Below are 57,671 nucleotides of genomic sequence, written 5' to 3' on the forward strand. Positions count from 1 at the left end.
GCTATACGTGCCGTCCGCCTGAACTATCGCAGTCACAGTTTGCGTGTTACCTGCGCTATCGGTAATGGTTAGCGTAACTGTGCTGCCAGGAGTGGCATCAGTGGTACCTGATAGGGTAGGCGTGGTGTCGTTATCAGTCGCTATGGTGTCGATAGTTATCGACGGTGCGGTAGTATCAATTTCGCCGATGGTGTCTGTGGTTGCTGTGTTGCCTGCTTCATCGGTAACACTGGCGTTAACCGTAAATTCACCCTCGGCTAATTCAGCAGGTACGTCAACGCTATAGGTGCCGTCCGCTTGCACAATAGCTGTGACGGTTTGAGTAACGCCTGCGCTATCGGTAATGGTTAGCGTAACTGTGCTGCCAGGAGTGGCATCCGTGGTACCTGATAGGGTAGGCGTTGTGTCGTTATCAGAATCTGGCAAATTAATGGTAATGGTTGGGGCGGTGGTATCAATTTCCCCTGTGGTATCAGCAGTTGCTGTATTGCCTGCTTCATCGGTAACACTGGCGTTAACGGTAAATTCACCTTCAGCTAGTTCAGCTGGCACATTCACACTATAAGTGCCGTCTGCCTGAACTATCGCAGTCACGGTTTGTGTATTGCCCGCGCTATCGGTGATGGTTAGCGTAACCGTGCTGCCAGGAGTGGCATCAGTGGTACCTGATAGGGTAGGCGTGGTGTCGTTATCAGAACCCGGTGCATTGATGGTAATTGAAGGGGCGGTAGCGTCAATTTCACCGGTGATAGAACTATTTGCAGTGTTACCTGTAGGTTCTAACACGGTAGCATCTACGGTGAACTCACCATCAGCCAGAGCATTTGGTACGTCTACGCTGAATGTGCCATCGTCTTGTACAATAGCCGTGACAATTTGAATATTCCCAGCACTGTCGGTAACGGTCAGCGTGACTGTACTGCCTGGAATTGCTGAAGTAATCCCCGATAGAGTAGGAGTGGTGTCGTTCGTCAAGCCTATCGCATCTAGGGTAAGTGAAATATCTTGTGCTTGCTCACCAGTGCCAGAAAACTCAACTGGCGTAATATCGTCGTCGCGATTTGTACTTTGATCGAACTGGAAACCCACTGGGTCGATTTTTTCGTTTATGCGGTCAACGCGCACAAAATTACTACCGCCGTCAGTACCAGCGCCGCCATCAAGGCCCGCTGCGGTTGCTTCTAGCGACTCTAAAATGTCTCCGTCACCAGCAAGCGCATCAAGGAAGTCAGCGTCACCTTCTTGGTTGTTACTGTCTATGCCGTCAATACCGTCAAGTAGTGCTGTTAGCTCATTGATACTCTCATCAAAAACACCAAATTCATCGTCAGAATTATTTTCAGTGAAATCTAATTGCAGCGGGAAAGTAACGCTTTGTCCGGCAGGAAGTGTGCGGAGTTCTCCATCTACACTTACGGTAACAAATCCATCAGCAGATACGGTTAATATGTCACCTTCGGCTACCGTCATATCTACAGTGACGTTGACAAGCTCACCCGTTTCAACACGTACTAAAGAAGCCTTGCCGTTTACTTCTGCAATGATTACTTCAGCCATAATTTCCTCTCAACCGATAAATTTTCACGCTATACAAAAAGCGTAGCAGGGCTTTTCTATCCCGTTACCGGACCGTAGTACGGGTGGCACATATCCTTTGGTATAAAACCTAGGTAGTTCCCCCTAATTTGTTAATAATTAGTCTATTAATTGGATGCTAGGTTTGCACAATTACGCACAGCGTCTACTTTTCTAAGTAAGAAACCAAGCAAATGTTGCCGGTTTTTATTTAGTGAGATTTACATATGAATGTAATGGATTCAGTGCTTACCAAGATTGTAATTGGTGCAGTTGGCGCTGTCCTTGTTAACGCTGCCGTCGCGCAGAGCAATGGAACTAATGCTTCGTCAGTCAATTTGGAAGACTATGTTCGCAAGGTGGTAAATGAAAATCCAGAAGTGCAAGCCAGTTGGCGACAACTTCAAGTAGCAATGTCAGATGTTGATATCGCGCGGGGTGGATTTCGCCCGCAAGTAGATGTATTGGCATCGAGCGCATATAGCGATAGAAATTATGGGTTAGATCGAGAATACATGGGGCATACTGGGCAAATTACGCTAACCCAAATGCTATACGACGGCTTTTTGACAAGCAGTGAAGTAAAGCGGTTCAAGCAAGCGCAAGTTGTCCGCTTTTTCGAACTAATGGGTGAAATTGAGCAGAAGTCTCTAGATACATCTCTAGCTTATATGGACGTGCAGTTGTTCCGGGAGCTTCTAAAGCTCGCTGAAGAAAATTTGATTACTCACGTAGATGTATTCAAACAAATTGAAGAGAGTGTTGAGGCAGGTGTCGGTCGCAGAGCTGACCTAGAGCAAATCAGTGGTCGTCTTTCTCTCGCCGAGTCTAACGTGCTTACTGAACTGTCTAATTTGCACGATGTTACCGCTCGCTTTTTACGGTTGGTGGGCGAGAAGCCCGCGAACAACTTGCAGCCGGTAACGTTAAACTCTGCCTATGTTGATGCAAGTGTTACAGATATTCAAACCTTACTCACCAGTGCATACGGCACCAATCCTCAGTTCAACGCTGCTATTTACAATATAGATGCACAACGTTATGCGGTTGATAGCGCAAGAAGTCTTTACCACCCTCAGGTAAACCTGACCGCAAGTTATGGTGCGCAAACTCGAGATCAAGCTGCATTAAATAATACCATTACCGAGGCGAGCGTTGGCGTTAATTTTTCTTATAACTTGTATAACGGCGGTTCGGACCGCGCAGCGATTCGACAAGCATTGTCGCAGGTTGATTTAGCAAAAGACTTGCGGGACAAAGCCTGTATCGATATGAGACAAACGGTACAAATTGCTTATAACGACATTATCAATATTGCTGAGCAGCTACCCTCACTGAATGCCCACCGCCTGTCTTCAGACAGAGTAAAGTCTGCATACATGGATCAGTTTACTATTGGTGAGCGTTCTCTATTAGACTTACTCGATTCCGAAAACGAGTACTACGAATCAAGTCGCGCGTATTTAGAGGCGCAATATACTCTGGAAAAAGCTCGCGTAAGACTGCTTGCAGCTTCTGGGAGCTTGGCGAATACATTAGGGATCACAAAAGAAGGCGTGCCTGATGTATTAGACAAAGCAGAGCAAAATATTACTTATGATCCCAACTACGTCTGCCCAGCCGTTCGCACCAACTTTGAAGATGAGTTGAATATACTCAAACGCGACACAGATGGCGACGGCATTGTGGATTTGTGGGACGACTGCGCCGATTCAACACCAGGTGCCATGGTCGATGACTTTGGTTGTGAAGCCAAAGAGCCTGAGATAGTGCCAGAACCAGAATCACGCGCTGCAGATTTTACGTTAGATAATGCGAAGATAATCGATTCGTTTAAGGTCAATATTGAGTTTGCGTCTAACTCTACCGAGGTTTTGCCTAAGTACGAAAATTCGCTTCAAGACGTTATCGAAGCACTAAACAACGACCCAAGCTCAGGAGTGATAATTCACGGTCATGCCTCTTTAGATGGAGATGCAGCTTACAACCAACGCTTGTCTGAACGCAGAGCAAAAGCTGTAGCGTCGTTGCTGATGACCAAAGCAAATATAGAAGCTAGAAGAATTACTGCGGTTGGTTACGGAGAGAGTCGTCCGCTGGTTGATGAAGAATCAGACTTGGCAAACGCCCGTAATCGCAGAATTGAAGCGGCTATTATCCAGCTTCCTTCTAACGAATAGTGATGTGTAGGCTTATATGAAGGAAAAGAGGGTCGTAGACGACATATCCTATTTAGAACAGCAAGGAGGCGTATTGATGGATTGCTTAATGACCATCTGTCATGCGCACCATTTAAAAGTATCTCGAGTTAGCCTGCTAAGTGGCCTTCCCTTGGATAACGGCGAACTCTCGCCCACAGGGTTTGACCGTGCGGCAAAGCGAGCGGGGCTCGCCAGCAGAACAGTTAAACGGGATTTAGACCATGTCAACACTGCATTATTACCCGCAGTTTTAGTATTAAACGAAAAACAGGCCTGCGTGCTTCACGGTATTGACCATTCCCATGCAAGGGTTTCGTATCCAGAACTGGATGATGCCGTAGTCGAAATTCAAAGAGATGACTTAGCCGCCCGTTATACGGGATACATCATATTTGTCCGTCCAGAGATGCGCGCGCATGAAACCAATGCTCAGATTGATAAGTCATCGGTAGGTCATTGGTTGTGGTCATCTATAAAATCAGCAAAAGGGTTATATCGCGATGTACTGTTAGCCTCTGTTTTTATCAGTCTGCTTTCCATTGCTTTGCCTCTGTTTGTGATGAATGTGTACGACAGGGTAGTTCCAAATGCGGCACTTGAAACCTTATGGGCGCTGGCCATCGGCGTGCTTTTAGTTCTCGCCGCAGATTTTTTACTGCGCATGCTAAGACAGTATTTTGTTGAGCTGGCAGCGAGCCGACTGGATGTCACCTTATCTGCAAAAATTATGGAAAAAGTCCTGTCTATTAATTTGGCAAACAAACCTGCTAAAAGCGGTTCGTTTATAAACAGCTTGCAGTCGTTTGAAAGCATTCGGCAGTTTTTTGGCTCTGTAACTCTGGTGGCATTGGTTGATTTGCCCTTCGGGCTCTTGTTTGTGGCTATTATTGCCATGATTGATATTTATCTCATCATTCCTATTCTTATTGGCGCCACCGCGCTCTTCCTTTACGCCATGAAAGCACAGCGCGTAATGCGGTCTCTGTCAGAAGAATCAATGGAAATCAGTTCTCGTAAAAGTTCTCTCGTTACTGAAAGCGTCACTTCTTTAGAAGACATAAAAGCATTTGGTTACCAGAGCCGAAACCAAAGTGCGTGGGAAAAACAAACAATCTTTCTTGCCAAAGTTAATGCAAAGCTGCGTCTGGTTTCAATGTCGGTTAACAACGCAGCACTTTGGGTTCAGCAGTCAGTTGGCGTCGTCATCATCCTAACGGGCGTTTACCTCATTATAGAGGGTGTGATCACTCAAGGTGGATTAATTGCCGCCTATCTTTTATCAAGCCGCGCCATGGGGCCGGTCTCTCAAGCTGCGGCTCTATTGGCACAATATCATCACGCAGAGACGGCAAAAAATGCCCTCGACGACATTATGTCGTTGCCGAGTGAGACAGGCAGTAACAAGCAAATAAAAAGTAATGTTGTGCTTAAAGGGAATATAGATGCTTGTCAGCTATGCTTTAAATACCCAGACGAAACAGTATTGGCGCTTAAAGACGTTAATTTCTCGATAAAACAAGGTGAACACGTAGCTATTTTGGGGAAAAACGGATGCGGAAAATCAACGCTGAATAAATTGCTTATGGCTTTTTACCGCCCTGAATCGGGTCAGTTACTTATGGACGGTATCGACCTGCAGCAATACGACCCAACACTACTTCGTAAACAAATAGGCTATGTGCCGCAAGACGTCAGCCTTTTCTACGGTTCATTGAAAGACAATATTATGTCTCAAGATTTAGGTATCGATGAAAGTGACTTTTGGGAGGTACTGACCCAGTGTGGTTTGGCCAAGCTTGTTAACGGTAATGCCAATGGGGTAGATCAAAATGTAGGTGAGCGAGGTAGCTTACTTTCTGGTGGCCAGCGACAAGCAGTAGCGATGGCCAGAGCCATAGTGCGAGACCCTGCAATATATATCATGGATGAACCTACCTCAGCCATGGACTCAACTAACGAAGCGCAAATGAAGGAAACCATAAAAGCTGCCACAGCAGGCAAAACACTGATCATCAATACCCATCGAACAACCTTGCTCGACCTTGTTGAGCGTGTGATTGTTGTCGAGAACGGAAAAGTCATCGCTGACGGTAAAAAGGAAGACGTACTTGTTCAATTTAAACAGCCAAGTCAAAAGCTTAAGAGGGCGCCATGATTTCTAATAGTGGTGGTGAGAAAAAAGACTGGTTGCAGCGATTAATGCGAGGTTGGCTAGCGCCGCCTCCAGGTCAGGATTGGGTATTGGAAGCCGAGTGGTCACGGATAATGCAAACCCCTGTGAAAGCCCGTGGTCTCTTGTATCTGGTGACGCTAGTTTTGTTACTCTTGGTGATATGGTCGTATTTTGCAGAGATTGATGAAGTGGCAAAAGGCGATGGGAAAGTTATACCGTCGCAGCAACTACAGGTTCTCCAATCCTACGACGGAGGAATTGTACAGGATATATTAGTACGAGAAGGGCAAACGGTTGAAGCTGGGCAAGTGTTATTAAAGGTTGATCCTACCCGCTTTTTGTCAAGCCTTGAAGAAAACACAACCCAGTTTGCGGCGCTGGCGGCGAAAGTGCAGCGCTTATCTGCGCTTACCCAAGGTGACGTATTGCGGTTTAATCGAGAGCTACGCGAACGGGCACCAACTGTCGTTGATAACGAACGCAAGCTCTACAATTCCAACTTGGCTGAGCTTGATGAAGTCGCAGCAGGATCGGATTCTCGTATTATGCAACGCCGTCAAGACGTGGAAGAAGAGCGAGCGAATCTTTCCCAGTATCAAAACGTTTTGTTCCTCTCAAAGAAAGAGCTCTCTGTGACCAAGCCATTACTTGCATCAGGCGCTGTTTCGGAAATTGAAATTCTTCGTTTAGAGCGTCAAATAGTAGAGCTAGAGGGAAACATCGCCAAGTCCAAGGTAGCGATTGAGCGTGGACTAAACGCCATCGAAGAGGAAATTATTAAGAAGGAAGAAGCACGCCTTAAACTCGTTAACCGATGGAATCAAGAATTGACCGAAGCCACCGCTGAAATGGCGACGTTGCAGCAGTCTCAAACCAGTTTGGAAGATGTCGTGTCGCAAGCGGCGCTAAAATCACCGATTAATGGCACGGTACAGCGGTTGCTAATCAATACCATTGGGGGCGTTATCACCCCCGGTAGCGCTGTTGTAGAACTCGTCCCTCAAGATGACCAACTTATTGTTGAGGCAAAAGTCTCGCCTAAAGACATTGCGTTTATTCGAGAAGGGCAGCAGGCTATCTTAAAGTTCAGTGCTTATGACTTTACTATTTATGGTGGTATGTCTGCTGAAGTTCAACACATCAGTGCCGATGCTATCACTAACGAAAAAGACGAAACTTATTACCTAGTAAGACTTGAGACGAAGAAAAGCATTGCGAATGAGGCGTTAGAAATACTGCCTGGAATGATTGTACAGGTAGACATACTGACGGGTAAGAAAACGGTGCTTAATTATATTTTATCCCCCCTTTTCAATGTGACAGCTTCTGCACTGCGAGAGCGTTAATGAGAAATTTCATTGCAGAAAAAGACTTGCAAGGGGCGCTAGCACGGTATTCGTGGACTAGTTACAGTCGAGTTGAACAGCTAAATTGTGATAAAAGTGATTGTATCTGGATATTGGCGAGTAATGATAATTGGCGTCAGCGGCTCATTGGCGCTAAGCAGAAAGTCGACAATATCGCCTTACTCACTTACAAGTATGATCGGGTAGAAATGCAAACGGCACTAATGATGGGCGCTAGAGCATATTGTCATGCGCTAGCGACGCAATCTTTACTGGCCTCGGTGACACGTGTTCTTGAAGCGGGGGGCATATGGTTACCAAGTGAGCTGCTCGCTGTGTCTGTATCAAATGTAGCCGCTAATAGACAAACGGGGCGTGTTATCCCCTCGCTACAAGGGCTAACCAACAGAGAAAAAGATGTGTTAAATGGTATATTAGAGGGCTTGAGTAACAAAGAGATAGCGAGAGCGCATGGAATTACCGAGCGCACCGTTAAGGAATATGTTGGTACGCTACTACTCAAATTTGAGGCAAAAGATCGAATCGGTCTATTACTCGAACTCGGCGAGTTTAGTCATCTAAAAGATGCTCTATGACCTCAATGTGAGATACCACTCCATCAATACCTAGTTCTATAAATAAAGCTTTATGGTCTGGGCGTTTAACGCCATCTGCGTACACGCTGATGCCAAAAGTATGAGCTAATGAACAAAAACCTCTGATAAACGCGTGGTTGGCTGGGTTAAATTCGATGTCAGTCATAAAGGCAGAATCAATTTTCACATAATCTAAACCTAGCTCTTGCACGTTCAATAATTGTGAGAAAGACTCGCCTACACGCTTAAGGCCAACCTGGCATTCTCTGGCTTTAAGAGCGTTACAAAACGCTTTAAATTCATTTGGGAAACGGTTAGCGGTAGATTCTCGTACTTCGAAGCACAGTTGCGTTGCCACCTTTTTATCCGCGTCTAATCGAGCGTAAAGTTGCGATAAAAGTGCAGAGTCAACTAATAACTGCTCAGAGCAAAGAAACGCATACTTGGATATCGCTTCGGAATATTTAATGGTATCCATTAGGTGAGTGATAGTCGTCAACTCTAATTGAGGTAATAGCCCTAGATAACGTGCCCAATGAGCATAATAGCCATTTTTTCGCAGCTCACCGTCTACATTTACGCCTGCCCAGCATTGGTAATGAACAAGATGTCGGTTCACATCAAGAACAGGGTAGTTAAAAGTTTCAACATCCTGGTTTTCAATAGCGTGTTTTAGATCATGTTCCCACCTTTTCTCTTCGACTAAACTATTATCTGTATTAAGTATGGCTTCTATAAAAGGCTCAGTCCTATTCGTTGTCTCTGCTTCGTCGAGCATTGCATCTGCTCTCATTAATGCGTCAGAAAAACTATCATCAGAGCGCAGTTTTGTTACTGATTGAAAGACTTTTGGGTCTCCTTCATAACAAAATGCACTTAAGCAAGCACCGTGAAGAGCATTAGATATCTCGGCAGTATTGTGAGCTTCAGTGAGAAGGATGGCAAACTCGTTCTTTTGCATCCTTGCTACTCGGCTATCGCTGAAAAGATGATGATGAAGTGTGAGGCTATCATTGATTTCTGCTATGAAATCGCGAATTCTCTTTTTGCGAATATTAGCTGGAGAGCGAAGGAAGCCATTTCCTTCGGTGAACCTCATGAAGAACAAGCAGTTAACGCCCTCAGAATCACGAAAGGCGAGTTGACCTTTTAGTATGGAAATAAAATAGTCTCTGTTTGCTAAGCCCGATTCATCGTCAAACTGAGTGCGATAGCGCAGAATATCAAGCCGCGTATTTTCTTCCTCCATGATTTTCTTGGAATTTGCTGCTAAGAAATTCATTGCGCGAACTACCCGCTTTAGCTCGAGTGTTCGCGGTTCCGGTAGTTGGACAAAGCGCATTTTTTGGAATGATTCAGCTTGAGCAACCACGCCGTTGAGTGGGCGTATAATAAAACGGAGTGCCCATCCTCCGATAATACCGGTAATAAGTCCCAGAAGGGACAGCCCGATAATAAGTCGTTGAGTGGCGCGCCACATTGAAGCGACAGCAAAGCTCGTGTCCGTCTCAACGTAAACCGTGCCATATTGTCCCCAGCCTTCGCTTACTTGCGCAATACCCAGTTTTACATCAGGTGCAAAATTCTTTGCGAACCATGCAGGCGTATCTGCATTTATTTGTTCTTTATTACGATGAGCTGACACTATTTCGCCATCCGCCTTTTGCAGAACTATCGAAGCATAGTGGCCAATATCAAATTGAGACATGATGAAAAGATCTAGAGAAACGGAGTCCTTATCAAGGCCGCTCAAAGTAAGTGCAAGCATGCTGGCATTATCCACGTTTTTTGAATAAAGCTGCTCTTCTACGTATTGCTTCGTGGTGAAAGCATGAATAGACACGCTACCCGCAATTGCAACAAGGACAACGACTAAAATCGCTAGCCATAATTCTCTTGTTATTGACATAAATATTTATGACCTTCTGCTAATCCCTTCTTTCTTCATACGCTCAATAACATCTCGCCACCGTGACAGTCTGCTTGTTGACGATGAAACTTGCGTTTTTTGACCGGGTTGCCAAATACCTGAGTCATTGAAACTAAATACAGGTATGAGGTCAGTTCGTTGAGAGCCGGGTAAAACGTTCGACACTAAACTATCTAGCACTAGAGGATCTGATGAAGGGGAGTCATAGTATCCTAAAACCATGTGCGCTTGCGTTACTCGGCTTCTACCGATTTTTGCCTTAACGTAAATTAACCGAAGTTTAGCACTATCAACACCTAAGTGTAGCAGAGCTATATACTTTGCAATGGCGTAATCCTCGCAATCGCCGCGCGAATGACCAAAAAGTTCAGATGGCGTAGCCCAATAGTCCTTTTCATTAAATACGACATCGTCGGTTGCATACTGGATATGTTCATCAAAAAAAGCATTTACGCCGATGAGCTGCTCATTAGTACTTTTATTTTCAAGACTGCTTAGGGTGCGAGCTAATGCCTCCACATCACGGGCTTTATCAGCACCAAATTTTTCGGTTACTTGCCTTTCAAGTTGAGAGAACTCAATAGTGTAATGCCGCTCGATTTGCTGAGCGGCCTGCAATAATGCGATAAGTGCTAAACAACTCGATGCGAGTAGATGAAAGGTCATAGATTAACAAAGTAGGTTATACGAAAGTCTAAAACAAGGTATCTCTCTTACCTTGAAGGATAAGTATGTAAAATAATACTTTGTTATAGATATAGCATGACGTTTGGCAGAAACCAAATTTCCTAATTAAGCGATTTAAAAAACTTTACCTACTTTTTAACTACAAAATCGCTATTTTGAATATTTGCCGTTATCCCTGCATCAGAGATGACTACTGATGAATTGCTAAACGCACTTTCTACGATAAATGTACCGGGGTAAAGCGAGTATTGGAGGTATTTCCTGCCGCGGTTATCTATGACTTCTTTTGCTTGGTAGAGATACATTTCATCTTTTTCAGAGATACCGTTGTCTCGGCCCAAAGAAACAGAAATACGATTGTCTACCACGTCAATTACTCTGCCTGTAATGGGCTGACAAGCGGTAGATTCTTTTATATCTTCTACCGCTTCACTTATTACACCGTCAATTGCCTGTCCATATCGCGATAGCCAAAAAGTTGATGAGAATTCATCAACATCTTCAAATCTATCAAATGTCCATTCTTCCTCTCCTTGGTAAGTTGAATTAAAAAGAAGTCCGCCATTGATTCCATCATATACTTGCAGCGACATGGAAAAAACGCGGTGAGGGACACTGTTACGCCACGGTGAGAAGAGAGAAGTACCTTTTTCCTTACTCATGCTTAAATCGTTGATTACACCAATGATGACAAACTGAGTATTACCTTGCGCCGCAAGCGTGCGTATATTTTGGTCGGTATAGCGGCTGTCGAATTTAGCAGTGTGAGGAGCAATATATGAAATTTTTAAGTTTTCACTTTGGTTTTGCATAGCGTCCGCAAATCGTTGAGTAAAAGCTTTGTCGAAATGAGGAATATTCCCTTGTGTTAATTGGGCTCTATTCCTTATTCTGAAATGGGTCGTCGCAAAGTGCTTTTCGTCATGTTGAGCAGAACAGATCTTTCCCTTTGGAAAAATGTCGGCTCTTACTCTAACGGTCACCACATCACCATTAAATATTTCATCAACAAGTTCAAGGTGCTCTACTTCGCCGGTAGAGCGTATGGTCATTTCTTCGTTCTCAAGTAAACCGTTTGTTAGCTTTGCAACACTTTGTACAGACGCGCCAGCAAAGAGCATTGCTTGTTTAAGTGCTTCTTGTGTAGCTGCTCGTTTAGCAGCTGATTTGTTACCATTTACGACAACAGCCTGTCCAGTGGCCTCATACCACGCGGCATGCGCTTGCCCAATAAAAAATGCTAGAAGGCAAACTAGCGCCACAGCGATATTAAAAATTCTTGCCAGTGTTGTTTTGCTAATGTGTTGCACCGCACACCTCTATTGTAGATAAGCTCATGCGTATGATTAAACCCCTTTGTTTCGTGAGAACTATGCGAGAACAGTGCCAAGTAATAACGCCATTATTCAGTTGATCAAAATAGGCGCATATATTGCTAGTCCTTACTGTTAATAAGGCTGCTAGTTAGTTAGCCAACTATGTTGATTAAAGCATTACGTTAGATAGGGTGAGTAGACTGTGGCAGCGAAAGCAAACGCATTGACTACATGCTCGTTAAATAACGGTTACACATAGGTAAGGCTAAGGCCGGTCGACGTCCTTAGCTCAAGGTTGCAGGGTTCGTGATTTTTGCTAGATAAAATGCGACTCATCATTAATAGATTAGCGATGCAAGTTGAGGTTTAAGCGTATGTATTTGCGTAAATTGAAAAAATCTAAAGTTATTATTCAAGCGGCTGTTCTTGGTTTAGTGCTTGGCGCTGGCGGCTGTGGCATCGTTGATAAGCATGTTGAGTGGGAAACTGTTGAGCCTGATTCTTACCCTGTTTTGAAGGCTGTTGGGTACGCGCCGATTTCCTCCCAACAAGGTGACAGTGACAGTGTGAAACTTATTATGGCCATGAAAGCGTCAAAATTAGATGCATATCGAGAGCTCACCGAGCAGGTGTATGGTCAAAAAATTGAAGGGAGTCAGTCTGTATCTGGCCTTGTTGTAGACAGCGAAAACTTACGCTCCTCTGTTGAAGGAATTATAAGAGGCGCAGAAGTTGTCAAGGCATATCCGGTAGGAGAAGACACCTATGTAACTGAGCTTTCTCTCGACATGCAGCAGGTTTACAACATTTATCTGTCTACGGCTAAACCAAGAAGAGTAAAAGACGTTAAGTATTACTAGGGCGTGTATGTTAAGACGCTGTGACGAAAAGTAGAAAGTGGGGGGCGTGAAGTGCATTACCCCACTGAACAGAGATTCTCTCAACCAGCACACATATCGTAGATGAGAAAGCTATGCCTAGGCGCTGACGCCTGACCCAAGCGTACCACCCTTGGGCTTGCCTTTTTTGTCATAGGTGAGCGATTCTTTCGCGCGAACTTCCATCATCAAATTGCGTAAATGTGTGAGGCGCAGCTGTCCTTGCTCTACGGCTTTTTGATTGATTTGTGTTCGATACTTACAATCGTCGAGAAGACGGTTCGCTTGTTCCATCAACAGCTCGTCATTGTCTGACAACGACCCTTTGTCGCGAATAATATGCTCAATTTGCCCATCGAGCGTTTGTATATCAGATAGCAGCTGCGTCTTCTCATCAAGCAGGTTCATTAACGACTCTGCATCGCGAGAACTGATCAACTGAAGCTCTTTTTCAAGCAAAGTAACAAGCGTAGAGAGTTGCTCTACCTGCTTGGTAATCGCTTGTGTTGTTTGGCTGCTATGTTCTGTCACACGTCTTCTCTGTTTTTTGTCTAGCGCGATTATTTAGTACTAAAAATTTCTGATTCCAACTTAGCTATTTTATTCGCAAGTACCTCAGGGTTAACTTTGTAATCGCCGCTTTGAATTGCTTTCTTAAGGCGATCGACTTTTTCCTGATTCACAGGTGCTTCAGAACCTTTTTTCTGCACCTGACTAAGTTGCTGTGCCGATTGAGTCAAAGAAACAGAATCCTGACGTGGAGCAGGAGCGGTCTGCGCAGTTTGCGCCGAAGCTTGTTGCTGAGATTGTTGCGTCTGGTTTTGCTGCGCAACCTTCCCATTGTCAATAGGTGTTTTAGGTAACCCATTGTTTATATTGTTAATTGCCATTTTAAGTCCTCACTACCTTTTTTGCCTCAGTTTAGTTATCGGCCTTTTGGCAAATTTCTTTAGCAAAATTATGCACAAAAAAGTAGAAAATAACCGGGCCTTTTACAAGTGTATCACGACTTCTTCAGGGCTCGCGACTCTTGCAATAATCGCCCTATTGCTACTGGCATTTAAAACTTTAATGTTGTCACCTACAACGCCGTCTTGTTGGGCAATACCGGCAGTCTTAACTTCCATTCCTGCAATTTCTGCAGTAATCGTTATTCTATCGCCTTTACACACGAAGCATAGCATATTTGATTGAATAGCTTGGCCATCTGTCACTCTTCGTTTCATTCTTGCACCGATAAGTCCATCCATGTCGGTAAATGCGGTGTGGCGCAGTCGTCTTATGTCTACTTTAGCCAGCGCTAAATTTGATGATGTAAGCACCGTTCCCGGGCTTACTGCGCCTTGTGTAACTACTATTTCCTTCGTGCGAGTCACTTGACCACTAGTAAATAAGTACCAGTCGTTATTTTGGCAACTAACTCGAACTGAAATATAGGACTGGCTCAGTGCTTCTTGGGAAACATGGTATTCAAAGCCTGTTGGACAATTGGGAATATTTATCCGATCGTCTATCTTCACAACATCGACATCAATGTTAGTATCCTGCGCATTATCAGTAAGCTGAGCCAAAAGATAATGTCTGGCGCCTTGTTCTACTTTTTCGTGATTAGACAGTGCTGCTAGGCAGCTCGTTGAACATGCTCCAAGCAACACAAACGAAAGCAATCGGGTAAGCAACAGGTATATTTTTTTGTTTATTCGTTTCATCATGACTTTTCGTGTTCAGTTTATGAGTTTTTGGCTATGCTTAAAAACATCAGTCCAGCGACACATTGGATTAAATCGTAAAGCGCGTATTGAAGTTCAATATGCGCTGATTCCATGGCAGGTATAACAACTCAACGAAGGTTGAGATTACTAAACACACTAAAATGACACCAAGCGTCATTTTTCTGTCGTTTGACCTGCAAAAATTTAGTGATATTGTCTATCTTTACTATCAGAGGCAATGATCATGCCCAGTATTTTTAGAGGTGACCTATGTCGGGTATTTTAGATTCAGTTAACCAACGAACTCAGCTCGTTGGACAGAATCGCTTAGAATTGCTGCTGTTCAGACTTAATGGCCGTCAACGCTTCGGCATTAACGTGTTCAAAGTACGTGAGGTGCTTCAATGCCCTCCTTTAACCGCAATTCCAAAGCTCAACCCGTTGGTTCGCGGGGTCGCGCATATCCGTGGGCAAACCATTTCGGTTATCGATTTAAGTATGGCCACTAAAGGCCGCAGAATAGAAGATATTTCTAATGCTTTTATCGTTATCGCTGAATACAACCGCTCTGTACAAGGCTTTTTGGTTGGTGCTGTTGAACGGATTATCAATACAAACTGGGATGCGATTATGCCTCCTCCACAAGGAACTGGCCGCGCCAGCTACTTAACGGCGGTGACAGAGGTAGAAAATGAACTTATTGAAATTCTCGATGTAGAGAAAATACTAAACGAGATTTCACCTCTTAACGCAGAGGTAAGTGCAGAAGTGGCCGAAGGGCTAACAACCGAAGGTCAAGAAAATAAAATAATCTTTATTGCCGATGACTCATCTGTGGCGAGAAACCAGGTTAGAAAAGCACTTACATCCCTTGGGCTTGAAATAGAGCTTGCTAAAAATGGTCTGGAAGCATTAAACAGGTTGAAAGAAATTGCAGAGGAATATGGCGACGTTACCAAACGTGTTGGTGTTTTAGTCTCAGATATTGAGATGCCGGAAATGGATGGTTATACCCTCACTGCGGAAATAAAAAATACGCCTGAATTGCAAAAGCTGCACGTTGTTCTCCACACCTCATTGAGTGGCGTGTTCAACCAAGCAATGGTTCAAAAAGTGGGCGCCGATGATTTCATCGCTAAATTTCACCCTGATGAACTGGCTACCGCGGTACAAAAATGGCTGATGACAGAGTGCGAATAACGGAGCAATATAGGATTGGCTAATAAAGACGTTTCGCCAGCAAGCTACTTGAAGTTCAGGGAGTTCTTAGAGAAGCAATGTGGGATAGTGCTTGGTGAAAATAAGCAGTACCTCGTTCGCAGCCGACTAGCTTCTTTACTTTACAAGCACAAGTATGAATCCGCTGATGAGTTGATTGACGTCGTGGTTCGCGGGTTTGACAGAGCGTTGCTTCAAAGCGTAATTGATGCGATGACCACCAATGAAACACTGTGGTTTCGCGACAACTATCCCTTTGATCTTCTTGTGAATAACTTGCTTCCCTCACTTTCATCTAAGAATCAGAGGATCCGCATTTGGAGTGCCGCGTGTTCTTCGGGACAAGAGCCGTATTCTATTGCCATGTCTGTTCTTGAATATCAACGACAGCGACCCGGCGCTCTGAGAGCTGGTGTTGAAATTGTTGCTACCGATTTATCATCGGAAATGCTGCAAAAATGCGAACTTGGACTTTATGACGAACTATCTCTTGCCAGAGGTTTATCGCCTCAGCGTAGACAAGCCTTTTTCCAACAAGGCGACAACGGCATGATGCAGGTTAAACCTGAAGTACGTCGCATGGTGACATTTAGAAGTCTTAACTTGCTTACAAGCTATGCTGCGCTGGGCCGTTTTGATATCGTTTTTTGTCGCAACGTGTTGATTTACTTCTCGGCTGACGTAAAACAGCGCATACTGCAACAAATTGCCGGGCAACTGCAGCCTGAAGGCATACTTTTCCTTGGCGCTTCCGAGTCAATTAGTGCTGCGAGCTCTACCTATAGTATGGTCAAGTGTCACCCTGGACTCTACTACCAAAAAAAATGATCTAACTTAGGGGTTTGAATATCCAAAGTTTTTTTTGGTTAGTTCGAACCCTCTTCCTCAAAATTCCCGTCAAAAAATCATTATGGCATTTGCCTTGCTAACTATTTTCACAAACGACAGTTAAACGAAAATAAGCGACGCCGTATTTTCCTTATATTGTCATCATGAAATGTTTTAAGTAAGTCAGAGGTCATTGTATGGCTATAAACCTAGATAAACTGGTTGGCTTTCACGAGTCAGCACTAAAGATACGCACAGAGCGTATGGAAGTGATTTCAGGGAATCTAGCGAATGCGAATACGCCTGGATACAAAGCGCGGGATATCGACTTTAACAAGGCGATGCAGTCTGCAATGCAAGAGGCATCAAGCCATTCATCTAGTCGTGCTTCTTCTGGCTTAGTGCGGACAAATGATCGCCACTTAAGCGGCAATCCTTCGTCTGTAGCGGCAAACTTTGACATGCAATATCGCGTGCCAACTCAGCCAGATACCGGAGACGGCAATACGGTGGAAGTGCAAGCGGAAAGAAATCGATTTTTAGACAATGGATTGCGCTACCAAGCCAGCCTCGAATTTTTAAATGGAAAAATCAAAGGCATGAAAAAAGCGCTTAGCTCAGGAGGTCAATAGTCATGAGTTTATTTAACGTAATGCAAATTTCGAGCACGGGTATGGAAGCCGAAAACGTACGCCTAAATACCACGGCCAGTAATATTGCCAACGCAAACTCGGTCAGCAGCAGCTATGACGAGACATACCGAGCACGTCATCCTGTTTTTGCTACAGCGTTACAAGATGCGATGCGCGATCAGTCAAAAGGTGCGGGTGTTCAGGTGAAAGGTATTGTTGAAAGCGATGCTCCGCTTCAAGTTGAATACGCACCCAACAACCCAATGGCAGATGAGAATGGCTACATCTATAAGCCTAACGTTAATATTGTGGAAGAGATGGCAAATATGATGTCTGCATCTAAAGCCTATGAAACAAATGTTCAGGTAGCTGATACAACAAAACGCATCTTTCGTCGCGTATTGCAGCTTGGTCAAGGGCAATAATTAGCCGCATGAATTTTGTGAGGATTAATCAGTGAATACTATAAACAACACCGGCTTAAATACTGACATGTATTGGCAGGAAGAAACCGTCAAAATTGCCGATGGCACCGAGCAACAGCTTACGCAGGAAGACTTTTTCTCGATGCTTACAGAGCAGCTTGCCAACCAGGACCCCACTGCGCCAGTAGACAATGACCAAATGGTGGCGCAAATGACATCGTTCACGATGGCTGATGGCATATCCCAACTTAATGAAAAATTCGAGTCGTTTGCTGCTTCAATGACCTCGAATCAGGCGCTCCAAGCATCTAGTCTGATAGGTCAGAACGTGCTTGTTCAAGGCAATGTTGGCTTCATGGCCTCTGAAGGAGACGGTTTGTCGGGTGTGGTTGTGAACGAAAAGACGGTTCAAAACATGACGATAAGTATCGAAAACCAATTTGGCGAAGTAATTAAAACCATTGACGCAGGTACGCAAAGTGCTGGCAACATTGAGTTTGAATGGGACGGCAAAGATAAACATGGCAATTTAATGGCTCCTGGTGAATACGTTATCAGTGCCACCGGAGAGCTAAATGGTGAAGGTGTTCAGTTAAACACTGCAGTTAATCGTCATGTTGGAAGTGTAAGTTTGGCAAATAGAGGCCAAGGGGTAATTTTAAATTTGGATGGTGATGTCAGTATCAATCTTGATGACGTCATTCAAATCGGCAGTTAGTAGGAGAATCAATAATGTCTTTTAATATTGCACTGAGTGGCGTTTCAGCCGCACAAAAAGATTTGGACGTAACAGCCAACAACATCGCAAACGTAAACACGGTTGGCTTCAAAGAGTCTCGTGCTGAATTTGGTGATGTTTATGCAGCATCTCTTCTTGCAGGCGGCAAAACAAAAGTGGGTGATGGTGTTTTAACTCAAGAGGTTGCTCAGCAGTTTTCACAAGGTAGTCTTCAGTTCACTAATACATCGCTAGATTTGGCGATAACCGGCAATGGCTTCTTTGCTACGGTGCCTGAAATTACATCGCGAGATTTCTCTTTCACGCGAGCGGGTCAGTTTAAATTAGACAGCGACAATTTCGTTGTAAATAGTAATGGTGACAACCTGCTCGGTTTTCCAGTTAACGCGGATGGTACTAGTGCCTCTGTTGCATTAAGTACGACAGAGCCAGTGCGTATTCCTGATTCTTCAGGTTCTCCGCAACAGACTGCAGAGGTAGATATTCGAATGAACCTGCCTGCTGGCGATGCAGGTTTAGATCCACAAGATTTCAATCCTGATGACCCATTGACGTACAACGCTGCTACATCAGTAACCGTATATGACTCGCTTGGTGATAGCCATGTAATGACCTATTACTTTATAAAAGATGGTGCAGCAGGTGTAGATAACGAATGGTATGTTGCCACAGCAATCGACGACACCCTTGTTGATATGACGGACTCTACTGGCGCAAATACCGATCCTGCTACAGCGGTTAATTCTGTTGGCGGTAATACGGGTAATGCAGTAACGGCATCTAAACTTATCTTCTCTCAAGGCGGTGATTTTTCAGGCATGGAGACTCCCGATGGATTGCCAACCTTAGACTTTAAAATGCAAACGGAAGCGCTGGGCGCAGGTATTCTGGCCAATGGTTCAGATCCAACGCAGCAGATTAGTATCGATTTTAACTTAGATGTTAATAATGCTACGCCAAACGAACCGACCCAGTTTGCATCAGCGTTCGAGGTCACGTCACTTGAGCAAGATGGTTTGCCAGTAGGTCGTCTTACGGGTATAGATATCGGTCCTGATGGTTTGGTCCGCGCTACGTTCTCAAACGGTACTTCTGAGCCCATCGTTCGTGTTGCGCTAGTTCGTTTCTCTAACGAACAAGGTCTGACGCAAGAGAGCAGCACTCAGTGGAAAGAGAGTATTCTATCAGGTGAAGCACTAGCGGGTGAAGCAACAACCGGAACGTTTGGTGAGATCAACTCGTCTGCTTTAGAGCAAGCAAATGTTAACCTGACTACAGAGCTAATTGATATGATCATTGCTCAACGTAACTTCCAGGCTAACTCGCGAGCCCTTGAGGTAAATAACTCATTGAACCAGACTATCCTTAACATTCGATAGTTAACGGCAAGCTTCAGAATCTGAGGCAATAAAGCGGCAATATTCAGGCGTGTAAATGCGCCTGAATATTGCCGCAAAATGACAGGTCGCAGCATCGCGGCCTTTTTATTTTTCTTTATATTTCAATTCAGTAACTTCCATCTTCTCCAATAGTGCTAAATATCAACAGATTGGCATTGCCTTTGCAAAATCTTGTTTAAGGTTTAATCAGAGTCAAAAGTCAGTCATGGACAAACTTCTCTACATTGCAGCAAGCGGCGCATCCCAAGACCTTTTAGGAACAGGGATTCGGGCCAACAACTTAGCCAATGCACAAACTACTGGTTTCAGAGCACAGTTAGAGCAGGCGCGCTCTATGCCAGCTTATGGCGAAGGCTTGCCGACCCGCGTTTTTTCTATAACAGAAAGCCCCTCAAATAATTATGAGTCGGGCCCAATGATTAAGACCGACCGCGATTTGGACGTGGCAATTCAAGGGGATGGCTGGTTTGCGGTTCAAGATGAAAACGGCCAAGAAGCTTATTCAAGAGACGGCAATTTTAAACTGGGCGACGACGGAATTTTGACAGACATTCACGATCGCGTAGTGCTTGGTGATAACGGGCCTATTTTCTTACCCGTTCCTTTAGACAACCTAAACATTGCCTCAGACGGAACGCTGTCGATGAGACAGTTAGGCGCACCAGCGAACGTTATAGAAGATGTGGGTCGCCTTAAATTAGTTAGCCCTAACTATGCAGATATGGAGCGAGGCAATGACGGCTTATTTCGCATGGAAGACGGCTCAATTGCGCCAGCTAGCGCCAACGTCAAAGTGATGTCCGGCATGCTTGAGGGCTCAAACGTGAACGCAGTTGAAGAAATGGTAGATATGATAAGTCTACAGCGTCATTACGAGCTTCAAGTAAAAGTAATGAAACAGGCTGAAGAGCTTGATACTCGCGGCAATCAATTGCTGCGAATCTTGTAATAGAATTTTTATCATCGTTGCCCCTTGAGCAACGTCGGAGGTTAACATGCATCCAGCATTGTGGATTAGTAAAACAGGCCTAGATGCCGCACAAACTGACGTGGCAGTGGTATCGAACAACCTTGCAAACGCTTCAACCGTGGGCTTTAAGAAAGATCGCGCGGTATTTGAAGATTTGCTTTATCAAAATATTAATCAACCGGGCGGGCGATCCTCTGCCGATACCGAATTACCTTCAGGCTTAATGCTAGGTTCAGGTTCTAAAGTTGTCGCTACGCAAAAAGCGCATACCCAGGGTAATCTATTAACCACTGAAAATGCCCTTGATATGTCTATTCAAGGCCGTGGTTATTTTGAAATACTCCAGCCGGACGGCACCATTGCCTATACAAGAAACGGTCAGTTCTCGTTAAATGACCAGGGGCAAATTGTGACCTCTGGCGCTGGCTTTTTACTTCAGCCTGAAGTCGCTATCCCAGAAGATGCTCAGCAAATTACGATTTCGCAAGATGGTGAAATTAGCGTAAGCATTCGAGGGCAAGCTGAACCACAGGTATTGGGACAGCTAAACATTTCAGATTTCGTTAACCCTACGGGTTTGCAGCCCACAGGACAAAACTTGTTTGTAGAGACGGCCTCTAGTGGAGCGCCGATTCAGGGCATTCCAGGTCTGCAAGGACTGGGATATATCTCTCAAGGCACGCTGGAGACCTCTAACGTAAACGTAACTGAAGAGTTGGTTAACCTAATCGAAAGTCAACGCTTGTATGAGATGAACTCAAAAGTTATCTCGTCGGTGGACCAGATGCTTGGTCAAGTTATTCAGCAACTTTAATGGGTAGTATCATGCGTATTCTAGGTTTATCTGTTGCTCTGCTCATTATTGGTGGCTGCGCCAGCACAAGTGAACCGCCTGTTCAGGCAAACGACCCGTCGTTTGCGCCAGTGATCCCAGATTACCCGCGTGAAACGGTGGTTGAAGACGGTTCGCTGTTTCGTTCACAGTTGGCAAACAATCTTTATTCGGATGTTACGGCCAGAAGAGTAGGCGATATTATTACCGTTACGTTAAGCGAGAATACGCAAGCCAGCAAATCTGCTGACACAAGCACAGCTAAAGACTCAAATGTAAACCTTAACCCTATTACCGGGCTAGCGGGTCAAGCAATCAATATCGGCGGCGAATCGATTCAGCTCGGAATAAGTTCGTCTCGCGATTTTAGCGGAGACGCAACGGCGAACCAAAGCAATAGCTTAAATGGCGCTATTTCGGTAACCGTGGTTGATGTGCTTCCCAATAGCAACTTAGTTATTCGCGGTGAAAAGTGGCTAACACTGAATCAGGGTGACGAATATATACGTTTGACCGGCATTATTCGTCCAGCCGACATCAGCCCCGAAAATGAAATTGTGTCAACCAAGGTCGCGAACGCGCGCATTCAATATTCGGGCACGGGAAGTTTTGCCCGAGCACAAGAAAAGGGATGGTTAACCAAGTTCTTTGATTCGGCTTGGTGGCCTCTTTAGGTTAAGGGTAGGAGAGTGAACATGCGTTTATTATCAGTTTTATTGGCCGTTTCCTCACTGCTTTTATCATCTCAAGTAGGGGCGCAGCGCATAAAAGACTTAGCGAGCATTCAGGGTGTGCGTAGTAACCAATTAGTAGGTTACGGCTTAGTCGTTGGATTGCCAGGAACGGGGGAGCAAAGCCCGTTTACAGAGCAAAGCTTTCGTACCATGTTGCGCAACTTCGGTATCAGTCTTGACGCTAATACCAAACCTAAAATTAGAAACGTAGCAGCGGTTGCGGTTCACGCAGAACTTCCGGCTTTTGCCAAGCCTGGGCAGACCATAGATATTACGGTTTCTTCAGTAGGTGAAGCGGCTAGTCTTCAGGGAGGAACGCTGCTACAGACGTTTCTCCGTGGCGTAGATGGTGAAGTTTATGCAGTGGCGCAAGGTAGCCTAGTTGTTAGCGGATTTGGTGCACAAGGCGGCGACGGCTCTAGGATTGTAGTCAATACCCCAACTGTAGGCAGAATACCAAACGGGGCCATGGTAGAGCGCTCAGTTCCCAGTGGTTTCGCCAATGGCGATACGCTAACCCTCAACCTTCATTATCCTGACTTTTCAACGGCAAAAGCGCTAGCCGACACCATTAATGAAAGATTGGGCGCGCAGCCTGAAAATGGCTACATCATCGCAAAACCCATCGACGCTGCATCTGTACGAGTTACAGCGCCGCGCGATGTAGGTCAGCGAGTAGGCTTCTTGGCTACACTCGAAAACTTTGAGTTCACTCCGGCAGATGCACCGGCGAGAGTTGTGATTAACAGCCGCACCGGCACAATTGTAATTGGTAGTGACGTACGTTTGTTGCCAGCCGCTATTACGCACGGCGGGCTTACGGTAACGATTTCAGAGAATCAGCAGGTTTCACAGCCTAATGCCTTTGCTGATGGGCAAACAGCCGTTACCACACAGTCCATTGTGGATGTCGATTTAGCTGATAGCCGTATGTTTAAGTTCGAGCCAGGCGTAACGCTTGACCAACTCGTGCGCGCCGTAAACGAAGTTGGTGCAGCACCTGGTGACTTAATGGCAATCCTTGAAGCATTGCGTCAGGCAGGTGCTTTACGTGGCGAACTTATCATTATTTAACGGGTGTAAGTGGAATAAATACGATGGAATCACTCAGCACAAAAACTCAGCTTGATATGGCTCGAAACGTCCATGACATGGGCAGCATAAACAAAATGCGCGAAGCCATTGCGTCAGGCGATGAGACAGTATTGCAAGAAGCTGCGCAGCAGTTCGAGGCGATATTTGTGCAAATGATGCTGAAGTCTATGCGTAAAGCACAAGATGCCCTTGCTGACGAAAACAGCCCGTTTAATTCACAGCAAGTTAAATTTTATCGCGACATGCACGATCAGCAGCTCGCCACAGACTTGACATCAGGCGGTGGCTTAGGGCTTGCAGACGTTATTGTAAAACAGTTAGGGCAGACAGAAGATAGTTATACGCCCGCGATCGTAATTAGAAGTGACGGTGATTTATCTTCTTTAAATAGAAACCGCGTACAAAACGTCGCGCAAGCTCAAGACGCAGCCCTTCACTCTGAATCAATAAAGAGCAGGTCAGCGCAAAAAGACGCCATGTTCGAGACACCTGAACAATTTATCGAAAGCCTTATGCCGATCGCCGAAAAAATAGCAGAAAAGTATGGCATGGATCCCAAAGCTATTGTGTCTCAGGCCGCAGTAGAAACGGGGTGGGGTAAATTTGTAATTCACAAGTCAGACGGCAGCAGTTCACATAATCTGTTTGGCATAAAGGCCAACAAGGGGTGGCAAGGTGAACAAGCGGTGGTGGACACATTGGAATTTAACAATGGACTTCCGCAAAAACAAAAAGCGGCATTTAGATCTTATTCATCGGTAGAAGAGGCCATGGAAGATTATGGCCGATTTATCACAACGCAGCCTCGCTATAGTCGGGCTGTTGACAACGCGTCTGATGCCGTCAAATACACAAGCGCGCTTCAAGAAGCGGGCTACGCTACTGACCCTGAATACGCAAGCAAGATAATGGCCGTTTATAACAGCGATCGTCTTCGCGGGCTAATGCCATAATTTCGGGTCATCGGTGAGGAGAATACAGTGAGTTCGGTTGACTTATATTCATTAGCGACAAGCGGCGTAAATGCCAGCAGTAAGCTATTGCAAACAACGAGCAACAATATAGCCAACGTGAACACGCCAGGCTATGTTCGTGAGCGCACTGAACTGCAAAATAGCCAAGTATTTGGCGTCGAAATTGGCAACACCGAGCGTATTATCAATGTGTTCGCCCAAAACCAACTTAGAAGAGATATTACGGCTGTTGGTGAGCTTGAAGCATTTTCTAGCAAAACAACGGCTATTGATAACCTGTTGGCAAGTGAAGCAAACTCCATTTCAAAAGGGTTGAGCGAATATTTCTCAGCGCTTCAAACCGCCGCTGACGATCCGACTAACCTCGCATCACGTGAGCAAGTACTTAGTAAGTCTGAGTCTCTCTACAATCGTATGAGAACCTTGTCGGATTACATGCTTGAAAAAGAAGAAGAACTCAATCTTGAGTTCACGTCGATGGTAAACAGAGCGAATACGTTGATTGGCAGTATCGGTGATTTGAATCGCAACATTGTTATTGCAAATGGCAACAGTACGAGCGACCAGCCGAGTGCCCTACTTAACGAGCGAGACCAAGCTATTGATGAGCTTGCCTCAATAATGGGAATAACCGTAAAGGAAAGTACAACGCAAAACGGCGCGGTAACCATTAACCTTACCTCAGGTGAGTCTCTCGTTCTTGAAAACGGTGCGTTCAATCTTTTCGAGTTGAGCTCTAGCGCTGATTTGACCACCAAGGAAATCAAGTTAGAAACTGATTTTGGTTCACAAACTAAAAATAACGCATCCTTACGTATATTAGAAAGTGATCTTGGCGGCGCATTAGGCGGCCTATTCAACTATCGAAATGAAGTCCTAGGCCCAACGATGCGTGACGTTGGTCAGTTATCTGTAGCCTTTGCGGACGCTATGAATACGCAAAACAAGCTGGGTATGGACCTAGATGGCCAAATCGGTGGTAACATTTTTGACATTCCCTCGTTCAGAGGCTTAGCGTATGAAGACACCAATGGTGACTACGTAGTTACAGCACAGATCACGGAAGGCAAGGGCGCTGAATTAACTGATGCTGATTATAAAATTGAAGTAACGGCGGTTGCTGCTGGGGTACCCAGTGAGATAGAAATTACGTTTTTAAACCCAGACGGCACGCCCAAAAAAGACGGTTCAGGCACAGACATCATTTTTTCAAACTTTGCTGTGACACCTGGTTTTAACGAGTTGCCCGGTGGTATTGAAATCGACTTTTCGGGAAGCGATCCTTACACCGTTGGCAATACATTTTTAGTTCAGCCTACTAAAGATGTAGCTTCAAAAATAAGTTTTGCGACAAATCGTCCTGAAGATTTAGCTTTTGCTAATCCCGTGAGGGCAGGGGCTGATAGCGCAAACTTAGGTAGTGCAAATATTATTGATGTTGCCGTATCAAACACAGAAGTAGGAACGTCAGCCTTTGATGGAGCGGGAGGCATTCTAAATTCTGCGCCTGCTCAAATCAGTTTTACGGCGGCTGATACGTATAATGTTTTGGATGGAAGTGGAACGGTGCTCGCTACCGTTACTGGCACAACGAACTTAAATAATCTTATCAGCCAAGCAGGCATTAGCCCTGACCCAGGGTTTGATCTGAGTTTAGATGGCGTGCCGAAAGCCGGGGATAGCTTTTCAATTAGCTATAATACAGATGGCTTTAATGACAATAGTAATGCGCTTAATTTAGCCGCTCTTCAAAGTGAAAATAAAGTACAGGTGAGCAGTGAAGCCACCAATAAGCCTCGTACGTTTCAGGATGCGTATGCGTCTATGGTTGGGCGAATTGGCGAAGACGCTTCAATGGCTAATGTTTCACTGGCCTCAGCAGAAGCGATGAAAGTGCAATCGCAAAATTGGTTTGAGTCTGTTTCGGGTGTAAGCTTAGATGAAGAAGCGGCTAACTTAATAAAGTATCAGCAAAGCTATGCCGCAGCAGCGCGAATTCTATCGACCGCTCAAGAGCTGTTTAATACCATTCTGCAGTCAGCAAGGTAGGTGATTTATGCGTATATCAACGAATCAAATTTATGACCAAAACATGCGCTCGATTATGCAGAACCAGGGCGATTTGGCAAAGACACAAGAGCAACTGGCCTCGGGCAAGCGCATAATTACGCCCAGCGACGACCCTGTTGGTGCGGCAAAAGTACTTCGCTTGACTGAAGAAATTGACGAACTCACCCAGTTCCAGCGTAACAACGATTTGGTTACTGGTTCACTTGAACAGCAAGAGGCGGTGCTCACCAATATTACCGACTCAATTAACCGTGCCCGCACGCTTATCGTTCAGTCGGGTAACGGTATTCTATCTGACCCTGATAAACGCGCTATAGGGGCTGAATTAGAACAAATTAAGCTCGAAGTGTTTGATCTTATGAACACGCAAGATGCTGATGGGAATTATTTATACGCTGGCTTCCAATCAGGTAACCAGGCGTTTGAATACAACCCAGCTGCAGGTGGCAACGCCATTACGTTCGCGGGCGATCCTGGAGTAAGCTTCGTTCAGCTATCAAATAGTTCGAAGATTCAATCAACTAGTAATGGTTACGAAGTGTTTGAAAACGTGCTATCACGCTTTAAATTCTCGGTTGATAGTACTATTGGCGCTACAGTGAACACTGCATCGGTTAAACAGCAGGGAACATTCGACACTTTTTTTGACAAAAACTATGACCCGGTAAATGCTGCGAACAACGATTATCGTATTAATTTTTTAGCGTCAGGGCAGGCTGAACTTGTCAATCAAGGAACCGGTACGGTTGTCGACTCAGTTTCCTATATATCTGGTCAGCCTTTCACTATAAAGGGAATGGAGTTTGATGCGACGGCCGCGCCTGGCGATAGTATCGACTTATCCTTTAATGCGCCTGAGAAAAAAAGCATGGCCCAGTCTATTCACGAAATTCAAACGATTTTGATGGATTCCACAATAGATAATTCAGCGCTTCAAGAATCGATAGCCGATGCATTAGTAGGTTTAGATAACGGGCTTGAAAAGCTTTCTTTAGAGCGTGCTTCGATTGGTAGCCGGTTAAATATAGCCGAGAGTACTTACGAAAGTAACCTAGATATGGAAATTGCCGCGAAAGCGCAGCGTTCGTCAATTCAGGATGTGGATTACGCCGAAGCATCTACTGAATTTGCGAAGCAAGAAACGGCATTAAGTGCTGCGCTAGCTACTTTTCCTAAAGTGGCCAACTTGTCGCTATTTGATTTTGTTTAGCCTTTCTAATTTGTTAATTCACTAACGCCGGATAAACACGCCAAATAAACTCGAGCTTCGTTGTCTACATGACAAGAGTAGTAGGAAACATACAGGCGGTCGTTTTCTACTACTAAACCTGGATAACTCGTATCTTTACTGCTTGGCAACGTATGTAGTTCTTCAAGTTTTTTCGAGTCACTGTTGAACAGCCATATTTTCGTAGAGAACTCTCTAGTTTCCCATTTGACGTGTCTTCCAGCGACAATAAATCGATTTCTACTTATTGCTACAGCCGCAGGACCGCCTATGTAAATTCCCAAATCGTGCCATTCCCATTTAGTAAAAGGTGGCTTCGATGTGCCAAATTGTGCACTGAAAGTATCGGCATCTCTTCTTAAAAATACCGAGGCGTTGCCGTCGTCATCAAACAAGATTGTGCTTTCATTAGGGTAACCTTTGCCTTGCTTTTTTAGGTTAAAAACATCCTCTTTATGGGGCCGCATTGTGCGAGTGGGGTCGCCCTTATAAAGAGATAATGTGTTTGAGGGCCGATTGTAAGCAAATCCGTAGGCTTCAGAACCAAACCATTCATGGTTCCACAACCACCAACCGCTTTTACCAAAACTATTTTTGCCTGACCAAGATTGTCCTGTAGTTGAAAAGTAAGTCAGCATTTTAGTGACCATTTTTCCGGTAGCTAAGTATGTTTTTGCGTAAGTAGTTAGGATAAGCCGTGTCCCATCGAAAGAAAATTTAGGATCTCTTAAATCTGCATTGTTTTCTCTGATTGTCATTTTCCTGAGAACGCGAAAAGTCTTTTTTTCTACTGTCAGAATAACGAGAAAACCATCGGCACTAACGTGATTAGTTGCTAGGCGATAACAACACAGTAATGTTTGACCGCCTTCGTCGAAAGGATTTTTAATTAAATCGGTGAATGCACAATGGGCAGCAGGCTTAGAAATACGCATTAAATTAACTAGATTCAACTTTTTTTCCACCTTAAATCTTCCTTAAAAATCCAATGGTTACAAACGCATTTGCGGGTTCTTGGCGGCAATATATTACCGCTTATCGGCAAAAATCGTAATTTTTCCTAAAGGGAATTTACATTTTGTCGATACAGATTCTGAGAGAGCCAGTTCATCAATTACCCCTCAGGTCTTGATGACTACTAAAACAAAACGTCGGCAATGCCGACAGCCAGCGCACGCTGGACTGAGAGTGTAGGAGAGACTTTATGTCTATGTTCGTTAATACCAATGTATCCTCATTGAATGCCCAGCGTCAGCTATTTGATGTTAGTAATTCTTTGAGCACGTCTTTTGAACGCCTTTCTTCAGGCTTCCGTATCAACAGCGCTGCTGATGATGCTGCAGGTCTACAGATTACCGATCGAATGACTTCACAAATTCAAGGACTTAACCAAGCTGTACGTAATGCAAACGATGCGATTTCACTGTCGCAAACTGCAGAAGGTGCACTATCTGAAACAACAACAGCTCTACAACGTATACGTACGCTTTCTATTCAGTCGCAAAACGGTATCAACAGCTCAGCTGACCGTGTAGCACTGCAAAAAGAGGTGTCAGCACTACGTACTGAGATTTCGCGTATCTCTACAACAACACAGTTTGCTGGTGTAAACATTCTATCAGGCGATTTCTCTGCTAAATTCCTTGTAGGCGCCAACGCAGGTCAGACTATTTCTGTAAACCTTTCTAGCCCAACGCTAACACGTGCTGGAGTTAATGGTTTTAGTGCGACGGGATTGAATATCACAGGAACTGGTGTTGACGTTCTTACGAGCGAAAACGCTTCTGGTCTTTTAGCAAAAGTAGACAGCGCCATATCTGCAATTGGTGGTTTACGCGCAGACCTAGGTGCGCTACAAAACCGTTTCCAGTCTACAATTCGTAACTTGAGCAACATCTCAGAAAATGTTTCTGCTGCGCGCTCTCAGATCAAAGATACGGATTTTGCTACTGAAACGGCAAACCTAACGCGTAACCAGATTATTCAGCAGGCAAGCACAACTGTATTGTCGCAGGCTAATCAGCGTCCGCAGGCAGCATTATCGCTACTTGGTTAATACTATATCGAGAGTGGAGCCAGGAGGTAGTGCTCTAGTCCACAAAGCGATTCATAAAGCCGATACCGATATGGTATTGGCTTTATTTTTTCTCGGTTAAAATAACTTACGTAGTCAAACGATAAAAAGGCGATTAACCATCGGCATTTTTTAATTTTTGAATTACCCTAGTATTAATTCGTCAGACCCACCCCCTATCTTGCTTCAATACTACTTCCGCTAGAAGTTTTTCCAACCCTATGTGTTTGATAATAAGTAACTTTCATCCGAAAACTAAAAAACCTCCAAAATATTTTAAAAAACACTAAAGTAATTTTCCCCAAGTGACGATAACTATTACAAAGGGAGGTATAAGAGGTTTTATACTTCCTGAGCCAATAAAATAGTGGTTTACATTATCAATATTTAGCTTTTGATGGGTAGATAACTTTTTTTAAATTGGTTTTAAAGTTAGGAAAAACAGTGTTTTATCTTTGTTTGAATAAATTTTTAAAAATTTCTAAAGAAAATTTGTTTGAGTGACGATAAATAAGAAGGTTTGTTGGGCGAGGGACTGCTGACTGGCGAGAGTGAAGCCAGGAGGTAGTGAGAGGTTTGAGGTCTGGAACATCAAACTCACCAGCCAGCAAAGAGAAGTAACTTCTCTGTATAGCAAGTTTTATCGGTAGTGTGCCGGTAAAACGTCAGATTACTCTGACACCTGAATAAAGCACAGGCTATGCCATTTTTAAAACTACAGCGCAGATAATAAAAACAATAGCGCAATCTCGAAACTGTTAGGAGAGACCCATGAGTCTATTTGTTAATACCAATGTGTCATCGTTAAATGCACAACGTCAATTATTCACAACTGGCAATAACTTAAGCACTGCTTTTGAACGTCTATCATCTGGTTTTCGAATCAATAGCGCTGCCGACGACGCTGCTGGTCTTCAAATTACCGACCGTATGACATCTCAGATTCAAGGTCTGAACCAAGCGGTACGAAATGCAAACGATGGTATATCGCTTGCACAAACGGCTGAAGGAGCGATGTCTGAGACCACTACGGCGCTTCAACGCATTCGCACTTTAGCGATTCAATCACAGAACGGTATTAATAGCTCAGCGGACCGTGTTGCGCTTCAAAAAGAAGTCTCTGCACTTCGCACGGAAATATCGCGCATTTCGACGACAACGCAATTCGCAGGTGTAGACATTTTAACGGGTGATTTTTCTGCCAAGTTCCTTGTTGGCGCCAACGCAGGGCAGACTATATCAGTAAACTTGTCTGCACAGGCACTGGGTCGCGCAGGTGTTAATGGTTTCAGTGCGACAGGCCTAGGAATTATCGCTGACGACGTGTTAACCGAAGCTGGTGCATCACGTTTGTTAACCGCGGTAGACAAAGCAGTATCGGCAATTGGCGGCCTACGCGCTGATTTAGGTGCCTTACAGAACCGTTTTCAGTCAACTATTCGTAACTTGAGTAACATTTCTGAAAACGTGTCTGCGGCAAGATCGCGTATCAAAGATGCTGACTTTGCCACTGAAACGGCAGAGTTAAGCCGCAACCAGATATTACAGCAGGCAAGTACCACAATTCTTGCCCAGGCGAACCAGCGCCCACAGGCTGCATTATCACTACTTGGCTAATTACCAAAGTTAGTTATTAGGCGCTTATTTGGGAAGGAGTTGAGAGGCCATCCCCTGAAGAAAGGTTAGCGGCCATTTAGGCCGCTCCTTTGAGAAAGCGTCGACTAACAGGACTGAGAGTGTAGAAGTGTTGGTTGAGAGGCCAGTTTATCCTACTAAACCCTGCCAGCCGACAGAAACTGAATTTGCTCAATCTCCTAACGTGAGCAAATTGGCCGAGATTAAATTGTCTCGGCCTTTTTTTATTTTTACCGAAACATCCCACCAATTTCAAACTGCGGTAGAGCAACGCCGCGAGTTCATAGTATCTAAAGCATATTAAGTGCCAACTTAAAAATTATAAGATCATATCTGTCTCCAACTTATCACTCACCACCAAAATTGTTCCCTTTAATCTACTTCGTTTAAGAACGACTACTCTTTCTCCTTCCTTGAAAGGACCCAGTTAGTACGATTGATACTGCGTTAAATTAGAATTAAATCTTCGATAAAAATTTATTTTTTGCTTTTAAATCATTGCTGTAGATTGCTGGGTCTAGTTTTTTTTAAAAAAAATAAAAAAAAAGCTAAAGAACCTAAAGCCTTGGCCGATACCTATTGTTGAGGGGTAATTTAATTTACTTTTATATTGAGGTGTTAGCGGGAGTAGTGACCCAGCTAATATGAACTGGAAGGATTTGATTATAGCAGTTTTGCCATCGAATCCCTAGGAGGTAATCTATGTCTTTATTTGTAAATACCAATGTTTCATCGATCAATGCGCAGCGTCAGCTTTTTGACGTGAACGATCGTCTAAACACTTCGTTTGAAAGACTTTCATCGGGATTCCGCATTAACAGTGCATCGGATGACGCTGCAGGTCTGCAAATTTCTGATCGTCTTACATCGCAGGTACAAGGTCTTAACCAGGCCGTGCGAAATGCTAACGACGCTATCTCTTTGTCGCAAACAGCAGAAGGTGCGCTTAGCGAAGTTACTACAAGCCTACAGCGTATACGTACTCTTGCTGTACAATCACAGAACGGTATTAACAGCTCTGCTGATCGTCTGGCACTACAAAAAGAAGTGTCTGCTTTACGTACAGAAATTTCACGCATCGCTACCGATACACAGTTTGGTAACGTGAACATATTAGATGGTAATTTTTCTGCGAAGTTTCTTGTTGGTGCTAATGCCGGCCAAACAATTTCGGTAAATTTGTCATCAACAAATCTGGGTTCCATTAGCGGATTCAGTGCTACAGGTCTTGGCATCACTACAAACAGCGTTGCTACAGCGGGCGGTGCATCAGCCTTACTTAGTGATGTTGACGCTGCTATCTCTGGTATTGGTGCGGTTCGTGCAGACCTAGGTGCACTTCAGAACCGTTTTCAGTCAACTATCCGCAACCTGAGCAATATCAGTGAAAACTTATCTTCGGCTCGTTCACAAATTCGAGACACAGATTTTGCTGCGGAAACAGCAGAGTTAACGCGAAACCAGATTATTCAGCAGGCATCTGTTTCTGTACTAAGCCAGGCAAATCAGCGTCCACAAACTGCGCTGTCTTTGCTCGGATAAGCTATACTTTAAAATAGCGACCTTAGTTGAGATGTAGCGGGTGCTTGCTTTTTAAGCAAGGGCCCGTTTTGTTGTTTCAGTCGGGAGGTATTACGTGGAAATTCAAAATACCCAAGTTGGCCAAGTGTTTGCATCACTAGCTCCTAAGAATTCTGAAGTTGTTGAAGCTGATATTCAGAATAAAACTGCTGTTCTTGAAAGTAGTGAACCGGCTACATCTAGCGATACGCGTCGAGGCAATACGCGACTGGCAATTGATGAGTCGAATAATACAGAAAGGCAGCAAATTCTTTCTCAAGGTTCTCAAGCGCAGGCCGATAAGAGTGAAGAAGAGCGTAATGGCATTGAGTTAGATGATGCTGTTGCGAAAGTTGAATCATTCTTAAAAGTTCAGAATCGGGATTTAGCGTTTACTATTGATGAAAATACTAATCGTTCGGTAGTGACAGTTAAAGATTCAAAATCTGGTGACGTAATAAGGCAAATACCTTCAGAAGAAGTGTTAAAGCTTGCCGATCGGATCCAAGAGTTACAACAGGATGTTGGGGACAGTGTGGGAGTGTTTATCAACAATCAAGTTTAGTTTGAGGTAAAGTATGACAATTCAGTCTCTAGGTGTAGGATCAGGTTTAGCCCTTGATGATCTTGTACAGCAACTTCTTAGCGCAGAACGCCAACCCAAAGAGGAGCGTTTAAATGCAAAAGAAGAGCGTATCGAGGCTGAAATATCTGGCCTTGGTAAGATAAAGTCTAAGCTCTCTGACTTTAAGGACGCCGTTGACGAACTAAGAAGCGATAATGGCATTAATGGTCGTGAGCCCACCATTTCTAATCCCTCAGAAGACAATGATGTGCTTTCTGCCGAGGCTTCTAACTCAGCGCTTCGCGGGAGTTACGAAATTGTTGTAGAGCAGCTAGCGTCTGGCAGTCGAATTACAACAGACGCAGGTGCATTCACGTCAAGCAGCGATCCCGTACTTACTTCAGGAACAGGCTCATTAACGTTTGACGTGGGCGGAAGCAAAAGCTTTACCGTAGATGTTACCGCTGGGATGTCACTCACCGCATTACGCGAAAAAATAAACAACTCTGATAACAACTTTGGTGTAACCGCAAACATCATTGATACAGGAACCGGTGCAGGGCCTCGATTAGTATTCTCGTCGAGCGAAACTGGCAATGGAAACGATCTCGTTATTACCAATGACACTGGCGCTACAGAGTTAGATAGATTGTCAACGGCAGGTGGCACAAACAATATCAGTGCCGCAAATATTCAGAGTGCAAAAAATGCGGTAGCTTATATCGACGGAATTGAAGTTCAAAGTAGCTCCAATGAATTTGAAAACACGATTCAAAACGTTTCCTTTGAAGTAAATGAAGTCTCACCAAAAGATGCTGCAGGCGATTTCTTAGCTACTAAATTGAACATTGGTTATGACAAAGAAGGTTTAGATAAAAAGATCAGAGATTTTGTCGATAACTACAATTCACTGATTGATGAAATAAAAACTTTGACGCGCTACGGTGAATCTGAGCTTGAAGACGATGGCGCATTAGCAGGAGATTCATTACTGCGTGGTATACAAAGCGGATTAGCTTCTATTGTTGGCGATAGCGTAAGTTCTTCTTCATTAGGAGGGCTCTTCCAGATCGGTATTGAATTTAATGATGACGGAAAGCTCGAAGTCGGCACAACTGATTTTGGATTGGGTTCTGGCGAAGACAGACTGGAAGATGCTTTAGAAGATAATTTCGATGAAATAGCAAAATTGTTTACAGACCCTGACGAAGGCATCGCAACTCGACTTTATGACTTTTCTAAAGAGTACACCTCATTTAGTGGACTAATTAGCTTGAGAGAGCGCGCAGCCAAGGATGATAGGGATGATATATTTGATGAACGTGAGACCCTCGAACTGCGTATGTTGAATTATGAAGAAATCCTTCGAGATAAATATTTAAACCTCGACCAAACCGTAGCGCAATTAAACCAAACTGGTTCCGCGCTTTTAGCGTCGTTATAAAAAACATAAATTTGGAGTTTTTATGTCACTTAAAGGTATAAATGCATATCGCAAAGGTAACCTTAAGCAAGATATTGCTAATGCCGATCCGCATAAACTTACACTTATGCTTCTTCAAGGCGCATTAGACAGAATTGCATACGCTAAAGGTGCCATGGAACGCAAAGAATTAGTAGCCAAAGCCGATTTCATTTCAAAAGCGAATGCGATCATAATGCATCTGCGTGACACTCTTGATTTGGAAGTGGGCGGTGAAGTCGCTGAGAATATGTTTGCGCTATATAACTATATGATTGAGCGCTTGAACGATGCACATTTTAACAACGACTTGAATATGTTAGATGAAGTGTCTAGCCTATTAACACCTATCCGAGATGCATGGGTACAGATTCCTGAAGAGGCGAAACAGGAAGCTTACGAAGCCCAGCGTCAGAAACGACAAGCTGTGTGAAACTACAAGACCTTAACCACTCTTTAACGCCAACAGCGCTGCAAAACTTAAACGAAAGCATTGCGGCGCAGTTACTGTTGGACCAAGAAAAACCCTCTGATTACGCTATGCTGAGAACATTGTTAGCAGAGCGAGATTGCCTTATAAAAGACCACTTAAACTCACTTTCTGTTAGCGAAAAGCGGCAATTTTCTGAAAAAGAATTGATCGTCAATCGCCTCCTCGAGGAGTTGGCCTTTAAATTGCTTGAATCTTCAAAAGAAGAGATTATTCAATTTGTTAGAGGCAAGGCTGCAGTCAAAAAATACAAATAGAAGTATTTTTGCTTTAGACAGCATTGGTTTATTCATTTGACATAGCTTTTATACTTGAGTCTCCTGTAAACTCCTCTTGTTGCGTCAAAATTATGTCTCGTTCTTAAATAAAACTAAAATTTTAGAAATCGTATAATTGGCAGAGCTCTTTGATTAAGGCGCTGGAGTCGAAAAATGCTAAAAGATATTAGAATCCACTTAGACCCAGATGAAAAGAAACAAAGCGAGCTAGAAAAGAAACTCGCTGAACGAGTTACACAAAATTATCGGCGAAATTTCGGGGCATTCAAGGCGTATGTACCTAATATAGTCGATAAAATTGTGCAAGCTGCAACGCTAGATATTTCCATTTTTACTAATCGGAATGGCGAACTTAATATTGTCAATTACAGCAACGGTCGTACATTCTACGATTTGTCACCCGAGAAGGAAGTTCAAGCTCAGTATGTTGAAAAATTACTTCACTGTACCTATTGCGATCTAGACAGAAATGTAAGCTATAACTCCAACTATGAACATTACTTACCTATTTATGACAGGTACTTATCGCAACCCCCTTTAACAAAAGATATTAATTTACTCGTTGTTATGGGAGTGGGCTTAGGCTTTCATATTCGAACCTTGGTTGAAAACCATAACATCAAACACCTTGTTATTTATGAGCCGGAAGAGCAATATTTTTTTGCTTCACTCTATACGTCAAATTGGAAAGTCATACTAGAAACGGCCAAGTCGAAAGGCACTGCACTTTATTTTCAATTAAAAAATAGTGGTATATCTATGTCTAATGACATAGAGGAACTGAAAACTCATTTTCCAATTTCAGGTTTTTATTTTTATCGGCATTATAATCACAATACGTTCAACCTTCTCGAAAATGCATTACTTACTTCTAGTTGGGAGAACTTTCAAAAAGATGGTATCAGCAAACAGCTAAGAAAGTCTGAGGAAAGTCTCCTGCCGCATTGGAACAAACCTGTTTCAATGAAGCGACTTGATGAGGCGAGCAAAGAGGAGCGTTTTACTCTCAATGTAGAAGCTTTTAAACGCTACGTCCCGAATATTGCCAATGAATTTGAGTGCTACACACCTAATTATTGGGTTCCAATGCAGGACGCGCGCGGTGCAGTAAACATATTTAGCAAAGTATCTCTGGCTAATTGGTACAGTGATTCACCATTTGAAGATGCCAGTATAAATTTCGAAAACTTCAAAGAGTATCCGAATAAAGATGGCTTAATATTGGGGTATAACGGGGTTAAGCTGAAGCATTATCAACACTTTCAGTTTGTTAAAAAGGCAGAGAAACTTTTAAAAGACGCAGGAGATAAAACAAGTAAGCTACCCGAGCAGATAAAGTCGCTAATTCTATTTGGTATTGGACCTCAGTTAGAAACGTTGTTTGAGAACAACGATGTTGAAAAGCTCTTCGTCTGTGAGCCTAATCGCGACCTATTCTATGCATCGCTTTATTTAATAGACTGGGCAAATATTCTTGAGCGCATCGACCAGAAAGGCGGACGTTTATACATTAATGTTGGAGATGATGGCTCAAATCTATTTAGAGATTTGCTGAATCAGTTTTATTCTGTTGGTCCCTACATTCTCGCTAATACATACTTTTATCAGACCTATCATAACACCAAGATGGTTCATACCATTAGTCAGCTGCGTGAGCAGTTGCAAGTTGTTATTGCCATGGGTGAAAACTTTGATCATGCTCGCTACGGCATTGCGCATACAAAAGAAACCATAGGTAGAAAGTATCCACTTCTTTTAAAGGACCCTGCAAAAAAACTATCACTAGCAGACAAGGATATTGCAGTCTTCATCGTAGGAAATGGCCCGTCACTAGATAGCACAATCGATGCTATCAAGTCTTTTAAAGACAAAGCTATCGTGGTCTCGTGTGGTACAGCGCTTATGCCGTTGTATAAAAATGGCATAGTTCCAGATTTCCATGCAGAAATCGAACAAAATCGTTCTACTTTTGATTGGAGCTGCCGGATTAACGACTTTGCTTTTTTAAAGCAAGTGGACTTGTTGTCATGTAACGGAATTCATCCAGATACATGTAAGTTGTTTAGAAATACCTATATCGCATTTAAAGAAGGTGAATCTTCTACGGTTTCTTCACTAAAGTTACTCGGTGAAAAAAACTACGAAGAACTTCAGTTTGCTTATCCTACGGTATCCAATTTTGCTATAAACCTGTTTACCTTGATGGGATTTCAGCAGCTTTACTTGTTCGGAGTCGATTTAGGTTTTGCAGAACAAGATAAACATCATTCTAAGCAGTCTGGCTATTATGACAATCATGGAAAGGAAAAATATAGTTATAAAGAACGGCATAATACCAACATCGTGGTGCCAGGAAACTTCAAGAAAAGTGTGTTTACCAAGTATGAATTTAAAGTTTCCAAAGCCATTATTGAGCGCACGCTTGCAAAAGCTAAAGTAGATTGTTTTAACACAAGTGACGGTGCGCTTATTGCTGGCGCGAAACCATTACCTGTAGACGACATCCTGTTAGTGACATCTGCCTATGAAAAAGAGGAGGTGTTGAGAAAAGTGAAGGCGGAAGCATTTCAACCTTTGTCGGAAGATCGCGATTTTTTACAAGAATACGATAGTTTTTACGATCAGCCAACCTTAGAAAAACAATTGAATGAGTTTGTAGCGATGACGCAAGATGCTTTTGAAGTATCGGACGATGCAGAGCATTACACAGAAAAACTTAAAAAGAAGTTGTTTTCGTCATATCAAGAGGGAAGGTCACTTCTTTTCTATTATCTTTACGGTACGGTAAATTTTGCTAACTCTGCATTCAGTAAGTTGCTTTATTCGGATGAATCAGAATACGAAAAAGTGTCACGTCTCAATATGCTAAGGGAAACATGGCTTGAAACACTAGAAATGATTCGAGGTGCGATCCTGCAAGGGAATCACATATTCGATAACGTCTCTAGTTTTGTGCCAGAGCGTGAGGCTATTTTTATAAAAGAACAAAGCCAACAATTTACCGCACGATCTAATCTGAGTGAGAACGATAATAAATTCATAAAACAATATTTAGATGCGGTTTCTGAAATAGACAAACAGTGGTTCGAGCTCAACACTAACAATAATGAGACCGCATTACTCTGTGACGAAAAAAATTACCCTACTAAAGAAAGTATGTCTGGGGCACATGTCGTTGTACAAATTGATAAAGATACATCCCAGAAAGCGTTAGCAGATTTCTTCTGTAAACAAAATACGATTTTATATCATCATCCAGTGTTTGACTTTAAATATGACGTTGATGCGTACCTTAATGGTGAAACTGTTTTCTATCATTCAATTAATAAAGCATCTTGGACTGTAAAGGCTTGGATTCAGAAAAAGATTGCACTAGTCATTCTGCCAAAGCTTTATTTTGTGGGTGAAAGTAAAGAAGTTTCAGATGGTTTAAGGGATTATGCAGAACATGTGTTAAGTATGTTCCCAGATCATGTCAGCTATATCGATTATCCAAATTACATTATGATTCCAAAGGATAACGCTCAATATAATGACTACATAGTCGATAAATTGGGTAATAGAGGTGTTGTATGTGTTGGCAAGCCAAAGGTTGAGTCGATGTTTTTTGAAGGGGTGAGCAAACGTGAAGCACACCAACAAATTGAAAACAATATTTTGTGGTGGGGCTTTGGAAGTGAGCAATGAACTTTTCTGACAAGGCCGCTGTAACGGCAACAATGAACAGCACGCCATTGGTATCTGTGATTGTACCGAATTATAGGCACGAAAAGTACCTTGAGAAAAGGCTCGGCACTATCATCAACCAAACGCATAGTAATATTGAAATTATATTACTAGATGATGGTAGTCCTGATAAAAGCGAGGAAGTGCTTACCGCATTTGCTTCAGCCTGTGAGAAAGTTGTTGGCTTATACGTCAGCAATTCGAATTCAGGATTACCTATAAAACAATGGATAAAAGGGGTTACATTAGCTAAAGGCGATTTTATTTGGATAGCCGAGAGCGATGACGAAGCTGAGCCTGAATTGCTTACCACACTTCTTTCTATTTTAAAGGACAACCCCTCAGTCGGCATGGCTTACTGCGACAGCGAAATAATTGATGAAAGTAGTCAAATTATCGCTAGGTATGACTACTCCTCTCATCACTATTCTGACGATGGACTGTGGAAGCAAGACTTCTGCATGAAGGGAAGAGACTTTGTTAGAGATTACATGGTTTATCGCAATGTAATACCTAACGTAAGTGCAGTATTGTTTAACGCTTCAGTTTTGAAAAAGAACCTCCGCGAATGCGACTTCAAATACTGCGCAGATTGGGCGCTTTACAATAGAATACTGTTGTCGCATGACATTGCTTTCACTTGTATCCCTCTGAATAAATTTAGAAAACATGTTCAAACAACGCGTTGGCACAATAAGAAAAGTTATGCGAAAGAGTTAAGAGAAAAGTTTACGCTATTGAAATCATTGAGGAGTGCTGTGGGTTTAAATAAAGGTGCCCAAAGTAATATTAATTCTTCATTGAACTTTATTTTTTCGAACAGGCATAAATTCAAGAGGATTGAGTATTTGTGCAGTCAGATTGCTGCTCTGGACAACTCTTTAATTACAGAACTGTATATATTTGGCGCTAATGATATAGCCGAGCGTGCTGTCGAAACATCACTTACAATGAATGTTAAGCCCATCGTCATAGATACCTTTAAAGCTGGACAAATATTTAAGGGAATAGAAGTTTTGCCTTTAAATCTCAATAGTTTCAATGCTGCGAGTGCCGTTGTTGTTTGCTCTTTAAGCTATCAACAGTCAATGCAAGCGATACTTGAAAACTGTGGTTTCGAAGGATTGGTGTTACGAGTATAGAGAAGACTGATGAACAAAAGCATTCTTATAGTTGGATGGAAACAGGAGCTTGAACAGGTCGAGTCTTTGGTGAGCTCATTAGAGAACGCGCAAGTCATTTTGTTTGATGATGAAGGACTGGTTTGGGCACCCTCTAAAAAAGTTGATAATATCGAGTTCTTAGTTATAGAACAGGGCCAGTTCACTCACAGGGATAGTAGCCTCAAGGCACCTTCTGAGATAGCGTTATGGCTCTATAAAAATCCATCTTTCGATACAATATATTTCTCTCGTTACGCTGGACTTGGGTACTTTGCTAATGTTTTGCATCAAACCGTTGAACGCTGTATGTACTGGAATATTCGCTGGTTTGGTTGTCATTCAGTTCAGCAGGATTATGCTAACGCAAAACGGTTTCTCGACAAAAATGGTTTGCTGCTAAGTTATCTTGAAAAGCATCAAGAAAGAAAAAGAACGCAGCTGAAAAATGAACGTTCGCAAATAAATATAGATGATGTTTCGGTTATCATCCCCTTTCATAATCGCATAGATTATTTACCTTTAACTCTTTTGTCTGTAGCGCAGCAAGGTACCGGACTTGAAGTTGTTATTGTGAATGATGCGAGTAGCCAACTAGAAAGGGAACAGTTAGCAGACTTGGTGAAAGACCCGCGATTTTCTAATCTACACATTAAAATCATTGATAGTAAAACTCCCCTTGGTGCCTCCAACGCAAGAAATAAAGGCGCTGCAAATACAAACCGCGACTATATATTTTTTCTTGATGATGATGACATTCTCGCACCAGACGCACTTCGCCTCTGCTGCGACACGCTATCAAGAGAAAATGCTGATGTTGTTACCGTTGCTTTTTGTTTTTTTGATGGCGACGGTATCCCTGATTTCGCAAACGAAAAGGGCATGCTAATTCAATTCCATGATGCCAAAGACTGGTCATCAGCGTTGTTATACAACTGTGTAGGAGGCATTAGCGCACTGTACCGCAAAGTTGCTTTTGAACAAGCCAAGGGTTTTCAGTGTGGAGAGTTTGCAGGAGAGGAGGATTGGCAACTCATCTTGAAGCTTTCATTTACAGGCAAAAATATCGTCAACATACCCTTACCGTTTTTATGGTATCGAAATACACCATTTAGCTTAAGTAAAAAGATGTTGCGGTATGAGAGTCGACAGCAGCTATTTGCCTTATATGAAAGTGTTCTCCCCGAACCTTTAGTGGCTCTCTCTGAGTTTGTAACGTCAACGCAGCATATGCAGAAATCTTCGTCTGATGAAATCGCAATGCTGGGGTGGGAGTTATATCCTTATCGAGAAAATCCTGTTTACATCTACGGTGGCGGGGAATTGGGACGCAACGTTTTAACGTTTTTAAAAAAGCTTGAGCCATCAATAAGCATCGAATTGATAATAGATAGAAATGCGTTATTTATCAAAGAGATAATGGGGTGTAAAGTGGTCGCCCTAGATAAGTGTCTTTTTAAAGACAATGCAGTGGTAGTCATTGCCTCATTGAGTTTTGTTGATGAAATTGCAGCACAACTACCCTCCTCTGTGAGTCATGTTATCAAGTTGAAAAAGTAGGAAAGATTATGAATGACAGGCCTTTTCTGAGCTATGTATTACCCACTAGAGATAGGCCTCAGCTGCTTAAAAAGTGCCTTGAATATCTATATGCGCAGCAAACTGATGATTATGAAGTAATTGTCTCTGATAATAGCATTAATAAGCCCTGTAAAGACGTTGTTGCTCCATTTCTCAAAGATAAAAAATTTAAATATTTTAGACCGACTGAACCTTTATCAATGCCTGATAATTGGGATTTTGCGATTGAAAAAGCACAAGGTCAGTACATCACTGTTATCAATGAAAAATTTCTTTTTCATCCACGAGCAACGACGGTTTTGCAGGAATTAGCTGATGAATTTAATACCCCTGATATTTTATCTTGGCAGTATGAGCATTTTGCGATGTTAGATGGTGAAGGTCAGCGGGGTACTTATCACCCCCTGATAAAGCCGGTAATGCCATCTGTTTATAGTGCACTTGAAGAGCTAAAGCGACGATTTGACTTTATCGAGCCTTTGTTTGGTCGTTCCACACAGGAAAAAATTAGTTTTGGTAAAATTTATTCAGGTGCAGTTAACCGAAAAATTGTAGAAAAGATAAAACAACATTACGGGCGTATATTTGTGCCAATGAGTCCTGATTTTACTTCTATGGTTTGTGCGCTAAATTTTAGCAATAAATGTGTGGATGTGGGGCGTAGTCTTATGATGGTAGTCTCGGGAGAGAATATTTCAAATGGTGAGAGAACTAAAGTCTCTCTTCCCGCGGCAAAGCAATTTCTAGAAGAAACAACGCCTGACTTCTCGCAGTACATATCGCAACTTGTCGTTCCCGGCTTCTGGCTTGGACATAACATATTTATTGCATCAGATTACGCATGCATTAAAGCAATGTATTCGACAGGTAATTTGAGCAAAGTAAAGCTTAACATTCCAGCAGCCTTGGGCTGGGCAATGATTGAGTATGATCAAGTCACTGAATGGGGAGATGAAGACCCTGCGAACTTCAAAAAGATTTTGGATGACTTTTATGCATTGCTCACGGACGAAGAGAAAGCTATCACAGATAGCATTATTGAAAAAAATGAGAAAATCCGTCAGCCGAGTCCTCGAGAGATTTATCATTCGGGCCTTACAAAAAGCGATATATATATACCTGATATAAGTCCAGAAGAGCTTGCTCGCTACCACTGGGAAAAGCAACTTGCCCTGCCACGAAAGCCAGTATCCACAGGCCCTCAGCATCTAGATGATGCAATGCAGTTCTACATAAAATACACTAATCTCTCTTTAGAATTGCTTGGATTATGATGCTAGATAAAAAGCATGTTGCCGATCATGACCGTTTGACTGATGAAATCTTAGCAGGACTGCTAAAAAAGGTTGGCTTAATAAAGTCAGCGGATATTAAAACCGCAATGTCAGATTTGCTCTGCTATTACAAACAACACTTATCACGCGTTGAGAATAAGATTAAATGCGGCTTTTGGGTTCAGCGCAATGCTGCAATGAATCACATGTTTGAGTTGTTCTGTTCGCTCAAAGAGTATGCGCAAATTGAAGTTCTCGCTATTGTCGATATTGATGAGGTTAAAAGTAACCCACAGTGGCTAATAGAGAGTAACTGGCTTGATGTTCCGTTTCTCTTGTGTTTCGAGGAAGATTTTCAACAGTTAGACGCGCTAGATATTGTTTTTATACAAGAATCGAACTTCGAACTTAGCTTTAATTGGCCTACAAATGTTAAGCGCATCGGGTGTCAGCACGGTATCGATGTAAAGCTGACTAAAACACTAAACGAATACGGTGGATGTCTAGAGTTTGATTATATTCTTTCAGCCCAGCCTGTCACGTGTGTTAACAAGCAAGCGTTCTCAGGTTACTTTCCAAGAGCATTGCGACAAGCAAGCAGTGATGCTTTAACAGTCATTCCTTTTGGCTCAATAAAATTCGATAAGTTTTATCAGGTTTACAGGCAGTGCAGCAAAAAAAACACGGCGATTATTTACCATCTCTCCAACCTTGCTTTAGAGGCGACTTGGGTCGTTGATCACATAGCACCGACCGTTACTTTTCTGTTAACTCATTTTCCAGAACACGAGATTATTTTCAGACCTTTTCCAGAAGATTTCTCTCACCCAAAAATTGCATCTGTCATTGAGGGCTTCAGTAACAACCCGCGGTTTACCTTCAGCCAATCACCTTCTTATATTGGCGACTACAGCAGAGGTGTGGCAATGGTCTGCCACAGGCAATATCAATCACACCTTTATCCTCTTGTTACCGGACAACCTATGCTGGTTTTCAAACCCGGCGGCGGAAAGTCTGCTATAGAAACAACTATTTCTAGCTTAGATGAATTGAAGGAAAGACTGAGCGCGATAATTGAGGGGACAAAGGAGGAAAATACACCGCAATATCATAATACTGTAATCTGTAATCCAGGTAACTCAGTAGGTTATCTCGTTGAAAATCTCCACTTTATTCTAAATGGCGTTAGGCTACCTGTATGGCAGGAATATAAGCTAGACCTTATGGAGTCCGTCGACAAGTGTCTGGAACAGTATCAAAGGTCGTATCAACCATTTAATAAGCTTGCGCTTGCTGCCTGGAAAAAATATCCCGAAAAAATGGACTACGCAATTACAGCCGCTGAGTCTCTATCAAGACGAACAGAGAAAGAATTCGATGTGAATCCTGGTTTAGCGCTTTTATATTTGCGTAAAGCACTCAACGTTGTTTTAAATGTTGCAGAACTTAATGATGCCAATAGCGAAAAACTAGCTAGTTGGATGACTCGACAGGGCACTTTTATTTTGGGAATGATCGAGCAGTTGTGTAGCTGTCTAGAAACGCCGCTACTTGAAACTGAAAAAGTGATTATTAACCAGTTCGGAAAAAATGTGGCTCGCACAATTCCTTCACTGTACGCTCAAAAACTCTCGGTGAGATCTTGTCATAATGGGCAACAGCTTTGTACTGCTTCAAATGCAGTATTGTATGGTTCTGGTGAGCTCGCGAGTCAATTTATAATGCAACAAAGAGTAGGTGGAACATATGACATTGTGGGCGTTGTCGACTCTTCACCTTCACGACATGGGTGTAAGTTCGAAGAGTACATTATTAGTCAACCAAATGAGCTACTTCAATTAGATGTTCCTATTATTATTTGTTCATTGGCTTTTGCTGAAGAAATCTATTTAAGCTTATGCCAATTAGGTATCTCGACAGAGCGAATGTATAAAATTTTTTAGCGTAATAGAGTCAATATGGGCCTGATGCTTGCTTTATTTTTGTATATACTTCAGTGTCATAGAAATGACAAATTACCAAAATACACAAAGGCTTAATAATGAAAGCAGTAATCTTGGCGGGTGGTTTGGGTACTCGAATAAGTGAAGAGTCACATCTACGCCCGAAGCCCATGATAGAAATTGGTGGCAAGCCAATACTGTGGCACATAATGAAAATATACTCTCATTATGGAATTAATGACTTTGTGATTTGTCTTGGCTACAAAGGTTACGTAATCAAAGAGTATTTCGCTAACTATTTTCTTCACTCTTCTGACGTCACATTCGATATGCGCTCGAACAATATGGAAGTGCATGAGAAGCATGCTGAGCCTTGGCGTGTCACTCTAGTGGATACGGGCGAATCGAGCATGACTGGTGGTCGATTGTTGCGCGTACGAGAATATCTTGATGATGAGACTTTCTGTTTTACCTACGGTGACGGTGTTGCGGATATTAATATATCCCAAGCGATCAGTGCACATCGAGCTTCGGGAAAAACGGCTACCGTTACGGCAATTCAGCCTCCTGGCAGATATGGCGCTCTTGATATTCAAGGTGATGTGGTTAATCGATTCAAAGAAAAACCGGCTGGTGATGGCGCTTGGATAAACGGTGGTTTTTTCGTACTTGAGCCACAAGTGTTTAATTACTTAACGTCAGATGAAGACAGCTTCGAAGATAAACCTCTTATGGAATTAGCGATGAATGGGCAGTTAAATGCTTATAGGCATCATGGTTTTTGGCAGGCCATGGATACATTGAGAGACAAAAACCAGCTAGAGTCTATGTGGAAACAGCCTAATCCGCCGTGGAAACTGTGGTAAGCATTATGTTTAAAAATTGCTTTGCGGGTAAGCGCGTTCTAATTACAGGTGCTACTGGCTTTAAGGGAAGTTGGCTAACGCTATGGTTACAGGCATTAGGCGCGGAAGTAACTGGGTATTCTTTGGAGCCAGACACCACGCCTTCTCATTGGAGCTTGCTTGAACTGCAAGCTGACCATGTAAATGCAGATGTAAGAGATGAAAAAATGTTAAGTAGCGTGATAGAGAGAATATCACCGCACCTCATATTTCATTTAGCCGCACAGCCCCTTGTCAGAGCCTCCTATAATGAACCTGTACAGACGTGGGCCACGAATGTAATGGGAACAGTTAACTTACTTAATGCATCACGCGGTTTGAGTAGTTTGCTTGGTATTGTGGTAATTACTACCGATAAAGTTTATGACAATCCAGAAAATGGCGCGCCATTTAATGAAAATGAGCCGTTAGGGGCGTGCGACCCATACAGTTCATCGAAAGCGGCGTGTGAATTGGTCGTAGAAAGCTTTCGCAAAAGCTTTTTCAATGATGGTGCTCCAATTGTTGCCAGCTGTAGGGCAGGTAACGTGATTGGGGGTGGGGATTGGGCCAAAGACCGATTAATTCCTGACATCGTTAAATCAACAATAAACGGTTCTCCTCTTGATATTCGATATCCAAAGGCGGTAAGACCTTGGCAACATGTGCTTGACTCACTCTCTGGATATTTGTGTTTGGCACAAAAGATGGTTGAAGATGATAGAAGCGTGCAAGGCGCGTGGAACTTCGGACCGCGGCTTCAAGATAATTACAGCGTTGAAGATATTTTGACCACCATGAAATCGTTTTGGCCCGAATTGACATGGAATATACAGCAGGGTAAACCTTTGCACGAAGCAACATTGCTTAGATTGAACTGTGAAAAAGCACAATCACAACTCTATTGGCAGCCTGTTTGGGATTTCAGTGATACAGCTCGATATACCGCACTGTGGTATCAAAACTATTATGCTAATGGCCATGTCTCTTCTAAAGAGCAATTGAAGCAATATCAGCAAGATGCGCACAGAAAAGGAGTTGTTTGGGCGTGCAGTTAAAATGCGATGAAAAGCCAATCAAGGGTGTAGTAGAGATTCTAAGCCCAAGGCTCGGTGATGCGCGAGGTAGTTTTAGTCGCTGGTTTTGTGCCGAACAACTTTGTCCACACATTGAAAATCTCTCATTTCGACAAATGAATCATTCTGAGAACTTTTTAAAAGGAACCGTCAGGGGCTTGCATTATCAACTAGGGCCACAAAGAGAATATAAAATCGTGCGTTGTATTAGAGGGATAGTTTCTGATGTCGTGGTTGATTTGCGCAAAACATCAGATACATTCTTACAGCATACAACAGTAGTACTATGCGCTGCTAAAAACAACGCGTTAATTATCCCTCCTGGGTGCGCACACGGTTTTCAGGTTCTTGAGCACGACTCTCAACTCCTTTATCTTCATACTGCAGATTATTTACCTAATTATGAAGGTGGAGTTCATCCAAACGATCCTAAGTTAAACATTCAATGGCCGCTGCCGATAACAGAAATATCTGTCAGAGATAACGGGCTGCCTAAATTGCCGGGATATTTTAAGGGTTTGTCATTGTGAAGTGTCGCCACTGTAACCATTCACTATCGCTTCCATTTGTCGACTTAGGCTCAATGCCGCCGTCAAATGCGTATCTTAGCTGTGAATCCGACTTCGAGATGGAAGTATCATTTCCACTGAATATTCTAGTTTGCGACAAGTGTTGGCTGGTTCAGACAGAAGATTTTACGCGGGCAGATGAACTTTTCACTGACGATTATGCCTACCTTTCCTCCACGTCATCTACATGGGTAGAGCATGCAAGGCTTTTTGTTGATGAACTTGTGGAAAGCCAAAATCTAAATGCTGAAAGTTTTGTGGTTGAGCTTGCCGCTAACGATGGCTATCTTCTTCAGCATGTTGTAAGAAAAGGCATTCCTTGCTTGGGTATTGAACCTACTTCTGTAGCGGCAGAGATAGCAAGAAGCAAAGGCGTTGATATACAAGAGTGCTTTTTTGGATTAGAACAAGCTTGTCGTTTATTGAATGACTATCCAAAAGCGAATGTCATCATTGGAAATAATGTACTTGCCCATGTGCCTGATATTAACGATTTTGTCAGTGGTATTGCCACTATGCTCGCTAAGACTGGGGTCGTGAGTTTAGAGTTTCCACACTTGTTGAACCTTATCAAATACAAGCAATTTGACACTATATATCATGAGCACTTTTCTTATCTCTCTCTTACCGCTGTCAGTAATATTTTAGCATCAGCGGGATTAGAGGTTTTCAATGTAGAGAAGTTATCGACGCATGGAGGTAGCTTGAGAGTATGGGCTCAGCATAGTGGCCAAATTAAAAAAGTGAACCACAATGTCTTCAACGTTCTTGAAGAAGAGCAACATTTCGGTATGGGTCTTCATAGTACCTATCAGAATTTTGCGCATTCAGTGGATGCAATTTCACAAGACTTGAAAGCGTTCCTGAAGAAAGCAAAAGCAAGTCATAAAACGATTGTTGCATATGGTGCAGCGGCTAAGGGAAATACGCTGCTTAATTACGCGGGCGTTGATGTGTCAGATATTCCGGTAGTTTTTGACGCTGCTGATTCAAAGCAGGGAAAGTTTATGCCAGCAAGTCACATTCCTATTCTCCCACCTAGTGGACTCAAAGAGTATTCTCCAGATTATGTGTTGATTCTACCGTGGAACATCGCTCATGAAATCAAAGATGTGGTTAAACCACTAGTGCCTAAAACATGCAAATTTATAACCGCAATACCTGAATTGAGAGTTATATGAAAGTATTGGTCACAGGTGCGAGTGGCTTTATTGGTGGTGCGGTTATAAAAAAGCTTACTCAACAACGTATTCCGTTCGTAGCCATTGGCCGTTCTTGCCCAGAAACCGTTGCTGAGGAAAACTTTATTTCGATTGATTTGTCGAGCCAAACCATAGCAAGCTTAACCAAGGTGCTAAAAAGTGTAGAGTGCACACACCTGCTTCATTTGGCGTGGTTTGTAAAGCCTAATCAATTCTGGGAAGCGCCAGAGAACATGGATTGGGTGGCTTATTCACTAACATTGTTCAGAGCATTCCATGCAGCAGGTGGAAATATCATTGTAAGTACGGGAAGCTGTGCCGAATATGGAAACTCAAAAGAAGTATTGAGTGAAGCTCATAATGAAGGCACTCCCAACACTTTATATGGAACTGCGAAGCTTTCATTAAATAATATTGCAGGCGTATGGGCTAAAAAACATGATGTTGGCTTTCGATGGGCAAGAATTTTTTTTGCTTATGGGCCAGGTATGCCAAGTGCCAAACTTATACCCTCTCTAATGCGCTGTTTAGAAGGCTCTGAACCTGTATTTTCGGTAAATGCATTAGATAAACGCGATTTCATTTTTATTGATGATATAGCGCAAGCCATGCTGTGCTTATTGACCACGAGGAATAATGGCACATTTAATGTGTGTAATGAAATAGGACACTCTGTTGTAGATATTTTAAATATGTTACAAGGGGTTACTGGTTTTGATGCATCTGAAATTAAAGCTATAGCTAACGAAAATACTCTGAATTTGCCGATTGTCGGCCGTAATGGTCTTCTTAAGGAAATAGGTTGGCAACCTAAATACGATTTAGCCTCTGGGCTAAAGAGAATGGTTACTGCACATAAATCACCTGCAGCAGGAATATAAAATGAAAATCACGATCGATACAGAAGAAAAGACACTAAGTACACAAGATGGTGATGCAACCAAAACGTTGCCGCTTTATTCGAAAGAAGCATTTGAGACGCTCTCGAAATATTGGGTAAAAGTAGGGTGGAACCAAAAGTATGTCTATACCTTTAGTTGGTTTGGTCGTCCTGTAATTCAACTTCCAGAAGACATGATACGAATGCAGGAAGTTATTTATCAGCTTCAGCCTGATGTAATTGTAGAAACAGGTGTAGCACACGGTGGTTCGTTAGTGTTTTACGCAAGTTTAATGCAGGCTTTAGATAAAGGACGTGTAATTGGGATAGATATTGAAATTCGTCCTCATAACAGGGCGGCAATAGAAGCCCATTCTCTATTTCATCGAATAGAGCTTGTTGAAGGTAGCTCTACCGACGAAAAGGTAGTGGCAGACATTAAGAGCATGGTTAAAGAGGATGAGACTGTACTGGTCATACTTGATTCTAACCATACCTATCAACACGTACTCAGCGAGCTTGAAGCCTATGCTGAACTTGTTTCTGTTGGTTCTTACATTGTTGCTACAGATGGCATAATGCAGGATTTAAGTGACGTGCCAAGAGGAGGAGCAAACTGGGATACAGATAATCCAACTCGCGCAGCGGCGGATTTCGTGAAAAGAGATGACCGCTTTGAAATCGTTCAGCCTGAATGGCCGTTTAATGAAAGTGAGCTTGCTGATAATATAACGCACTGGCCAGGAGCGTGGATCAAACGTGTTAAGTAATGTCAATGCCTAAAAACGGCAGTTCACTCCCTTATTATTGTGCGAGATTAAGGGAGTGCAATAAGACGGCTTTGTCTTTAATCAGTCTTACATCGTCAGAGCAACATCTTCGTTATGTTTAGGCACGCCAGCAGTCAATCGCCAGGCTTGATGCTATCTAAGAACGCTTTTATTTTTTTTGATGACTCGTAGCAGGCTTTATCTTCAACACTATCTACTTCCAACCAACCACCGCTATGAAGAGATGCAGTAACATCATGACCATTATCTATTAGCGATTGAATAAAATCAGTCATATATAAATTTTGAGACTTTGATGCTGGCATTTGGTCAAATGCAGTAAGCCACTCATTTTGAAATGCTGCAGATACCTTTAACAAACCTATATATTGAGCCTGCGCATCTTCATCAGTTGTAATGCTTTGACCTAAAGAAACAATTTTATGACTATCTTTCTCCATGACGAAGGATTCAGCATCACTGAAAGGGTCTTCCATCCTAAGCTTCCATAAGGAAAGCCAATCTAAGTCTGCCGAAACAACCAGTGAGCCTTGTGTATCTAAAATACGATTAAGGGTATCTTGGTTATATACAATGTCGCCGTAACAAACTAATAGATCTTCTTTGCCGTCAAAGAGTACACGTGCTCGCATTAATGAATAAACCATATTGCTGTTTGCGTACTGTTCGTTGTAAAAGCAAGGTAATTGATATTGCTCGAATGCATCGGGAAGATAACCTGTCACTAAGCTAATATTATTGATGCCCCGCTTTCTTAATGAAGAAAGTTGATAATCAAGCAAAGGAGTGCCGTTTACAGGAACCAGTGCTTTTGGAAGTGCGTTTGTGTAGGGGCGAAGGCGACTGCCGAGCCCAGCTACCAGAATGACTGCTTTCATTGGCTAAAAAACTCTTTTATAAATTTGATGTCATGCTCACAGAATTCTTCTTCTCTTTCTGGGTGCCACATAATGCCGACGACAGGGGCGTTCGGGTGTGATATCGCTTTGATCACCCCATCTTGAGATTGCGCGTCTATTCTTAATAAAGTGTTGTTATTACGTGTACCTAGCTCGTGATAACTATTCACAGTGCGTAAAATACCTTTGTGCTTAATTTGCTGCTTTTGAGCAATATGTCCGGTTATTGGCGTTAGTGCTTGTCCGTATTTATCTTGAATAACTTGCATACCACGACACACACCTAACACAGGTTTTTGCGCTGTAATGAATATGTCTAAAAGACGTTTTTCAGTAGCATCTCTCAGCGGTGCGTCTCCTCCATACGTTACCAAGGAGTTGCCGCCAGTGAGAAGAAGTCCAGACGGTGATATTGTCTTATATAGTGCTTCTGCTGCTTGCACATTATTGGGAATCAGAATTGGAAGTAGTCCGCAGTGCATGAGTAACAATACCCACTTCTGATCTAAGCTGTCTCGCGTTTCATTTCGATCTTGTAGAATATCTACACGCTGAGTAACAAAAATGGTGTTCATGAAATGATATGAACCTTTTGACATTGGCAGTCAATTTTTAGCATTTCTGCATTTTTCCATTTCTTAAACCACCACTCTCCTGCACCTATAACCGCAGGTACATTGAGTTCTTGTGCTCGAATAGCCATATGTGAATTTAGTCCGCCAAACTGTGTAACTAACCCTGCTATTTCATAAGAAAACAACCAGTCGAATCCGGGGTCAGCAGCCTCAATAAAAACAATTTTTCCTGCTACCGAATTTGGATCAATATTGGTACAAACCGGAGCCGTGATGCAGCCAGAAGTAACGAAGTTGGGTTCTTCGGCAAGCACTTGATAAAACTGGGCATCAGAAGGGCGTCGAATCAGTGCCGGCAATTTTATCTTCTGGCACATCTCATAATACTCCTTGCCGAGAGTAATTGTGCTAGCTAATGTTGCCGTAGCGCTGTGACTCGTTGACTGTAATCGCAAAATTTCTTTGATGTCCGCGAATGCTAAGTCGTCACGGCTAAAGCCCACCTGACTGCCTAGCTGCTCAATAAGTACCAGTGTTTGACTTAAACTTCGAGAGAAAACAAATTTTCCGTATTCACGCGCTTCAATAGCGTTTTTTATAAAGTTGAACAATGTAACGGCGTCGCAAGAGAGGTTGCTACGTGATAGCGCCTCATTAATGTTATTTAGCTGTTCTAATGACAATGCGAACTTATTTAATTTGTCACTGAAACCTTTGGTTGTCGAAAAATAACTGCCAGGCTCTTCGTCATAACGTTTAGAGGTAATGTCATATGTTCCAGGTCGTAAATGCCCGTATTTTTTAATGAGTAAGTCACGCTGCATTGTTTTGCTATCATCGAGCAATGCAGAACTAACGGTTTTTACGCTGTGTAAGAAGCTATCGTAATCGCATTGGGTTATTAATTTGCTTTCGCACATTGACTTTAGGAGCTGAATGGCAATAAAACCGGCTCTTGCAAGTCCCGCAAATGGAAGTGTGCCATAGTTTTTGCAGTCTTCTATTAGCCAATATATTTTGTCTATTTTATTCAAGTCAGACTGAATTATTTGATCCTGCCTTTTTTCAAGTTCATCTATTTTCTCTATATCTTGATGAAAAACACTGTTTTTATCGGTAATCACATTATCGGTAAGTACAATTAGTGCGTGTTGTATTTCATTACATTCAGACTGACTAAATCCGCACTGCTTAAGTTCATCAAGCTGGCCTTTTAGTCCGAAATTGAAACAGGATAAAACAATGCTGAACTCGACTTTGTCGTGGAGGTGCGGTGACGCTTTTAGTGTATTAAGGTAATGATTAACGAGCTTTTCAGCCAATGGTTCTGCCAAGGTGTTAGGGATAAAAGAGTTAAAACTAGCTCTAATATCAACGAAAGGCGTACCGCCTAACACTAAAAGAAGAGGATGGTTATACACGTTTCTGTAACCATAGTTAAACCGCTGTTGCGCCCATACGCGGTCTGTAACTAATTCCTTATAGAGAGAAAGAGCGAGTGGTTTGGGTTTTACGCCAATAATTTCTGCAGGGTTCCAATCTGGCATAACGCCAAATAGCGTTTGCTCGCCACAAAGGTACGGGTGGCGGGTAGACATACGTTTAAGCTTTTTCTCAATACAGGAAAGCTCTAGCTCGTATTGTTTTGTATTACTTTTTGATTCTTGGCTTTCTTGTTTTAGCGCTAACAAAAGAGGCCGTACCTGTAATAGAAAAACCTTATTCTTCTTGATGGCAAATTCGATATCCAGAGGGCATGTACCAAACAGCGTGTGTAGTTCTTCAAATAGTGCTATCACTTGAACTAGCCATTTTTCCTCAGGTTTTGCATCGTGCCTTATGAACCAATTCTGTATCGTTGAATCTGCGCCTGATGTAACCGATTGTGTATCACCGGTAGTATCAGCACTAATAACATAGTAGTTTCCATTACTATTCGGTTCTCTATTAAAGGCAACACCAACAAAGTCAGGTGTATCAAGCATTGGCTGAATAAATACTTGATCGTCATTTTGTGCATCGCCATAAGATGCGAACACTTTGCTTATTGCGTGACTTAAAGCTTCAGTTGTGTTTTTAACATGTAGTAACGAAGTGTATTTACCAGCTTGACTACTACAGTCGGTGTCTTCATTCAAACAACTAGAACGAACAATTAGTTCTGCGCCTAATTGCTTAGCTGCATGAATATGTTTATCACCACCGCGTTTCCACTCTGCAAACGTAAAAAAATTAAGTGGGAGTACTGATGCGCTTTTTAGCCTGCCATACAAACTATTTAGCACTTCTGCCTTAGAGGAAGCTAACGAAAGCTCGCTACGTGAAAGCGTAACTATATTGTCAGAGTAACTCATAAACATTGCTCGCTGAATGCATCAAATATGTGTCTTGCGACACTATCTGCGGTAGTAATATCGCCTTCATTAACGATAGTGAGGTCAGGAGACGTAGGAAGCTCAACGTTCAGATCCAATCCTGGCATTTTTGCGTTTTTTCCTTGATTGTGTGACGCATAAAGTTTTTTTGGATCGCGCTTACGCCTTACATCTTGGCTCGTTTTTAAATACACTTCGAAATATCCGGCATTATGCAGCCTATTCCATTGCCTTACTTCTTCGAACATACTAATAGTTGGTACAATAACCAAGTGGCCTTGAGAAGCGAAAAGCGATGCAAGACGAGCATAAATATAAGAACCACGCAGCCTGCTAGCTTCGTCAAATTGCCAATGTGGATCTTGAATAGCAGCCCTAACTTGATCGCCATCAAGGACCACAGGAGTGAGGTTTCGCGCTTTGAATAATGTAATAAGTTTTTCTGCTAACGTCGACTTGCCTGCGCCAGAAAGACCTGTCAGCCAAATTACTTGGCCTTTTGCTGTATTACTCATTTATGAATAATCCTTTTGGGCTGAGAGGGTCGAAACGGTTGGTTACTTTGTTTATTGTCATCATTCTTAAAAGTGGGTGCATGACATAACAAGCTCGAGGGCTAGGCGTTTTGCTTTTGTGCTTACTGCTGGTTTTTTTAATATCGGATATGTTGGGCCAAGACTGCCAAACACGTTTTAGTGTTTGTGCTCTAATCCACGGGTCGATGACATAATCCATATAAGTTGCGTTGAGGATCTCATTTGGTAGGTTGATATGGAAATGTTGGCAGAAGATAGGCTCGCCGGCGTCAATTTCTTCGGTTAAAAAAAATGCTGTTGCTGCCAAAGTATTGTCGCATAACAGTGAGTAATAGAAGCAAGTGCTTCCCCTAACTTCCGGTAATTGACCTGGGTGTATATGTAAAAAGCGGATGCCAGCTTTAAAAAAATGCGGTTTTACAATACCTCCACCACTAAAAATCCACGTTTTGATCCCTGTTTCTCTTATGAGCGCTAAAACGATATCGTCGTTGATATCACTGGCGTTGATTGAATACAACGGAATGCTTGCATGTTTCGACAATGTCTCTTCATCGTTTTTCATTGAAATGTAAGACTGAGAAATACCTTTTAGTGTCGTTAACGATTTATTCAGGTGTGGGTTACTCAGTTTTAAAATACATGATGGAAATTTATTTAGCTCAGAAAACACGTCCATGTAAGCTAGAGCTCTAGCTCCAGGCATTGAAATAAAACCAATGTCAGTATTACTGCTCATTAGACAGTGCCTCTAGAATATTCAACAAGTCGCCAAGTACTCTTTTCAGTGGCGCCTTATTTCTAATGTGTACAATAGGAAAAGAGAGTAAGTAATCAGTAAGTCTTACTGCGCTATTGAGCGAATTTAAGTCTTGGTTTTTCTCGCATTCACTGTTCAGTACTTCAAGTAAAAAAGTACCAACGACTATAGCTTGGTCAGCAGTAAGGTTTTTCATAAGCGGCTCTCCTTTTACCGCTAAGTCGCTACGAAGTACGAATCGCTTTTCTAGCCTTCGGATAGCTTGTTCACTCAAGACCCACTGCATTTGTTGAGCACTCAAGTATTGTTCCAGTGCGGCTCTGATGGAATAATCATCGCCTTCAATTTTCTGCATCACACTTTTTATTTTAGCTTGATATGCAACCAATGAGTCTTCGATTGAGACCGAAGGTATGTCTTGCTCGTGTCTATTTGAAGTTTGAAGTGTCATATTACTCGTTATTCGCGCATAGTCAGCGCCATTCCAAATGCTCTAAGTCTTGTATCGGCAAAACTATAGTAACCCTTAACGAAATGGTTTCTATAGTTTTATTACAATGAGCCGATACAACTCTTTTCGATTAGAGTTTATGTGTTTACTATGTGTTTATGAAGCGACAAGTAAGGCTTTATTTACTGTCTATAGCTTTAGTTTGTCTATCAGGAACATAAATTTTTACTCCCCAGTAGTTTGACATGTAGAACACAAATTTGACGTACTCCGTCTTGTTACTGCTAATTTAGAGGTCATACAAATGATAAATGTCGCTTTTTGTATCGATGATAATTTTGCGCCTTATTTAGCGGTGAGCCTTGCCAGCCTTATTAAAAATACCGACTCGTGTGTATCCCTTAATATTGTCGGCAATTTATCTTCGGAGGTAAAACGATGTCTAAGAATGCTAGAAAGTGAAAAGGTAACGATCAATTTTATTGCTTACAAGGCAAACATAACGGAAGGCAAACTTAGTGAACGTTACCAAGGGCGCTTAAATGGCATTACTTTCATTCGTTATGCACTTGCTGAAATATTGCCACAGTTAGATAGGGTCGTTTATCTGGATGCTGATATTCTCTTCACAGGTGACATAAAGACACTTTGGGATGAGTCACTTGACGGCAAAACGGTTGGTGTTGTCGAGGATCATTCCTTAACGTCTCAAAACAGGCCGGAAAAAATAGCGCTTTCCTCAAAAAGTTATTTTAATGCTGGCGTAATGCTTATAGATCTAGCGAAGTGGCGAGAAAATGATACGTTTCAACATCTGACGTCTGTTCATAGTTCAAGAGAGCAATGGGAATACAATGACCAGGATGTTTTAAATAAGGTGCTTGATGAACAGGCTCACTATTTAGACGCAAAGTTTAACGCGCAAACTTACACAATAATGCATTCAGATGTTACTTCGCCCGTGGTGGTACATTTTACTGGTCAAGAAAAACCATGGCATCTTTCTTCAGCACACCCTTACACAGAGCAATATAGGAGATTTTTTGAAGATATACCTTTCGAGAACAATACGTTGTCATTGTTTCTTGATAGTGAAGACCATGCCATCCTCGAAAAACTAAAAGAAACATTTACTACCAGTGGTCAAATTGCCATTTGGGGAGCTGGGGCGCGTGGAAGACGAATTATTAAAGCGCTAGAACAAAAGCTTCCCCACATTGTTATTAAACAAGTTGTTGATACGTACTTAACTGGAAAGTGCTTTTCCTTTTCCATTGTTTCTCCAGAAAATTTGATGACTGAACAGGTCGAAGCAGTAGTTGTTGCAACGCTTCCTCACAAACAAGACATTACGAACTCATTACGC

General features: G+C 42.7%; 51 protein-coding genes (1 of these 51 running past the window's edge). 37 read left to right on the top strand and 14 right to left on the bottom strand.

The window, feature by feature from the left end:
* A partial coding sequence (locus tag GVO62_RS11570; RefSeq protein ID WP_159119387.1) for a retention module-containing protein occupies nucleotides 1-1,557 on the bottom strand: 1,557 nt, incomplete at its 3' end.
* A 245-nt stretch (nucleotides 1,558-1,802) separates the two neighbouring features.
* Here GVO62_RS11570 and GVO62_RS19650 point away from each other — a divergent pair.
* The 4 genes from GVO62_RS19650 to GVO62_RS11590 all read left to right on the top strand — a co-directional run bounded on the left by GVO62_RS19650 (nucleotide 1,803) and on the right by GVO62_RS11590 (nucleotide 7,891).
* Nucleotides 1,803-3,755, top strand: coding sequence for a TolC family outer membrane protein (locus GVO62_RS19650; RefSeq protein WP_159119388.1), 1,953 nt, complete (start codon nucleotides 1,803-1,805; stop codon nucleotides 3,753-3,755).
* 76 nt (nucleotides 3,756-3,831) lie between these two features.
* The gene (locus GVO62_RS11580) at nucleotides 3,832-5,931 is read left to right on the top strand and encodes a type I secretion system permease/ATPase (RefSeq protein WP_159119487.1); all 2,100 of its coding nucleotides are present in this window, start codon (nucleotides 3,832-3,834) and stop codon (nucleotides 5,929-5,931) included.
* Complete coding sequence (locus tag GVO62_RS11585; RefSeq protein WP_159119389.1) at nucleotides 5,928-7,295, top strand: HlyD family type I secretion periplasmic adaptor subunit; 1,368 nt, start codon at nucleotides 5,928-5,930, stop codon at nucleotides 7,293-7,295. Before GVO62_RS11580 ends, GVO62_RS11585 begins: the two co-directional genes overlap by 4 nt.
* Nucleotides 7,295-7,891, top strand: coding sequence for a helix-turn-helix transcriptional regulator (locus GVO62_RS11590; RefSeq protein WP_159119390.1), 597 nt, complete (start codon nucleotides 7,295-7,297; stop codon nucleotides 7,889-7,891). The genes GVO62_RS11585 and GVO62_RS11590 overlap by 1 nt, the downstream gene beginning before the upstream one ends.
* Here the strand turns inward: GVO62_RS11590 and GVO62_RS11595 are convergent.
* The 3 genes from GVO62_RS11595 to GVO62_RS11605 all read right to left on the bottom strand — a co-directional run bounded on the left by GVO62_RS11595 (nucleotide 7,866) and on the right by GVO62_RS11605 (nucleotide 11,818).
* Complete coding sequence (locus GVO62_RS11595) at nucleotides 7,866-9,800, bottom strand: bifunctional diguanylate cyclase/phosphodiesterase (protein ID WP_159119391.1); 1,935 nt, start codon at nucleotides 9,798-9,800, stop codon at nucleotides 7,866-7,868. The two genes, GVO62_RS11590 and GVO62_RS11595, sit on opposite strands and share 26 nt — an antisense overlap.
* A 6-nt stretch (nucleotides 9,801-9,806) precedes the next feature.
* Complete coding sequence (locus tag GVO62_RS11600; protein ID WP_159119392.1) at nucleotides 9,807-10,487, bottom strand: transglutaminase-like cysteine peptidase; 681 nt, start codon at nucleotides 10,485-10,487, stop codon at nucleotides 9,807-9,809.
* 149 nt (nucleotides 10,488-10,636) lie between these two features.
* Complete coding sequence (locus GVO62_RS11605) at nucleotides 10,637-11,818, bottom strand: flagellar assembly protein T N-terminal domain-containing protein (RefSeq protein ID WP_159119393.1); 1,182 nt, start codon at nucleotides 11,816-11,818, stop codon at nucleotides 10,637-10,639.
* Between the two features lie 380 nt (nucleotides 11,819-12,198).
* Between GVO62_RS11605 and GVO62_RS11610 the strand changes: the two genes are divergently transcribed.
* Nucleotides 12,199-12,684 (top strand): LPP20 family lipoprotein, encoded by a 486-nt coding sequence (locus GVO62_RS11610; protein ID WP_159119394.1) that lies wholly within the window; start codon nucleotides 12,199-12,201, stop codon nucleotides 12,682-12,684.
* Nucleotides 12,685-12,801: 117 nt separating this feature from the next.
* On the opposite strand, the gene flgN is transcribed toward GVO62_RS11610, so the two are convergent.
* The 3 genes from flgN to flgA form a co-directional block, all read right to left on the bottom strand.
* Nucleotides 12,802-13,233, bottom strand: a complete 432-nt coding sequence (gene flgN / locus GVO62_RS11615; RefSeq protein WP_105930256.1) for a flagellar export chaperone FlgN — start codon at nucleotides 13,231-13,233, stop codon at nucleotides 12,802-12,804.
* A gap of 29 nt (nucleotides 13,234-13,262) precedes the next feature.
* Nucleotides 13,263-13,592: a flagellar biosynthesis anti-sigma factor FlgM gene (gene flgM / locus GVO62_RS11620; protein ID WP_105930255.1), complete on the bottom strand. Its 330-nt coding sequence runs from the start codon at nucleotides 13,590-13,592 to the stop codon at nucleotides 13,263-13,265.
* Between the two features lie 102 nt (nucleotides 13,593-13,694).
* The gene (gene flgA / locus GVO62_RS11625; protein ID WP_236547140.1) at nucleotides 13,695-14,414 is read right to left on the bottom strand and encodes a flagellar basal body P-ring formation chaperone FlgA; all 720 of its coding nucleotides are present in this window, start codon (nucleotides 14,412-14,414) and stop codon (nucleotides 13,695-13,697) included.
* A 270-nt stretch (nucleotides 14,415-14,684) separates the two neighbouring features.
* Between flgA and GVO62_RS11630 the strand changes: the two genes are divergently transcribed.
* From GVO62_RS11630 to flgL, 13 genes are all read left to right on the top strand, one after another.
* Nucleotides 14,685-15,614, top strand: a complete 930-nt coding sequence (locus GVO62_RS11630; RefSeq protein WP_159119395.1) for a chemotaxis protein CheV — start codon at nucleotides 14,685-14,687, stop codon at nucleotides 15,612-15,614.
* A gap of 15 nt (nucleotides 15,615-15,629) precedes the next feature.
* Complete coding sequence (locus GVO62_RS11635) at nucleotides 15,630-16,460, top strand: CheR family methyltransferase (protein ID WP_159119396.1); 831 nt, start codon at nucleotides 15,630-15,632, stop codon at nucleotides 16,458-16,460.
* Nucleotides 16,461-16,657: 197 nt separating this feature from the next.
* Nucleotides 16,658-17,092 (top strand): flagellar basal body rod protein FlgB, encoded by a 435-nt coding sequence (flgB, locus tag GVO62_RS11640; protein WP_159119397.1) that lies wholly within the window; start codon nucleotides 16,658-16,660, stop codon nucleotides 17,090-17,092.
* Nucleotides 17,093-17,094: 2 nt separating this feature from the next.
* Nucleotides 17,095-17,517: a flagellar basal body rod protein FlgC gene (flgC, locus tag GVO62_RS11645; protein ID WP_105930251.1), complete on the top strand. Its 423-nt coding sequence runs from the start codon at nucleotides 17,095-17,097 to the stop codon at nucleotides 17,515-17,517.
* Nucleotides 17,518-17,548: 31 nt separating this feature from the next.
* On the top strand, nucleotides 17,549-18,235 hold the full coding sequence (locus GVO62_RS11650; RefSeq protein WP_159119398.1) for a flagellar hook assembly protein FlgD: 687 nt from the start codon (nucleotides 17,549-17,551) through the stop codon (nucleotides 18,233-18,235).
* 14 nt (nucleotides 18,236-18,249) lie between these two features.
* On the top strand, nucleotides 18,250-19,635 hold the full coding sequence (flgE, locus tag GVO62_RS11655; protein ID WP_159119399.1) for a flagellar hook protein FlgE: 1,386 nt from the start codon (nucleotides 18,250-18,252) through the stop codon (nucleotides 19,633-19,635).
* Nucleotides 19,636-19,861: 226 nt separating this feature from the next.
* Nucleotides 19,862-20,605 carry a flagellar basal body rod protein FlgF gene (locus GVO62_RS11660; protein WP_159119400.1) on the top strand — a complete coding sequence of 248 codons (744 nt, stop codon included), beginning with the start codon at nucleotides 19,862-19,864 and terminating at the stop codon, nucleotides 20,603-20,605.
* A 46-nt stretch (nucleotides 20,606-20,651) separates the two neighbouring features.
* Nucleotides 20,652-21,440, top strand: coding sequence for a flagellar basal-body rod protein FlgG (gene flgG / locus GVO62_RS11665; protein ID WP_105930247.1), 789 nt, complete (start codon nucleotides 20,652-20,654; stop codon nucleotides 21,438-21,440).
* 11 nt (nucleotides 21,441-21,451) lie between these two features.
* On the top strand, nucleotides 21,452-22,132 hold the full coding sequence (flgH, locus tag GVO62_RS11670; RefSeq protein WP_159119489.1) for a flagellar basal body L-ring protein FlgH: 681 nt from the start codon (nucleotides 21,452-21,454) through the stop codon (nucleotides 22,130-22,132).
* A gap of 21 nt (nucleotides 22,133-22,153) precedes the next feature.
* A complete protein-coding gene (locus GVO62_RS11675; RefSeq protein ID WP_105930246.1) occupies nucleotides 22,154-23,266 on the top strand; it encodes a flagellar basal body P-ring protein FlgI in 1,113 nt (370 codons plus the stop codon).
* A gap of 23 nt (nucleotides 23,267-23,289) precedes the next feature.
* Complete coding sequence (gene flgJ / locus GVO62_RS11680; RefSeq protein ID WP_159119401.1) at nucleotides 23,290-24,240, top strand: flagellar assembly peptidoglycan hydrolase FlgJ; 951 nt, start codon at nucleotides 23,290-23,292, stop codon at nucleotides 24,238-24,240.
* A 27-nt stretch (nucleotides 24,241-24,267) separates the two neighbouring features.
* Nucleotides 24,268-26,310, top strand: coding sequence for a flagellar hook-associated protein FlgK (flgK, locus tag GVO62_RS11685; protein WP_159119402.1), 2,043 nt, complete (start codon nucleotides 24,268-24,270; stop codon nucleotides 26,308-26,310).
* Between the two features lie 7 nt (nucleotides 26,311-26,317).
* Nucleotides 26,318-27,541 (top strand): flagellar hook-associated protein FlgL, encoded by a 1,224-nt coding sequence (gene flgL / locus GVO62_RS11690; protein WP_159119403.1) that lies wholly within the window; start codon nucleotides 26,318-26,320, stop codon nucleotides 27,539-27,541.
* A gap of 5 nt (nucleotides 27,542-27,546) precedes the next feature.
* Here the strand turns inward: flgL and GVO62_RS11695 are convergent, their stop codons facing one another.
* Nucleotides 27,547-28,524 (bottom strand): hypothetical protein, encoded by a 978-nt coding sequence (locus GVO62_RS11695; RefSeq protein ID WP_159119404.1) that lies wholly within the window; start codon nucleotides 28,522-28,524, stop codon nucleotides 27,547-27,549.
* Nucleotides 28,525-28,763: 239 nt separating this feature from the next.
* Here GVO62_RS11695 and GVO62_RS11700 point away from each other — a divergent pair, with 239 nt between their 5' ends.
* The 18 genes from GVO62_RS11700 to GVO62_RS11785 all read left to right on the top strand — a co-directional run bounded on the left by GVO62_RS11700 (nucleotide 28,764) and on the right by GVO62_RS11785 (nucleotide 50,688).
* Nucleotides 28,764-29,615 carry a flagellin N-terminal helical domain-containing protein gene (locus GVO62_RS11700; RefSeq protein WP_105930241.1) on the top strand — a complete coding sequence of 284 codons (852 nt, stop codon included), beginning with the start codon at nucleotides 28,764-28,766 and terminating at the stop codon, nucleotides 29,613-29,615.
* A gap of 789 nt (nucleotides 29,616-30,404) precedes the next feature.
* On the top strand, nucleotides 30,405-31,250 hold the full coding sequence (locus GVO62_RS11705) for a flagellin N-terminal helical domain-containing protein (protein WP_159119405.1): 846 nt from the start codon (nucleotides 30,405-30,407) through the stop codon (nucleotides 31,248-31,250).
* Nucleotides 31,251-31,970: 720 nt separating this feature from the next.
* On the top strand, nucleotides 31,971-32,810 hold the full coding sequence (locus GVO62_RS11710) for a flagellin N-terminal helical domain-containing protein (protein ID WP_105930239.1): 840 nt from the start codon (nucleotides 31,971-31,973) through the stop codon (nucleotides 32,808-32,810).
* A 94-nt stretch (nucleotides 32,811-32,904) separates the two neighbouring features.
* On the top strand, nucleotides 32,905-33,393 hold the full coding sequence (locus GVO62_RS11715) for a flagellar protein FlaG (protein ID WP_105930238.1): 489 nt from the start codon (nucleotides 32,905-32,907) through the stop codon (nucleotides 33,391-33,393).
* Between the two features lie 13 nt (nucleotides 33,394-33,406).
* Nucleotides 33,407-34,837: a flagellar filament capping protein FliD gene (gene fliD / locus GVO62_RS11720; protein WP_159119406.1), complete on the top strand. Its 1,431-nt coding sequence runs from the start codon at nucleotides 33,407-33,409 to the stop codon at nucleotides 34,835-34,837.
* A gap of 22 nt (nucleotides 34,838-34,859) precedes the next feature.
* Complete coding sequence (fliS, locus tag GVO62_RS11725) at nucleotides 34,860-35,288, top strand: flagellar export chaperone FliS (RefSeq protein ID WP_105930236.1); 429 nt, start codon at nucleotides 34,860-34,862, stop codon at nucleotides 35,286-35,288.
* Nucleotides 35,285-35,602 (top strand): hypothetical protein, encoded by a 318-nt coding sequence (locus tag GVO62_RS11730; RefSeq protein ID WP_159119407.1) that lies wholly within the window; start codon nucleotides 35,285-35,287, stop codon nucleotides 35,600-35,602. Before fliS ends, GVO62_RS11730 begins: the two co-directional genes overlap by 4 nt.
* 174 nt (nucleotides 35,603-35,776) lie before the next feature.
* Nucleotides 35,777-39,310 carry a motility associated factor glycosyltransferase family protein gene (locus GVO62_RS11735; protein ID WP_159119408.1) on the top strand — a complete coding sequence of 1,178 codons (3,534 nt, stop codon included), beginning with the start codon at nucleotides 35,777-35,779 and terminating at the stop codon, nucleotides 39,308-39,310.
* Entirely contained in the window at nucleotides 39,307-40,491 is a 1,185-nt protein-coding gene (locus GVO62_RS11740) for a glycosyltransferase family 2 protein (protein ID WP_159119409.1), read from the top strand. The genes GVO62_RS11735 and GVO62_RS11740 overlap by 4 nt, the downstream gene beginning before the upstream one ends.
* A gap of 9 nt (nucleotides 40,492-40,500) precedes the next feature.
* Nucleotides 40,501-42,069: a glycosyltransferase family 2 protein gene (locus tag GVO62_RS11745; protein WP_159119410.1), complete on the top strand. Its 1,569-nt coding sequence runs from the start codon at nucleotides 40,501-40,503 to the stop codon at nucleotides 42,067-42,069.
* A gap of 8 nt (nucleotides 42,070-42,077) precedes the next feature.
* Entirely contained in the window at nucleotides 42,078-43,364 is a 1,287-nt protein-coding gene (locus GVO62_RS11750; RefSeq protein ID WP_159119411.1) for a glycosyltransferase family 2 protein, read from the top strand.
* Nucleotides 43,361-45,307 (top strand): nucleoside-diphosphate sugar epimerase/dehydratase, encoded by a 1,947-nt coding sequence (locus GVO62_RS11755; RefSeq protein WP_159119412.1) that lies wholly within the window; start codon nucleotides 43,361-43,363, stop codon nucleotides 45,305-45,307. Before GVO62_RS11750 ends, GVO62_RS11755 begins: the two co-directional genes overlap by 4 nt.
* A gap of 98 nt (nucleotides 45,308-45,405) precedes the next feature.
* Nucleotides 45,406-46,173: a glucose-1-phosphate cytidylyltransferase gene (rfbF, locus tag GVO62_RS11760; protein WP_159119413.1), complete on the top strand. Its 768-nt coding sequence runs from the start codon at nucleotides 45,406-45,408 to the stop codon at nucleotides 46,171-46,173.
* A gap of 5 nt (nucleotides 46,174-46,178) precedes the next feature.
* On the top strand, nucleotides 46,179-47,249 hold the full coding sequence (gene rfbG, locus GVO62_RS11765; protein ID WP_159119414.1) for a CDP-glucose 4,6-dehydratase: 1,071 nt from the start codon (nucleotides 46,179-46,181) through the stop codon (nucleotides 47,247-47,249).
* Nucleotides 47,240-47,797: a dTDP-4-dehydrorhamnose 3,5-epimerase family protein gene (locus tag GVO62_RS11770; RefSeq protein WP_159119490.1), complete on the top strand. Its 558-nt coding sequence runs from the start codon at nucleotides 47,240-47,242 to the stop codon at nucleotides 47,795-47,797. The genes rfbG and GVO62_RS11770 overlap by 10 nt, the downstream gene beginning before the upstream one ends.
* Complete coding sequence (locus GVO62_RS11775) at nucleotides 47,794-49,017, top strand: class I SAM-dependent methyltransferase (protein WP_159119415.1); 1,224 nt, start codon at nucleotides 47,794-47,796, stop codon at nucleotides 49,015-49,017. Before GVO62_RS11770 ends, GVO62_RS11775 begins: the two co-directional genes overlap by 4 nt.
* Nucleotides 49,014-49,919 (top strand): NAD-dependent epimerase/dehydratase family protein, encoded by a 906-nt coding sequence (locus tag GVO62_RS11780; protein WP_159119416.1) that lies wholly within the window; start codon nucleotides 49,014-49,016, stop codon nucleotides 49,917-49,919. Before GVO62_RS11775 ends, GVO62_RS11780 begins: the two co-directional genes overlap by 4 nt.
* Nucleotide 49,920: 1 nt before the next feature.
* Complete coding sequence (locus GVO62_RS11785; RefSeq protein ID WP_159119417.1) at nucleotides 49,921-50,688, top strand: cephalosporin hydroxylase family protein; 768 nt, start codon at nucleotides 49,921-49,923, stop codon at nucleotides 50,686-50,688.
* Between the two features lie 134 nt (nucleotides 50,689-50,822).
* Here the strand turns inward: GVO62_RS11785 and GVO62_RS11790 are convergent, their stop codons facing one another.
* The 6 genes from GVO62_RS11790 to GVO62_RS11815 are packed head-to-tail and all read right to left on the bottom strand — an operon-like array spanning nucleotide 50,823 to nucleotide 56,305.
* A complete protein-coding gene (locus tag GVO62_RS11790; protein ID WP_159119418.1) occupies nucleotides 50,823-51,587 on the bottom strand; it encodes a phosphocholine cytidylyltransferase family protein in 765 nt (254 codons plus the stop codon).
* On the bottom strand, nucleotides 51,584-52,183 hold the full coding sequence (locus tag GVO62_RS11795; protein ID WP_159119419.1) for a gamma-glutamyl-gamma-aminobutyrate hydrolase family protein: 600 nt from the start codon (nucleotides 52,181-52,183) through the stop codon (nucleotides 51,584-51,586). The genes GVO62_RS11790 and GVO62_RS11795 overlap by 4 nt, the downstream gene beginning before the upstream one ends.
* Entirely contained in the window at nucleotides 52,180-54,537 is a 2,358-nt protein-coding gene (locus tag GVO62_RS11800; protein WP_159119420.1) for a PEP-utilizing enzyme, read from the bottom strand. Before GVO62_RS11800 ends, GVO62_RS11795 begins: the two co-directional genes overlap by 4 nt.
* A complete protein-coding gene (locus GVO62_RS11805) occupies nucleotides 54,534-55,073 on the bottom strand; it encodes an adenylyl-sulfate kinase (protein WP_159119421.1) in 540 nt (179 codons plus the stop codon). Before GVO62_RS11805 ends, GVO62_RS11800 begins: the two co-directional genes overlap by 4 nt.
* On the bottom strand, nucleotides 55,066-55,833 hold the full coding sequence (locus GVO62_RS11810) for a hypothetical protein (protein ID WP_159119422.1): 768 nt from the start codon (nucleotides 55,831-55,833) through the stop codon (nucleotides 55,066-55,068). The genes GVO62_RS11805 and GVO62_RS11810 overlap by 8 nt, the downstream gene beginning before the upstream one ends.
* Complete coding sequence (locus GVO62_RS11815; RefSeq protein WP_159119423.1) at nucleotides 55,823-56,305, bottom strand: hypothetical protein; 483 nt, start codon at nucleotides 56,303-56,305, stop codon at nucleotides 55,823-55,825. Before GVO62_RS11815 ends, GVO62_RS11810 begins: the two co-directional genes overlap by 11 nt.
* A 304-nt stretch (nucleotides 56,306-56,609) precedes the next feature.
* On the opposite strand from GVO62_RS11815, the gene GVO62_RS11820 reads away from it, so the two are divergent.
* Nucleotides 56,610-57,671 carry the 5' portion of a glycosyltransferase family 8 protein gene (locus GVO62_RS11820; protein ID WP_159119424.1) on the top strand. It continues 24 nt past the right edge of the window, so only the first 1,062 of its 1,086 coding nucleotides appear in the window; its start codon is at nucleotides 56,610-56,612; its stop codon lies off the right edge, out of view.

Origin of the sequence: Alteromonas sp. KUL150 (genome assembly GCF_009811475.1) — a bacterium.
GTDB classification, from domain to species: domain Bacteria; phylum Pseudomonadota; class Gammaproteobacteria; order Enterobacterales; family Alteromonadaceae; genus Alteromonas; species Alteromonas gracilis.

Bases quoted from the DNA above. Each gene is read 5' to 3' on its own strand.
- GVO62_RS19650 (WP_159119388.1), top strand. From the start codon at position 1,803: ATGAATGTAATGGATTCAGTGCTTACCAAGATTGTAATTGGTGCAGTT.
- GVO62_RS11580 (WP_159119487.1), top strand. From the start codon at position 3,832: ATGGATTGCTTAATGACCATCTGTCATGCGCACCATTTAAAAGTATCT.
- GVO62_RS11585 (WP_159119389.1), top strand. From the start codon at position 5,928: ATGATTTCTAATAGTGGTGGTGAGAAAAAAGACTGGTTGCAGCGATTA.
- GVO62_RS11590 (WP_159119390.1), top strand. From the start codon at position 7,295: ATGAGAAATTTCATTGCAGAAAAAGACTTGCAAGGGGCGCTAGCACGG.
- GVO62_RS11595 (WP_159119391.1), bottom strand. From the start codon at position 9,800: ATGTCAATAACAAGAGAATTATGGCTAGCGATTTTAGTCGTTGTCCTT.
- GVO62_RS11600 (WP_159119392.1), bottom strand. From the start codon at position 10,487: ATGACCTTTCATCTACTCGCATCGAGTTGTTTAGCACTTATCGCATTA.
- GVO62_RS11610 (WP_159119394.1), top strand. From the start codon at position 12,199: ATGTATTTGCGTAAATTGAAAAAATCTAAAGTTATTATTCAAGCGGCT.
- flgM (WP_105930255.1), bottom strand. From the start codon at position 13,592: ATGGCAATTAACAATATAAACAATGGGTTACCTAAAACACCTATTGAC.
- flgA (WP_236547140.1), bottom strand. From the start codon at position 14,414: ATGATGAAACGAATAAACAAAAAAATATACCTGTTGCTTACCCGATTG.
- GVO62_RS11630 (WP_159119395.1), top strand. From the start codon at position 14,685: ATGTCGGGTATTTTAGATTCAGTTAACCAACGAACTCAGCTCGTTGGA.
- flgB (WP_159119397.1), top strand. From the start codon at position 16,658: ATGGCTATAAACCTAGATAAACTGGTTGGCTTTCACGAGTCAGCACTA.
- flgC (WP_105930251.1), top strand. From the start codon at position 17,095: ATGAGTTTATTTAACGTAATGCAAATTTCGAGCACGGGTATGGAAGCC.
- flgE (WP_159119399.1), top strand. From the start codon at position 18,250: ATGTCTTTTAATATTGCACTGAGTGGCGTTTCAGCCGCACAAAAAGAT.
- GVO62_RS11660 (WP_159119400.1), top strand. From the start codon at position 19,862: ATGGACAAACTTCTCTACATTGCAGCAAGCGGCGCATCCCAAGACCTT.
- flgG (WP_105930247.1), top strand. From the start codon at position 20,652: ATGCATCCAGCATTGTGGATTAGTAAAACAGGCCTAGATGCCGCACAA.
- flgH (WP_159119489.1), top strand. From the start codon at position 21,452: ATGCGTATTCTAGGTTTATCTGTTGCTCTGCTCATTATTGGTGGCTGC.
- GVO62_RS11675 (WP_105930246.1), top strand. From the start codon at position 22,154: ATGCGTTTATTATCAGTTTTATTGGCCGTTTCCTCACTGCTTTTATCA.
- flgJ (WP_159119401.1), top strand. From the start codon at position 23,290: ATGGAATCACTCAGCACAAAAACTCAGCTTGATATGGCTCGAAACGTC.
- flgL (WP_159119403.1), top strand. From the start codon at position 26,318: ATGCGTATATCAACGAATCAAATTTATGACCAAAACATGCGCTCGATT.
- GVO62_RS11700 (WP_105930241.1), top strand. From the start codon at position 28,764: ATGTCTATGTTCGTTAATACCAATGTATCCTCATTGAATGCCCAGCGT.
- GVO62_RS11705 (WP_159119405.1), top strand. From the start codon at position 30,405: ATGAGTCTATTTGTTAATACCAATGTGTCATCGTTAAATGCACAACGT.
- GVO62_RS11710 (WP_105930239.1), top strand. From the start codon at position 31,971: ATGTCTTTATTTGTAAATACCAATGTTTCATCGATCAATGCGCAGCGT.
- fliD (WP_159119406.1), top strand. From the start codon at position 33,407: ATGACAATTCAGTCTCTAGGTGTAGGATCAGGTTTAGCCCTTGATGAT.
- fliS (WP_105930236.1), top strand. From the start codon at position 34,860: ATGTCACTTAAAGGTATAAATGCATATCGCAAAGGTAACCTTAAGCAA.
- GVO62_RS11735 (WP_159119408.1), top strand. From the start codon at position 35,777: ATGCTAAAAGATATTAGAATCCACTTAGACCCAGATGAAAAGAAACAA.
- GVO62_RS11740 (WP_159119409.1), top strand. From the start codon at position 39,307: ATGAACTTTTCTGACAAGGCCGCTGTAACGGCAACAATGAACAGCACG.
- GVO62_RS11745 (WP_159119410.1), top strand. From the start codon at position 40,501: ATGAACAAAAGCATTCTTATAGTTGGATGGAAACAGGAGCTTGAACAG.
- GVO62_RS11750 (WP_159119411.1), top strand. From the start codon at position 42,078: ATGAATGACAGGCCTTTTCTGAGCTATGTATTACCCACTAGAGATAGG.
- GVO62_RS11755 (WP_159119412.1), top strand. From the start codon at position 43,361: ATGATGCTAGATAAAAAGCATGTTGCCGATCATGACCGTTTGACTGAT.
- rfbF (WP_159119413.1), top strand. From the start codon at position 45,406: ATGAAAGCAGTAATCTTGGCGGGTGGTTTGGGTACTCGAATAAGTGAA.
- rfbG (WP_159119414.1), top strand. From the start codon at position 46,179: ATGTTTAAAAATTGCTTTGCGGGTAAGCGCGTTCTAATTACAGGTGCT.
- GVO62_RS11780 (WP_159119416.1), top strand. From the start codon at position 49,014: ATGAAAGTATTGGTCACAGGTGCGAGTGGCTTTATTGGTGGTGCGGTT.
- GVO62_RS11785 (WP_159119417.1), top strand. From the start codon at position 49,921: ATGAAAATCACGATCGATACAGAAGAAAAGACACTAAGTACACAAGAT.
- GVO62_RS11790 (WP_159119418.1), bottom strand. From the start codon at position 51,587: ATGAAAGCAGTCATTCTGGTAGCTGGGCTCGGCAGTCGCCTTCGCCCC.
- GVO62_RS11795 (WP_159119419.1), bottom strand. From the start codon at position 52,183: ATGAACACCATTTTTGTTACTCAGCGTGTAGATATTCTACAAGATCGA.
- GVO62_RS11800 (WP_159119420.1), bottom strand. From the start codon at position 54,537: ATGAGTTACTCTGACAATATAGTTACGCTTTCACGTAGCGAGCTTTCG.
- GVO62_RS11805 (WP_159119421.1), bottom strand. From the start codon at position 55,073: ATGAGTAATACAGCAAAAGGCCAAGTAATTTGGCTGACAGGTCTTTCT.
- GVO62_RS11810 (WP_159119422.1), bottom strand. From the start codon at position 55,833: ATGAGCAGTAATACTGACATTGGTTTTATTTCAATGCCTGGAGCTAGA.
- GVO62_RS11815 (WP_159119423.1), bottom strand. From the start codon at position 56,305: ATGACACTTCAAACTTCAAATAGACACGAGCAAGACATACCTTCGGTC.